The 57080-nt window shown below is 72.3% G+C and carries 55 protein-coding genes and 1 riboswitch (2 of these 56 cut by a window edge); of the genes, 3 read left to right on the top strand and 52 right to left on the bottom strand.

The genetic code is table 11. From position 1 onward, the window contains the following. From ASF37_RS14725 to infC, 19 genes are all read right to left on the bottom strand, one after another. Positions 1-1262, bottom strand: partial view of a M1 family metallopeptidase gene (locus ASF37_RS14725; protein WP_056581355.1) — the 5' portion only. Its footprint begins 52 nt before the window's first position; the window shows 1262 of its 1314 coding nt (coding positions 1-1262); the start codon lies at positions 1260-1262; its stop codon lies beyond the left edge, outside the window. Further along, complete coding sequence (locus ASF37_RS14720; RefSeq protein WP_056581352.1) at positions 1259-5137, bottom strand: Pls/PosA family non-ribosomal peptide synthetase; 3879 nt, start codon at positions 5135-5137, stop codon at positions 1259-1261. The genes ASF37_RS14725 and ASF37_RS14720 overlap by 4 nt, the downstream gene beginning before the upstream one ends. Positions 5138-5204: 67 nt before the next feature. Then, the gene (locus ASF37_RS17635; RefSeq protein WP_055970347.1) at positions 5205-5447 is read right to left on the bottom strand and encodes a DivIVA domain-containing protein; all 243 of its coding nucleotides are present in this window, start codon (positions 5445-5447) and stop codon (positions 5205-5207) included. Continuing rightward, positions 5444-6886 (bottom strand): argininosuccinate lyase, encoded by a 1443-nt coding sequence (gene argH, locus ASF37_RS14710; RefSeq protein WP_082506541.1) that lies wholly within the window; start codon positions 6884-6886, stop codon positions 5444-5446. The genes ASF37_RS17635 and argH overlap by 4 nt, the downstream gene beginning before the upstream one ends. Continuing rightward, the gene (locus ASF37_RS14705; protein ID WP_055970349.1) at positions 6883-7422 is read right to left on the bottom strand and encodes an arginine repressor; all 540 of its coding nucleotides are present in this window, start codon (positions 7420-7422) and stop codon (positions 6883-6885) included. The genes argH and ASF37_RS14705 overlap by 4 nt, the downstream gene beginning before the upstream one ends. Before the next feature lie 7 nt (positions 7423-7429). After that, complete coding sequence (argF, locus tag ASF37_RS14700; RefSeq protein ID WP_055970352.1) at positions 7430-8353, bottom strand: ornithine carbamoyltransferase; 924 nt, start codon at positions 8351-8353, stop codon at positions 7430-7432. After that, positions 8350-9597, bottom strand: a complete 1248-nt coding sequence (locus ASF37_RS14695) for an acetylornithine transaminase (protein ID WP_082480848.1) — start codon at positions 9595-9597, stop codon at positions 8350-8352. The genes argF and ASF37_RS14695 overlap by 4 nt, the downstream gene beginning before the upstream one ends. Next, entirely contained in the window at positions 9594-10604 is a 1011-nt protein-coding gene (argB, locus tag ASF37_RS14690) for an acetylglutamate kinase (RefSeq protein WP_082480847.1), read from the bottom strand. The genes ASF37_RS14695 and argB overlap by 4 nt, the downstream gene beginning before the upstream one ends. 8 nt (positions 10605-10612) lie before the next feature. Then, on the bottom strand, positions 10613-11815 hold the full coding sequence (argJ, locus tag ASF37_RS14685; RefSeq protein ID WP_056581349.1) for a bifunctional glutamate N-acetyltransferase/amino-acid acetyltransferase ArgJ: 1203 nt from the start codon (positions 11813-11815) through the stop codon (positions 10613-10615). A 118-nt stretch (positions 11816-11933) separates the two neighbouring features. Beyond that, a complete protein-coding gene (gene argC / locus ASF37_RS14680; protein ID WP_056581346.1) occupies positions 11934-12992 on the bottom strand; it encodes an N-acetyl-gamma-glutamyl-phosphate reductase in 1059 nt (352 codons plus the stop codon). Positions 12993-13035: 43 nt separating this feature from the next. After that, the gene (argG, locus tag ASF37_RS14675; protein ID WP_056581343.1) at positions 13036-14469 is read right to left on the bottom strand and encodes an argininosuccinate synthase; all 1434 of its coding nucleotides are present in this window, start codon (positions 14467-14469) and stop codon (positions 13036-13038) included. Between the two features lie 451 nt (positions 14470-14920). After that, positions 14921-17434: a phenylalanine--tRNA ligase subunit beta gene (gene pheT, locus ASF37_RS14670; RefSeq protein ID WP_056554970.1), complete on the bottom strand. Its 2514-nt coding sequence runs from the start codon at positions 17432-17434 to the stop codon at positions 14921-14923. A 2-nt stretch (positions 17435-17436) separates the two neighbouring features. Next, positions 17437-18540 carry a phenylalanine--tRNA ligase subunit alpha gene (gene pheS / locus ASF37_RS14665; RefSeq protein WP_056554973.1) on the bottom strand — a complete coding sequence of 368 codons (1104 nt, stop codon included), beginning with the start codon at positions 18538-18540 and terminating at the stop codon, positions 17437-17439. A 78-nt stretch (positions 18541-18618) separates the two neighbouring features. Then, on the bottom strand, positions 18619-19665 hold the full coding sequence (locus ASF37_RS14660) for an ATP-binding protein (protein ID WP_056554976.1): 1047 nt from the start codon (positions 19663-19665) through the stop codon (positions 18619-18621). A gap of 23 nt (positions 19666-19688) precedes the next feature. Continuing rightward, positions 19689-20408 (bottom strand): 3-keto-5-aminohexanoate cleavage protein, encoded by a 720-nt coding sequence (locus ASF37_RS14655; protein WP_056554978.1) that lies wholly within the window; start codon positions 20406-20408, stop codon positions 19689-19691. Next, positions 20405-21208: an RNA methyltransferase gene (locus ASF37_RS14650; RefSeq protein WP_235492994.1), complete on the bottom strand. Its 804-nt coding sequence runs from the start codon at positions 21206-21208 to the stop codon at positions 20405-20407. The genes ASF37_RS14655 and ASF37_RS14650 overlap by 4 nt, the downstream gene beginning before the upstream one ends. Positions 21209-21249: 41 nt before the next feature. Then, entirely contained in the window at positions 21250-21642 is a 393-nt protein-coding gene (rplT, locus tag ASF37_RS14645) for a 50S ribosomal protein L20 (RefSeq protein ID WP_055970368.1), read from the bottom strand. Positions 21643-21669: 27 nt separating this feature from the next. Continuing rightward, on the bottom strand, positions 21670-21864 hold the full coding sequence (gene rpmI / locus ASF37_RS14640; RefSeq protein ID WP_055970371.1) for a 50S ribosomal protein L35: 195 nt from the start codon (positions 21862-21864) through the stop codon (positions 21670-21672). A gap of 1 nt (position 21865) precedes the next feature. Next, positions 21866-22594, bottom strand: coding sequence for a translation initiation factor IF-3 (gene infC / locus ASF37_RS14635; protein ID WP_055970373.1), 729 nt, complete (start codon positions 22592-22594; stop codon positions 21866-21868). Positions 22595-22880: 286 nt separating this feature from the next. On the opposite strand from infC, the gene ASF37_RS14630 reads away from it, so the two are divergent. After that, the gene (locus tag ASF37_RS14630; protein ID WP_055970375.1) at positions 22881-23885 is read left to right on the top strand and encodes a GNAT family N-acetyltransferase; all 1005 of its coding nucleotides are present in this window, start codon (positions 22881-22883) and stop codon (positions 23883-23885) included. 176 nt (positions 23886-24061) lie between these two features. Here the strand turns inward: ASF37_RS14630 and ASF37_RS14625 are convergent, their stop codons facing one another. The 24 genes from ASF37_RS14625 to pyrR all read right to left on the bottom strand — a co-directional run bounded on the left by ASF37_RS14625 (position 24062) and on the right by pyrR (position 47877). Further along, the gene (locus tag ASF37_RS14625) at positions 24062-24547 is read right to left on the bottom strand and encodes an SseB family protein (RefSeq protein WP_055970377.1); all 486 of its coding nucleotides are present in this window, start codon (positions 24545-24547) and stop codon (positions 24062-24064) included. Beyond that, on the bottom strand, positions 24544-24957 hold the full coding sequence (locus ASF37_RS14620) for a PH domain-containing protein (RefSeq protein ID WP_055970379.1): 414 nt from the start codon (positions 24955-24957) through the stop codon (positions 24544-24546). Before ASF37_RS14620 ends, ASF37_RS14625 begins: the two co-directional genes overlap by 4 nt. Beyond that, on the bottom strand, positions 24954-25805 hold the full coding sequence (hisG, locus tag ASF37_RS14615; RefSeq protein WP_055970380.1) for an ATP phosphoribosyltransferase: 852 nt from the start codon (positions 25803-25805) through the stop codon (positions 24954-24956). Before hisG ends, ASF37_RS14620 begins: the two co-directional genes overlap by 4 nt. A gap of 115 nt (positions 25806-25920) precedes the next feature. Beyond that, positions 25921-26184 (bottom strand): phosphoribosyl-ATP diphosphatase, encoded by a 264-nt coding sequence (locus ASF37_RS14610; protein ID WP_055970382.1) that lies wholly within the window; start codon positions 26182-26184, stop codon positions 25921-25923. Positions 26185-26191: 7 nt separating this feature from the next. Further along, positions 26192-26671, bottom strand: a complete 480-nt coding sequence (gene ribH / locus ASF37_RS14605; protein ID WP_055970385.1) for a 6,7-dimethyl-8-ribityllumazine synthase — start codon at positions 26669-26671, stop codon at positions 26192-26194. After that, complete coding sequence (locus tag ASF37_RS14600) at positions 26668-27948, bottom strand: bifunctional 3,4-dihydroxy-2-butanone-4-phosphate synthase/GTP cyclohydrolase II (protein WP_055970387.1); 1281 nt, start codon at positions 27946-27948, stop codon at positions 26668-26670. Before ASF37_RS14600 ends, ribH begins: the two co-directional genes overlap by 4 nt. Then, positions 27945-28616, bottom strand: a complete 672-nt coding sequence (locus ASF37_RS14595; RefSeq protein WP_055970389.1) for a riboflavin synthase — start codon at positions 28614-28616, stop codon at positions 27945-27947. The genes ASF37_RS14600 and ASF37_RS14595 overlap by 4 nt, the downstream gene beginning before the upstream one ends. Further along, complete coding sequence (gene ribD / locus ASF37_RS14590) at positions 28616-29668, bottom strand: bifunctional diaminohydroxyphosphoribosylaminopyrimidine deaminase/5-amino-6-(5-phosphoribosylamino)uracil reductase RibD (protein WP_056581340.1); 1053 nt, start codon at positions 29666-29668, stop codon at positions 28616-28618. Before ribD ends, ASF37_RS14595 begins: the two co-directional genes overlap by 1 nt. A 77-nt stretch (positions 29669-29745) precedes the next feature. Then, positions 29746-29876: riboswitch (FMN riboswitch) on the bottom strand. A 96-nt stretch (positions 29877-29972) separates the two neighbouring features. Continuing rightward, positions 29973-30638, bottom strand: coding sequence for a ribulose-phosphate 3-epimerase (gene rpe, locus ASF37_RS14585; RefSeq protein WP_056577576.1), 666 nt, complete (start codon positions 30636-30638; stop codon positions 29973-29975). Between the two features lie 34 nt (positions 30639-30672). Next, a complete protein-coding gene (locus ASF37_RS14580; RefSeq protein WP_056581337.1) occupies positions 30673-31944 on the bottom strand; it encodes an RsmB/NOP family class I SAM-dependent RNA methyltransferase in 1272 nt (423 codons plus the stop codon). A 10-nt stretch (positions 31945-31954) separates the two neighbouring features. Then, positions 31955-32878, bottom strand: a complete 924-nt coding sequence (gene fmt, locus ASF37_RS14575; RefSeq protein WP_055970398.1) for a methionyl-tRNA formyltransferase — start codon at positions 32876-32878, stop codon at positions 31955-31957. A gap of 57 nt (positions 32879-32935) precedes the next feature. Next, entirely contained in the window at positions 32936-34936 is a 2001-nt protein-coding gene (locus ASF37_RS14570) for a primosome assembly protein PriA (RefSeq protein ID WP_235500009.1), read from the bottom strand. A 351-nt stretch (positions 34937-35287) separates the two neighbouring features. Further along, positions 35288-36475 (bottom strand): methionine adenosyltransferase, encoded by a 1188-nt coding sequence (metK, locus tag ASF37_RS14565; protein ID WP_055970400.1) that lies wholly within the window; start codon positions 36473-36475, stop codon positions 35288-35290. Between the two features lie 94 nt (positions 36476-36569). After that, the gene (gene coaBC, locus ASF37_RS14560) at positions 36570-37823 is read right to left on the bottom strand and encodes a bifunctional phosphopantothenoylcysteine decarboxylase/phosphopantothenate--cysteine ligase CoaBC (RefSeq protein ID WP_056577565.1); all 1254 of its coding nucleotides are present in this window, start codon (positions 37821-37823) and stop codon (positions 36570-36572) included. Positions 37824-37833: 10 nt separating this feature from the next. Further along, entirely contained in the window at positions 37834-38139 is a 306-nt protein-coding gene (gene rpoZ / locus ASF37_RS14555; protein WP_056554994.1) for a DNA-directed RNA polymerase subunit omega, read from the bottom strand. Further along, a complete protein-coding gene (gene gmk, locus ASF37_RS14550) occupies positions 38136-38774 on the bottom strand; it encodes a guanylate kinase (protein ID WP_082480845.1) in 639 nt (212 codons plus the stop codon). The genes rpoZ and gmk overlap by 4 nt, the downstream gene beginning before the upstream one ends. Then, on the bottom strand, positions 38764-39087 hold the full coding sequence (gene mihF / locus ASF37_RS14545; RefSeq protein ID WP_055970407.1) for an integration host factor, actinobacterial type: 324 nt from the start codon (positions 39085-39087) through the stop codon (positions 38764-38766). Before mihF ends, gmk begins: the two co-directional genes overlap by 11 nt. A 61-nt stretch (positions 39088-39148) precedes the next feature. Further along, positions 39149-39592, bottom strand: coding sequence for a hypothetical protein (locus ASF37_RS14540; RefSeq protein ID WP_056577562.1), 444 nt, complete (start codon positions 39590-39592; stop codon positions 39149-39151). Between the two features lie 64 nt (positions 39593-39656). Further along, positions 39657-40472 carry an orotidine-5'-phosphate decarboxylase gene (pyrF, locus tag ASF37_RS14535; protein ID WP_082480856.1) on the bottom strand — a complete coding sequence of 272 codons (816 nt, stop codon included), beginning with the start codon at positions 40470-40472 and terminating at the stop codon, positions 39657-39659. After that, on the bottom strand, positions 40469-43816 hold the full coding sequence (gene carB / locus ASF37_RS14530; RefSeq protein ID WP_056581334.1) for a carbamoyl-phosphate synthase large subunit: 3348 nt from the start codon (positions 43814-43816) through the stop codon (positions 40469-40471). Before carB ends, pyrF begins: the two co-directional genes overlap by 4 nt. After that, positions 43816-45027: a glutamine-hydrolyzing carbamoyl-phosphate synthase small subunit gene (carA, locus tag ASF37_RS14525; protein WP_200931235.1), complete on the bottom strand. Its 1212-nt coding sequence runs from the start codon at positions 45025-45027 to the stop codon at positions 43816-43818. Before carA ends, carB begins: the two co-directional genes overlap by 1 nt. Beyond that, entirely contained in the window at positions 45024-46325 is a 1302-nt protein-coding gene (locus tag ASF37_RS14520) for a dihydroorotase (protein ID WP_055970414.1), read from the bottom strand. Before ASF37_RS14520 ends, carA begins: the two co-directional genes overlap by 4 nt. After that, positions 46322-47287, bottom strand: coding sequence for an aspartate carbamoyltransferase catalytic subunit (locus tag ASF37_RS14515; protein WP_055970416.1), 966 nt, complete (start codon positions 47285-47287; stop codon positions 46322-46324). Before ASF37_RS14515 ends, ASF37_RS14520 begins: the two co-directional genes overlap by 4 nt. Further along, positions 47284-47877, bottom strand: coding sequence for a bifunctional pyr operon transcriptional regulator/uracil phosphoribosyltransferase PyrR (gene pyrR / locus ASF37_RS14510; protein ID WP_055970418.1), 594 nt, complete (start codon positions 47875-47877; stop codon positions 47284-47286). Before pyrR ends, ASF37_RS14515 begins: the two co-directional genes overlap by 4 nt. Positions 47878-48142: 265 nt before the next feature. Here pyrR and ASF37_RS14505 point away from each other — a divergent pair, with 265 nt between their 5' ends. Next, positions 48143-49321, top strand: coding sequence for an HNH endonuclease (locus ASF37_RS14505; RefSeq protein ID WP_056581332.1), 1179 nt, complete (start codon positions 48143-48145; stop codon positions 49319-49321). Between the two features lie 33 nt (positions 49322-49354). Here ASF37_RS14505 and ASF37_RS14500 read toward each other — a convergent pair whose 3' ends face one another. Beyond that, the gene (locus ASF37_RS14500; protein WP_156366976.1) at positions 49355-50434 is read right to left on the bottom strand and encodes a hypothetical protein; all 1080 of its coding nucleotides are present in this window, start codon (positions 50432-50434) and stop codon (positions 49355-49357) included. 68 nt (positions 50435-50502) lie between these two features. On the opposite strand from ASF37_RS14500, the gene ASF37_RS14495 reads away from it, so the two are divergent. After that, positions 50503-51078, top strand: a complete 576-nt coding sequence (locus tag ASF37_RS14495; RefSeq protein ID WP_056581328.1) for a GNAT family N-acetyltransferase — start codon at positions 50503-50505, stop codon at positions 51076-51078. A gap of 21 nt (positions 51079-51099) precedes the next feature. Here the strand turns inward: ASF37_RS14495 and ASF37_RS14490 are convergent, their stop codons facing one another. The 8 genes from ASF37_RS14490 to aroB all read right to left on the bottom strand — a co-directional run. Beyond that, positions 51100-52068 carry a glycine betaine ABC transporter substrate-binding protein gene (locus tag ASF37_RS14490; protein ID WP_055970425.1) on the bottom strand — a complete coding sequence of 323 codons (969 nt, stop codon included), beginning with the start codon at positions 52066-52068 and terminating at the stop codon, positions 51100-51102. 1 nt (position 52069) lies between these two features. Further along, positions 52070-52861 carry an ABC transporter permease gene (locus tag ASF37_RS14485; RefSeq protein WP_056555014.1) on the bottom strand — a complete coding sequence of 264 codons (792 nt, stop codon included), beginning with the start codon at positions 52859-52861 and terminating at the stop codon, positions 52070-52072. Continuing rightward, positions 52858-54063, bottom strand: coding sequence for an ABC transporter ATP-binding protein (locus tag ASF37_RS14480; RefSeq protein ID WP_082481952.1), 1206 nt, complete (start codon positions 54061-54063; stop codon positions 52858-52860). The genes ASF37_RS14485 and ASF37_RS14480 overlap by 4 nt, the downstream gene beginning before the upstream one ends. After that, positions 54056-54703, bottom strand: coding sequence for an ABC transporter permease (locus tag ASF37_RS14475; RefSeq protein ID WP_055970427.1), 648 nt, complete (start codon positions 54701-54703; stop codon positions 54056-54058). Before ASF37_RS14475 ends, ASF37_RS14480 begins: the two co-directional genes overlap by 8 nt. 153 nt (positions 54704-54856) lie before the next feature. Next, a complete protein-coding gene (nusB, locus tag ASF37_RS14470; protein WP_055970429.1) occupies positions 54857-55261 on the bottom strand; it encodes a transcription antitermination factor NusB in 405 nt (134 codons plus the stop codon). Continuing rightward, positions 55261-55824 carry an elongation factor P gene (efp, locus tag ASF37_RS14465; RefSeq protein ID WP_055970431.1) on the bottom strand — a complete coding sequence of 188 codons (564 nt, stop codon included), beginning with the start codon at positions 55822-55824 and terminating at the stop codon, positions 55261-55263. The genes nusB and efp overlap by 1 nt, the downstream gene beginning before the upstream one ends. Next, positions 55824-56942 (bottom strand): Xaa-Pro peptidase family protein, encoded by a 1119-nt coding sequence (locus tag ASF37_RS14460; RefSeq protein WP_056581325.1) that lies wholly within the window; start codon positions 56940-56942, stop codon positions 55824-55826. Before ASF37_RS14460 ends, efp begins: the two co-directional genes overlap by 1 nt. Continuing rightward, positions 56939-57080, bottom strand: partial view of a 3-dehydroquinate synthase gene (aroB, locus tag ASF37_RS14455; protein ID WP_056555024.1) — the end only. Its footprint extends 974 nt past the window's final position; 142 of the gene's 1116 nt are visible here — the last part of the coding sequence; its start codon lies beyond the right edge, outside the window; the stop codon is at positions 56939-56941. Before aroB ends, ASF37_RS14460 begins: the two co-directional genes overlap by 4 nt.

Here is a 57080-nt window from a genome sequence, read left to right as displayed (position 1 = left end):
GTGCGGGGCGAGCCGGTGACGTCGGTGACGACCTGCTCGAGGTCGGCCGTGGTGGCGTTGGAGTACCGGAACCGGTCGGTCCAGGTGCGCAGGACGTCGAAGAACGCGTCGTCGCCGACGGTCCTGCGCAGGGCGTGCAGGGCGAGGGCGCCGCGCTTGTAGAGGCGGTCGTCGAACATGAGGTCCGGGCCCGGGTCGGCGAGCAGGAGGTCCTGGTCCTTCTCGGCGAGCCTCGCGTGGTGGTGCGCGGCCTGCTCGTCGGCGCTCTCGCGCCCGGACTCCTCCGACCACAGCCACTCGGCGTAGCAGGCGAAGCCCTCGTGCAGCCAGATGTCGTTCCAGTGGCCGAGGGTGACGCTGTTGCCGAACCACTGGTGGGCCAGCTCGTGCGCGATGAGCCGTTGGGCGTCCCAGCCGTCGTGCAGCAGGTTCGGCCCGAAGATCGAGAGTCCCTGCGCCTCGAGCGGGATCTCGAGGTCGTCGGGCGTCACCACCGCGAGGTAGCGGCCGAACGGGTACGGCCCGAAGACGCCGTGGAAGTAGGCCACCATCGCCGGCTGGTCGGCGAGCGCGGCCACGGCCTGCTCGCGGCGGTCGGGCGGGACCACGATGCCCACGGGCACCGGCGACGTGGCCTGGTCGACCTGGACGAAGTCGCCCACGTGCACCGTGGCGAGGTAGGTGGCCATGGGCTCGGGCTGGTCGAAGACCTGGACCGTGCGTCCGGCGGTGCGGCGGGTCTCCCCCGGCAGGCCGTTGGCGACGACGCTGAAGGCCTGCGGCACCGAGAGCTCCATCCGGAACGGCGCCTTGACCGACGGCAGGTCGTTGCACGGGAACCACGAGGGCGCGCCGTGCGGCTGCGACGCCACGATCGATCCCTCCTCCAGCTCCTCCCAGCCGGCGTCGCCGTCGAGGCCTCGCATGGGGTGCGGACGGCCGCCGTAGGCGACGAGCACCTCGGCCTCCTCGCCGGCGGCCAGCTCGTGGCCGACCTCGACGGACACCCAGGCCCGGTGCTGCCGGTACGTGGCGCGGACGCCGTCGACCAGCACCTTCTGCACGCGCAGGTCGTTGAGGTCGAGACGCAGCCGCCGCAGCGGCTCCACGGCCCGGACCTGGAGGACGGCGGTGCCGGTCAGGCGGTTGGACTCGGGCACGTAGTCGACCACGAGGTCGTAGTGCGTGACCGTGTACGTCGGGTCGCCGTGGTGCGGGACGTAGCGCTCGTCGACGGATCCGTCGCCGGAGCCGCGCTTCACGCGGGTGCCGTCGCGTCGGTCCAGGGCCCGATCGGGTTGCCGACCCAGCTGGTCCCGGCCGGGACGTGCTCACCGCGCATCACCAGCGATCCCGGCCCGACGCGGGCGTGGCGCCCGATCCGCGCAGCAGGAAGCACCACGCCGTGGGGGCCGAGCGTGGCCCCTGCATCCAGCCGCACCTCGTCCATGCTGAGTATCCGATCATGGAAGAGGTGGGTCTGCACCACGCACCCCCGGTTGACCGTCGCACCGTCGCCGACCGTCACCAGGTCGGGCTCGGGCCACCAGTACGTCTCGCACCAGACACCGCGTCCGACCCGGGCGCCGAGGCTGCGCAGCCACCACGGCAGCGCCGCGGTCCCGAGGGCCCATCGGCAGAACCACGGCGCGGCCACGACCTCCACGAACGTGTCGGCCAGCTCGTTGCGCCACACGAACCCGCTCCAGAGCGGGTGCTCGGTGACCCGGACGCGGCCCACCAGGATCCACTTGGCCGCCGTCGCCACGGCGGCCGCGACGAGGCCCACGACCAGCAGCACCGGACCGGCCACCAGCACGGCCGGCCACCAGCCCGCGGTGTCGGCCACGAGCAGGAGGGCAGCGGCGGCGGTGAGGCCGAGCGCGGCCGACGCCACGACGGCCAGCACGCGGCAGAGCTCGAGGGCGCCCCGCGCGACGCGCAGACGTCGGCCCGGTTCGTAGGTGCGGCCCTCGTCGACGTCGCCGACGACCCGCCGCAGCTTGGTGGGCGGGCTCCCGAGCCAGGAGGACCCCTTCTTCGCCTTGGCGCGCCGCGGTGCCGCCGACAGCACCGCCACGAGGCCGCGGGCGGGGACCTTCCGGCCGGGTGCGGCCATGCCGGAGTTGCCGACGAAGGCACGCCGGCCGACCTTGACCTGCTCGACGCGCAGCCAGCCGCCTCCCAGCTCGTACATGCCGAGCATCGTGTCGTCGGCGAGGAAGGCACCGTCACCGACCGACGTGAGCGTCGGCAGCATCAGGACCGTCGAGGCCTCGACGTCGCGACCGACGTCGGCGCCGAGCGCCCGCAGCCAGACCGGGGTCAGGCTGCTCGAGTACAGCGGGAACAGCCACTCGCGGGCACTGTCCAGCACGCGCAGCACCGTCCAGGCGCTCCACGCGGCTCGGCCGTGGATCGGGTGCACCCCCGCGACCACCCCGCGCGAGGCCAGCCTGACGACGGCCCACACGAGTCCGGCCAGCACCGGGAGGGACAGCACCGCCACGAGCGGGAGCAGCAGGGCGAGCTGCGTGAGCGCCGCGACCAGGGCGTCCGGCCGGCCGCCGACCGTCCAGGCCGCACCCACGACGGCGACCGCGGTGAGGCCGACCGCGACCACCGGCACGGCCGACAGGGCCGCCCCGGTGAGCGCGTAGGCGGTGGGCCAGCCGCGCCGGCGCGGGGCCGTGTGACGCTCGGCCGGACCACGCGCCTCCCCGACGCGCACGGACGGCGCGCCCGAGACGTAGACGTCGTCGGGGACGTCCGCGAGCACCGTGGACCCCGCGCCGACCTCGGCGCCCCGTCCGACCACGACACCCGGACCCAGGGTGCTGCGGACGCCGACGCGCGCCTCGGCCCGCACGCGCACCGGGCCGACGACCAACCGGTCGCCGTCGACCCAGTGGCCCGACAGGTCCGTCTCCGGCTCGACGGTGGATCCGCGCCCCAGGGTCAGCAGCCCGGTGAGGGACGGCATGGCGTGCAGGTCGACGCCCTCCCCCACCTTGGCGCCGAGCAGGCGCGCGAACAGGCTGAGCGCCCCGACGCCGGCGAGCGACCCGACGCGCAGCTCCTCGACGACGCGCTCGGCGGCCCAGAGTCGACGGTGGACACGCCCGCCACGCGGATGGGTGCCGGGCGTGAGCGGACGCAGCAGGAGCCGCACCAGCCCTGCGGCCAGCAGCGCCCGCACGGGCGGGAGCAGCACCAGGACCGCGCAGGCCGCCGCCGGCCAGCCCGGCTCCGGCCACCAGGGTGCGCCGGTGCCGACCGCGAGCACCTGGACGCCGACGAGGAGCCAGGCGATCCAGACGAGCCCGCCTAGCGCCCGCAGGGGCAGCAGGAGCAGCAGCTGGGCGAGCGCGGACCGGCGCGGCACGGGACGCACCTCGCGCGCCTGCACGACCGCCGGGGTCGTCAGGGTGTCCAGCCGGGCGGCGAGCGCACCCACGGTCGGGGCCTCGTACACGTCGGCGACGGTCACCTCCGGGTGTGTCTCGCGCAACCGGGCCACGAGCTGGGCCGCCGTCAGGCTCGACCCTCCGGCCTCGAAGAAGTCGTCGCCGGGCCCGTCGACGGCCGAGCCGAGGATCCGGGTCCAGGCGTCGGCCACCAGCGCGGCCGTCCCGTCGAGGGCCGTGGTCGTCGTCGACTCCAGCGGCCACGGCAGCGCGTCGCGGTCGACCTTCCCCGAGGTGCGGACGGGGATCGCGTCGACGACGGCGATCCGCGGCACGGACGCGGCAGGGAGCCGCTCGCGCAGCAGCGGCCGGGAGGCCTTGGCGTCGAAGCCCGCGTCGGCCACCACGTAGCCCACGAGCACGCTGTTGCCGGCCTCCGAGCGGCGGACGGCCGCGGCCGCCGCCTCGACGCCGGGCAGGGCCAGCAGCGCGTTGTCCACCTCGCCCAGCTCGATCCGACGGCCGCCGATCTTGACCTGGTCGTCGGCCCGTCCGGCGAAGAGCAGACCGTCCTCGTCGAGCACGACGCGGTCACCGCTGCGGTAGGCGCGCTCCCAGCCGAGCGAGGGCATCGGCGCGTAGGTGGCGGCGTCCTTCTCGGGGTCGAGGTAGCGGGCGAGCCCGACCCCGCCGATGACGAGCTGCCCGGTCTCCCCCGGCGGCACGGGCTGCTCCTGGTCGTCGACGACCGCGAGGTCCCATCCCTCCAGCGGCAGTCCGATGCGCACGGGCTCGCCGGGCTGCAGGCGCGCGCCGCACGCCACCACCGTGGCCTCCGTCGGTCCGTACGTGTTCCACACCTCGCGCTCGGCGGTGGCGAAGCGCTCGCCGATCTCCGGTGGGCACGCCTCGCCGCCGAGGATCAGCAGCCGCACCGCGTCGAGGGCCGACGGCGGCCACATGAGCACGAGGGTGGGCACGGTGGACACCACGCTGACGTCGTTGGCGACCAGCCACGGGGCGAGGTCGGCGCCGCTGCGGACGAGCGAGCGCGGCGCAGGGACGAGGCACGCGCCGTGCCCCCACGCCAACCACATCTCCTCGCAGGAGGCGTCGAAGGCGACGGACAGGCCGGCCATCACGCGGTCGCCGGGACCGAGCGGGGCGTCCTGGCAGAACAGCACCGACTCGGCGTCGACGAACGCAGCGGCGGAGCGGTGCGTGACGGCGACGCCCTTCGGCGTGCCGGTGGAGCCCGACGTGAAGATGATCCAGGCGTCGTCCTCGAGCCGCGGCGGCTCGACCGCGCCGGACCCGCGCACCTCGTCCCGGAGGCGGCGCACGACGAGGCCGTCGGTCACGACCGCGTCGGCCTGGGCCTCGCGCAGCACCGTGGCCGCGCGCTCCGGCGGGTCGTCGACGTCGATCGGCACGTAGGCCGCCCCCGCGAGGAGGACGCCCAGGATGGCGACGTGCAGGTCCGTCGTCCCCGAGGGCACGCGCACCCCGACCCGGGCTCCGCGGCCGACACCGACCGAGCCCAGCTCGTCCGCGAGGGCACCGGCGGTCTCGAGCAGCTGGTCGTAGGTCAGCACGACGTCGCCGCACGCGAGGGCGGGCTCGCTGCCGTGGGCGTCGGCCGTCGCGGTCAGGACGTCCACGAGGGTCCGAGGAGGTGCGGCGCGGCCCGACCGCAGGAACGTGGCCGGGACCCTCACGCTGTCGAGCACCCGCGCATGCTGCCGGACCCCCGTGAACGGTCGGTGAACGACGTGGACCCGGCGAGCGGGACCTCGATCAGGCGCGGGGCGAGCCCCGCTCCGCCCGGGCGTGCAGTGCGTCGAGGTGGGCGTCCACGGCGCCCATGTCGTAGCCCTGGCGGAGTCGCACGGGGGTGAAGCGCGCCTCGCGGATCAGGGCGGCGACCGAGCCGTCCGCTCGGCCGGTCACCCTCGGCTCGACGTCGGCGAGGAAGGCGTCCACCTCCCCCGCGTCGTACCCCTCGCGGAACCGGACGAGCGGGAAGCGCGGGGCCGTCACTGCGCCACCCGCGCCCGGACCTCGGCGAGCTGCTCCGTGACCCGGACGAGCGCGGTGCCGCCGCGGCCGTCTCGCGAGGTGATGGAGCCCTCGAGCGACAGGACGCTGCGCACGCCGGGCGTGAGGTGGGGCGAGATGCGGGCGAAGTCGTCGTCACTGAGGTCCCACAGCTCGATCCCTCGGCGCTCGCACTCCTGCACGCACGCCCCCGAGAGCTCGTGCGCGACGCGGAACGGCACACCCTCACGGACGAGCCACTCGGCGATGTCGGTGGCCAGCGCGAACCCCTGGGGAGCCAGGGCGGCCATGCGCTCGGTGTGGAACGTGAGCGTGCGGACCATGCCGGTGAAGGCGGGCAGCAGGACCTCGAGGGTGTCGACGGAGTCGAAGACCGGCTCCTTGTCCTCCTGGAGGTCGCGGTTGTAGGCCAGCGGCAGGGCCTTCAGCGTGGCCAGCAGCCCGGTGAGGTTGCCGATCAGCCGACCGGCCTTCCCGCGGGCGAGCTCGGCGATGTCGGGGTTCTTCTTCTGCGGCATGATGCTCGACCCCGTCGAGTACCCGTCGTCGAGCGTGACGAAGTCGAACTCCTTGGTGTTCCAGAGGATGATCTCCTCGGCCAGCCGGGAGACGTCGACACCCACCTGGGCGAGGACGAAGGCCAGCTCCGCCACGAAGTCGCGTGCGGCCGTGCCGTCGATCGAGTTGGCGGTGGAGCCGGTGAACCCCAGGCTCGCCGCGACCTTCTCGGGGTCCAGCCCGAGCGAGGACCCGGCCAGCGCGCCCGACCCGTACGGCGAGTCGTCGGCCACGCGGTCGTCCCAGTCGGCGAGGCGGTCGAGGTCGCGCACCAGCGGCCACGCGTGCGCCAGGAGGTGGTGCGACAGCAGGACCGGCTGGGCGTGCTGCAGGTGGGTGCGTCCCGGCATGGGCGCACCGAGGTGCTGCTCGGCCTGGTCCGCCAGGGCGGTCACCAGGTCCCGGAGCAGGTCGCCGATCCGGTGGGCGTGCTCGCGCAGGTAGATCTTGAACAGCGTGGCGACCTGGTCGTTGCGGGAGCGACCCGCCCGCAGGCGTCCGCCGAGATCGGGCCCGAGTCGCTCGACGAGCCCGCGCTCCAGCGCCGAGTGCACGTCCTCGTCACCCGGGTCGGCCGTGAACGCGCCCGAGGCGACGTCGGCGTCGAGCGCGTCGATCCCCTGGAGCATCGCGGCCAGGTCGTCGTCGGTCAGCAGGCCTGCGGCGTGCAGCACCTGGGCGTGCGCCCGCGAGCCACGCAGGTCGTACGGAGCGAGCCGCCAGTCGAAGTGCGTCGAGCGCGAGAGCTCGGTCAGCTCCGGCGACGGGCCGCCGGCGAAGCGACCGCCCCACAGGCGGGAGTCTCCCGTTCCGGCGTCGTCGCCCGCGGCTGGGCGGGTCAGGTCGTCGTCGGTGTCGCTCATGGTGTCCCCTCGCTCGTGGATCGGGTGTCGGTGGGGAGCTCGGCGAGCTCGGTGAACCGGGCCGCGACGGCGGCGCCGCCGTCCGGGTCACGGCAGATCATCATGACCGTGTCGTCGCCGGCGATGGTGCCCAGCACGTCGGCCTGCCCGGTGTGGTCGACGGCGGAGGCCAGGAACTGCGCCGCGCCGGGCGGCGTGCGCAGCACGACCAGGTTGGCCGACGCCTCGGCCGACACGAGCAGCTCGCGCAGCAACCGCGAGAGGCGCTGCTGCGACGCCGGCCCGTCCTCGGCCGCGCGCGGTGTGCGGTCGCCCCCCTCGGCCGGCACGGCGTACACCAGCGCTCCCGCGGAGTTGCGCACGCGGACGGCGTCGAGGTCGACGAGGTCGCGCGAGACCGTGGAGGCCGTCGCCGTGACGCCGTGCTCCTGCAGCAGCGCGACCAGCTCGGCCTGCGAGCGCACCGCCGTCCGCCCGAGCAGGTCGATGATGAGCCGCTGGCGCGCGGGCTTGGTGTCGGGGATGCTCACGGCCACGCGCTCCTCAGGACCGCTCCAACAGGAAGGCGAGCAGCGCCTTCTGAGCGTGCAGACGGTTCTCGGCCTCGTCCCACACGACGCTGCGGGGTCCCTCCAGCACGTCCTCGGCGATCTCGAGGCCGCGGTAGGCCGGCAGGCAGTGCATGACGATCGCGTCGGGGTCGGCGTGCTCGAGCAGCGCACCCGTGACGGCGTACGGACCGAAGATCGCCTGCCGCTCGGCCTTCTCTGCCTCGTGGCCCATGGAGACCCAGGTGTCGGTGATGACGACGTCGGCACCGGCGACGGCCTCGGCGGGGTCGTCGGTGAGCAGGATCGATCCCCCGGTGGACGCGGCGACCTTCTCGGCGTCCGCGACGACGTGCGCGGCCGGCGCGTACCCGTCGGGCGCACCGATCCGCACGTGCATGCCCGCCACGGCACCGCCCAGCACGTAGGAGTGGGCCATGTTGTTCTCGCCATCCCCGACGTAGGCCACCGTCAGGCCTGCCAGCGGACCCTTGTGCTCGAGCACGGTGAGCCAGTCGGCCAGCAGCTGGCACGGGTGGAAGTCGTCGCTCAGCGCGTTCACGACGGGCACGCCGGCATGCCGGGCCATCTCCTCCAGGCCCGCCTGCGCGTACGTGCGCCACACGACGGCGTCGACCATGCGGCCGAGCACCCGGGCGGTGTCCGCCACCGGCTCGCCCCGGCCCGCCTGCGTGGTGGCCGCGTCGAGGATGACGCAGTGCCCACCCATCTGGGCCACGCCGACGGAGAACGAGACGCGGGTCCGGGTGGACGACTTGTCGAAGACCACCGCGACGGACCGCGGGCCCTCGAGCGGTCGGTGGGCGAAGGGCTCGGCCTTCATCCGCAGCGCGAGCTGCAGCACCTCGGCCTGCTCGGCGGGCGTCAGGTCGTCGTCGCGCAACAGGTGGCGGGTCATGCCAGCACCTCCGCGAGCACCGCCGACAGCGTCGTCGCCGCGTGGGCCGCCTCGGCCTCGGTGAGCACGAGCGGCGGGACGATGCGCAGCCGGTCGGGCGTGGGTGCGTTCAGGACGAGCCCGGCGTCGAGTGCGGCCTTCTGGACGTCGGCCGCGCGGGGCTCGGTGAGCACCACGCCGCGCATGAGGCCGCGGCCGGTGACCTCGACGACCCGGGGGTGCTGCTCGAGCACGGACGCCAGCTGGTCGCCTCGCGCCACGGCGTGCTGGAGCAGTCCATCGGCCTCGATCGTGTCGAGCACTGCGAGCGCCGCGGCGCAGGCCACCGGGTTCCCGCCGAACGTCGTGCCGTGGTTGCCCGGACCGAGGAGCGTGGCGGCCTCGCCGACGCCGATGCACGCACCGATCGGGAACCCGCCGCCGAGACCCTTGGCCAGCGTCACGAGGTCGGGGACGATGCCGGACTCCTGGAACGCGAACCACGCGCCGGTGCGCCCGACACCGGTCTGCACCTCGTCGATCCACAGCAGCGCGCCGTGCTCGTGCGTGACGGCGCGGGCGTGCGCCAGGTACCCGTCGGGCGGCACGACGACGCCCGCCTCGCCCTGGATGGGCTCCAGCAGCACGGCGGCCACGGTGTCGTCGACCGCTGCGGACAGGGCCTCGGCGTCGCCGTAGGGCACCCAGCGCACGTCGCCGGGCAGCGGCTCGAACGGCTCGCGGTAGGCGGCCTTCGACGTGAGCGCGAGCGCGCCCATCGAACGGCCGTGGAAGCTGCCCTCCGCCACGACGACCGTGGTGCGGCCCGTGCGACGGGTCGCCTTGAAGGCGGCCTCGTTGGCCTCGGTGCCGGAGTTGGCGAAGAACGTGCGCACGGGAACGCCGTCGCCCGCGTCGAGCAGGGCGGCGAGGCGCTCGGCGAGGCGCACCTGCGGCTCGGTGGTGAAGAAGTTCGACACGTGGCCGAGGGTGCCCAGCTGCTCGGTGACGGCCTTCACGATCGCCGGGTGGGCGTGTCCGAGGGCGTTGACGGCGATGCCCGCGAGCAGGTCGAGGTAGTGGTTGCCGTCGACGTCCCAGACCGTGCTGCCCTCACCGCGCACGAGCACCCGCTGGGGGTCGCCGAAGGTGTTCATCACCGCGCCGCGGTAGCGCTCGGTCCAGGAGTCGCCGCTCTCGGGGCGACCCTGCGAGGCGAAGGGGAGGTCGGCCCGGGCCGACGTCTGGTCCTGCTGTCCGGTCACGAGGGCTCCTTCGGTGCGCTCGTGGAGTACAGCGCGGTACGGATGCGGGTCTCGACGCCGGGCAGCACCTGGGTGCCGACGCCCTCGTCGGTGAAGATCTCGAGCAGGACGGCGTGCGGCTCGCGGCCGTCGACCACGGTGGCGCCCTTGACGCCGCCCTCGACGGCCTTCAGGCAGGCCGTCATCTTGGGGATCATCCCCGACGCGAGCCCCGGGAGGATCTCGCGCAACGCCTCCGGGGAGATCTCGCCGATGACGTCGGTGCTGTCGGGCCAGTCCCGGTACAGCCCCTCCACATCGGTGAGCACGAGCATCTTCTCGGCGCCGAGCGCGACGGCCAGGGCGGACGCCGCGGTGTCGGCGTTGACGTTGTGGACCTGGCCCGACGCGTCGGGCGCGACGGTGGAGACGACCGGGATCCGCCCGGCGTCGATGAGGTCCTGCACGGCCTCCGGGCGCACGTGGGTGACCTCGCCGACGAGTCCGATGTCGGTCTCGACACCGTCGATCACCGGACGGGTGGTCGTCGCGGTGAACAGACCGGCGTCCTCGCCGGAGAGGCCGACCGCGAGGGCGCCGTGCCGGTTGAGCAGGCCGACGAGCTCACGTCCGACCTGGCCCGTGAGCACCATGCGCACGACGTCCACGGACTCCGGCGTGGTGACCCGCAGGCCACCGCGGAACTCGGACTCGATGCCGAGCCGGTCGAGCATGGAGCTGATCTGCGGTCCGCCGCCGTGGACGACGACCGGCTTGAAGCCGGCGAGGCGCAGGAACACGATGTCCTCCGCGAACGCCTGCTTCAGGGACTCGTCGGTCATGGCGTTGCCGCCGTACTTCACCACCACGACCTTGCCGTGGTAGCGCTTCAGCCACGGCAGGGCGCCGGCGAGGGCGGCGGCCTTCTCGGTGTGCTCCTGCCACTCCTCGCGGCTGTGACCGGCCTCGGGCTCGGCGTCGGCCTGGGTGGCGTCGTCGGTCTGGGGGGTGTCGTCGGGTGTCGTCATGGTGGTCCTCAGGAGGAGTAGGCCGAGTTCTCGTGCACGTAGGCGTGCGTCAGGTCGTTGGTCCAGACCGTGGCAGTGCTCTCGCCCGACTTCAGGTCGATCGTGACCGTCACGGCGCGGTCCTCGAGCGAGACCGCGTCGGGGGACTCGCCCGGTCCGCTGTCGCGGCACACCCAGACTCCGTTGAGGGCGACGTCGAGGTCGGCGGGGTCGAACGTCGCGTCGGTCGTGCCGACGGAGGCGAGGATGCGGCCCCAGTTGGGGTCCTTGCCGTAGATCGCCGTCTTGAACAGGTTGCTGCGCGCCACCGAGCGCGCGACCTCGACAGCGTCGTCCTCGGTCGCGGCGTTGAGGACCTCGATGGCGATCTCGTGGTCGGCACCCTCGGCATCGGCCAGCAGCTGCAGCGCGAGGTCGTGGCACACCGCCGTGACCTGCTCGGTGAGCGCCTCGACGGAAGGCGTCGCACCCGAGGCGCCGCTGGCGAGCAGCAGCACCGTGTCGTTGGTCGACTGGCAGCCGTCGGAGTCGAGCCGGTCGAAGGTCACCCGCGTCGCACCGCGCAGCGCGGTGTCGAGCGTGGCGGCGTCGACGTCGGCGTCGGTGGTGACGACCACGAGCATGGTCGCCAGGGCCGGCGCCAGCATGCCGGCTCCCTTGGCCATGCCGCCGACCGTGAAGGTCCGCCCCTCGGCGTCGCTGCCCTCCGCCGCGGCCTGCTTCGAGACCGAGTCCGTGGTCATGATCGCCGTCGCGGCCGCCGCTCCCCCGTCGTCGGACAGCTCGGCGTGCGCCGCGCGCACGCCGGCCAGCAGGTCGTCGCGGTCGTTCAGCAGACCGATCAGGCCGGTCGAGCACACCTGCACGTCGATGGCCCCGACGGCGCCGTTCTCCGCCCGCGGCCCGGAACCCCCGTCGGACAGGAGCTCCGCGACCAGCTCGGCGGTGGCGTGGGTCAGCTGGAACCCCTCCGCGCCGGTGTAGCAGTTCGCTCCGCCGGAGTTGAGCACGACGGCCCGTGCCGACCCGGTGCGGATCGCCTCGGCGCTCCAGATCACGGGGTTCGCGCGGCAGCGGTTGCTCGTGAAGACGGCGGCAGCGGCGGTCGACGGGCCGTCGTTGACGACCAGCGCCACGTCGGGCGCGCCGGTGGACTTCAGGCCGGCAGCCACGCCGGCTGCCCGGAAGCCTTGCGCACGCGTCACGCTCATGCCGCCACCCCCGAAGGAAGAGCACGGTACGAGAGTGCCGGCATGAGGTGCTCCTCGTTCACGCCCCCAAGCACTCCGCTTCGCTCCGTGCAGGGTGGTGCCCCCAGCTGACGCTCGCTCATGGTGCGACCCCCGTGGTCGTCAGGCCCGTGGTCTCGGGGAGACCCAGGGCGAGGTTCATGGACTGGATGGCGCCGCCGGCGGTGCCCTTGACCAGGTTGTCGATGACGCTCGTCACGACGAGCCGGCCGGCTGCCTCGTCGACGGCGACCTGCAGCTGCGCCGTGTTCGCGCCGAGCGTCGCGGCCGTGGTGGGCCACTGGCCCTCGGGCAGCAGGTGGACGAACGGCTCGCCCTGGCCCGGGCCGCCGTAGGCCTCTTCGTAGACGGCCCGCACCCGAGCCGCGTCGACGCCGTCGGCGAGCCGCGCCGTGGACGTGGCGAGAATGCCGCGGGCCATCGGGACGAGCGTGGGGGTGAACGAGATCGTCACGCCCTCGCCGCCGGCCTTCGTCAGGTTCTGCACGATCTCGGGCACGTGCCGGTGCACACCGCCGACGCCGTAGGGCGAGGCGGCACCCAATCCTTCGGAGGCGAGCAGGTGGGCCTTGGGCGCCTTGCCGGCGCCGGAGAAGCCGTTGGCGAGCACCGCCACGAGGTCGTCGGCCGCCACGATCCCGGCGGAGACGGCCGGCTGCAGGCCGAGGGTCACGGCGGTGACGTTGCAGCCGGGGACGGCGATGCGGCGGACACCGGCGAGGTGGTCACGCTGGTGGCCGGTGCCCACGAACAGCTCGGGCAGGCCGTAGGGCCACGTGCCGGCGTGCTCGCTGCCGTAGAACGCGGTCCAGTCCTCCGCGCTCTCCAGACGGTGGTCGGCGCCGCAGTCGATGACGAGCACGTCGTCACCGAGCTCGGCCGCGATGCGTCCGGACTCGCCGTGCGGCAGGCCGAGGAACACGACGTCGTGCCCGCCGAGCGTGGAGGCGTCGGTCGGCTGGATCACGCGGTCGGCGAGCGACACCAGGTGCGGCTGGTGCTCGCCCAGGCGCGACCCGGCGCTCGACGCGGCGGTGACCGCACCGATCTCGACGTCGGGATGGGCGCTGAGGAGCCGCAGCACCTCGCCGCCGGCATAGCCGCTGGCTCCGGCCACGGCTGCTGTGAAGGTCGTCATCGGTCCACCTTGTCAGGTTCGATCGGTCGGGTGGGCGCGTCGGTCAGTCGGTGCCGAGCTCCATGGCGGCCGCGTCGAGCGCCTGCTCGGTGTCGGACCCGGCCGCCGGGTTGGCCTCGATCCGCATCGCACCACCGGCGGGGAGCTCGCCGAAGAGCGTGCCGTTCTCCACGAGCACCTGGCCCTGGTCGAGCGGCTGACCGGCGTACATCTCGAGCTTCGCGCGGGAGTCGGCGATGTCGAGGTTGCGCATCGTGAGCTGCCCGATCCGGTCGGTCGGACCGAAGACCGCGTTGTCGGTGCGCTCCATCGACAGCTTGTCGGGGTGGTAGGAGAAGTTCTCGCCCTGCGTGTCGAGGATCGAGTAGTCCTCGCCCCGGCGCAGCCGCAGGGTGACGCTGCCGGTGACCAGCGAGGCGATCCAGCGCTCCACCGACTCGCGCAGCATCATCGACTGCGGGTCGAGCCAGCGTCCCTCGTACATGAGCCGCCCGAGCCGACGTCCGTGCGCGTGGAAGTTGGCGAGGGTGTCCTCGTTGTGGATCGCGTTCACGAGCCGCTCGTAGGCGATGTGCAGCAACGCCATGGCCGGGGCCTCGTAGATGCCGCGGCTCTTGGCCTCGATGATCCGGTTCTCGATCTGGTCGGACATGCCGAGCCCGTGGCGGCCGCCGATCGTGTTGGCCGCGTGCACGAGGGCCACGGGGTCGCCGCCGAAGGTGTCGCCGTCGATCGCGACGGGACGCCCGGCCTCGAAGGTGACGGTCACGTCCTCGGTGTCGATGTCGACCGACGGGTCCCAGAACTTGACGCCCATGATCGGCTCGACCGTCTCGAGCGAGACGTCGAGGTGCTCGAGCGTCTTGGCCTCGTGGGTGGCGCCCCAGATGTTGGCGTCGGTGGAGTAGGCCTTCTCCTGGCTGTCCCGGTAGGGCAGGTCCCGCTCGGTCAGCCACTGGCTCATCTCGGTGCGTCCGCCCAGCTCGTGCACGAACTCGGCGTCCAGCCAGGGCTTGTAGATCCGCAGCGCGGGGTTGGCCAGCAGGCCGTACCGGTAGAACCGCTCGATGTCGTTGCCCTTGAACGTGGACCCGTCGCCCCAGATGTCGACGCCGTCCTCGTGCATGGCGCGCACGAGCAGCGTGCCGGTGACGGCACGCCCGAGCGGGGTGGTGTTGAAGTACGTGCGACCGCCGGAGCGGATGTGGAACGCACCGCAGGCGAGCGCCGCCAGGCCCTCCTCGACGAGCGGCTTCTTGATGTCGATGGCCCGGGCCAGCTCCGCGCCGTACTGCATCGCGCGGCCGGGGATGCCCGAGATGTCGGGCTCGTCGTACTGGCCGATGTCGGCGGTGTACGTGCAGGGCACGGCGCCCTTGTCGCGCATCCAGGCGACCGCGACGGAGGTGTCGAGCCCTCCGGAGAAGGCGATGCCGACGCGCTCGCCGACGGGCAGGGAGGTGAGGACCTTGGACATGTCTCACATTCTTGCACAGGTCTGCAAGGTCTTGCAGTGGGGGTGGGCGCGGTGCCGCTGCGGCTCTCACCGACCTGCGGGTGCGCTGCCTCGACACTTCGTGGCCCGGTCTCCGAAAGGCCTCGACCGGACGGACGGTCTGGGGCCGTCCGAGCTCTCGGGCTGCGGGTCTCTCGGCCGTCAGAGGTAGGTGGCACGCGGATTCTGGTCGCCAGAGGTAGGTGGCGCGTCGATTGAAGGCCCCATTCGGCGCGTCACCTACCTCCGCTCCTACGATTCCGCGCGCCACCTACCTCCGCCCCATCCACCGCGCCCGGCCGGATCCCGAGAGCTCGATCGAGCACCGCCCAGCCATCGGTCGAGGCCTTTCGGAGGCCAGGCCCGGGCGAGGGCGTGCCGACGCAGCCGCAGGACGAGACCGACCCAGACCGACGCGACCGCAGGACGGGCGTCAGCGCAGCACGCCCCCCAGCGACTCCCCCGCCGCGACGAGCGCAGCACGGGCCTCGGCGATCTCGGCATCCTTGAGGGTGCGGTCCGGGGCGCGCAGCCGCACTGCGAAGGCGAGAGACTTTTGCCCCTCGGGCACCGGCGCCCCGGTGTACACGTCGAACAGTCGCACCGACTCGACCACCTCGTGGGCCGCGGCGAGCGCGGAGCGCAGGGCCTCGGCCGTCACGCCGGCGTCGACGATGAAGGCGAGGTCCTCCTTGGCCACGGGGTAGGTCGAGAAGTCCGGACGCGGACCGACCTCGGGCGACGCCGCGAGCAGCGCGTCGAGGTCGACCTCGCCCGCCACCGACCGGGCCGGGAGCCCGTACTCCTTGAGCACCGACGGGTGGAGCTCACCCGCGTGCCCGACCACGCGCCCGTCGAGCACCAGCGCGGCGCAACGTCCCTGGTGGAACGGCGCGACCTGGGCCTGCTCGACCGTGAGGTCGACGTGCAGGGCGTCCGCGAGTCGGCGCGCCACCGCGACGGCATCCGCCCAGGTGGCCGCCCGCCCCGGTCCGGCCCAGCCGGAACGCTCCCGCTCCCCGGCCAGGACCCACCCGGCATGGAACGGCTGGTCGGGCAGGGCCGCGTCGAGCGCGGCGATCTCGTCGCTCGTCGGCCTGCGGTCCGTGCCGTAGATCGGCGCTGCGGGAGCGCCGGGGCGTGGGTGGAAGACACGGCCGATCTCGCTGATCTGCACGGCCTCGTGACCGCGGCCGACGTTGAGCGCGGCCGAGCGGAGCAGGCCGACGAGGAGCGTGGTCGTGAGGCCGGGCTCCTGCGCCGACAACGGGTTGGCCAGCCGCACCTGACGGCGACGGACGTCGTCGGCGGGGAGCGCCAGCCGGTCGAGGTCCGCCTCGCCCACGAAGGGCAGGGTGGTGACCTCCACCAGTCCGGCGCCGGCCAGCACGTGGCCTACGCGCCGACGCAGCTCCTGGTGGCGGGTCAGGCCACGACCGCCGGTGGGCGTCGGCAGGACCGACGGCACCTGGTCGTAGCCTGCGGTCCGCAGCGCCTCCTCGACGAAGTCGTAGGGGTCGTTCAGGTCGAAGCGCCAGCTGGGCGGGGTCACGTGGAGGACGTCGCCCTCCCGCTCGACCGTGCAGCCGTTGCGCTCGAACGTGCGCTGGGCGTCGTCGACCGAGATCGGCACGCCACTGATGCGGGCGGGCAGGTCGACGGGGACCGTGACGGCCGTGCGCGCCGGCGGCTCGCCGACCATGGTGGCGCCGGGCTCCAGGGTGCCGCCCCCGAGCTCCACCAGCAGCTCGGCCACGCGGGCCGCCCCGACGAGCGTGAGCTCGGGGTCGACGCCGCGCTCGTAGCGCTTGGCGGCCTCCGAGGGCAGGCGGTGCCGCTTGACGGCCCGGAAGATGGTCACCGGGTCCCAGTACGCGGCCTCGACGACGACGGACGTGCTCGTGTCCGAGAGCTCGGTCGAGGCGCCGCCCATGACACCGGCCAGACCGATGGGACCGGAGTCGTCGGCGATCACGAGGTCCTCGGGCGTGAGCGTCCGCTCGACGTCGTCGAGCGTCGTCAGCGTCTCGCCCGCCTGTGCGCGCCGCACGACGATGTCGCCGCGGACCGTGTCGCGGTCGTAGCAGTGGTTGGGCTGGCCCAGCTCGAGCATCACGTAGTTGGAGACGTCGACGGCCAGGGAGATGGACCGCATGCCGGCGTCGGTGATGCGACGGGCCATCCACGCGGGCGTGGGACGAGTCGGGTCGACGCCCGTGACGACCAGCGTCGTGAAGACCGGGCAGCCCTCGGAGTCCTCGACCCGCACGGGGTACGCGGGCACGTCGGCCGCAGGCATCGGGCGGTCGGCGGGGTCGGTGAACGGCACGTCGAACGCGAGCGCGGCGTCGCGGGCCACGCCGCGCAGGCTGAGGGCGTACGCGCGGTCGGGGTTGACCTCGAGGTCGAGGGTCTGGTCGCCCAGGCCCAGCAGCGCCACGGCGTCGTCGCCCGGCTGCGCCGACCCCTCGGCCAGGACGAGGATGCCGTCGGCGGTGGTCTCGTCGTCGGGCAGGCCGAGCTCCCTGGTGGAGCAGATCATGCCGTCGGAGACGTGGCCGTAGGTCTTGCGCGAGCCGATCTCGAAGCCCAGCTCGGGCAGGTAGGTGCCCGGCAGCGAGACGACCACCAGGTCACCCACGCCGAAGTTGTGCGCACCGCACACGATGCCGCGCGAGGGGACGTCCTCGCCCGGTGCGTCGGGCACCGACGGCTCGTTCCGCTCGGGGCCGACGTCCACGCGGCACCAGTTGATGGTCTTGCCGTTCTTCTGCTCCTCGGGACGCACCTCGAGCACGCGCCCGACCGTGAGCGGCCCGGTGATGCCGCCGCCCACGATCTCCTCGAGCTTGAGGTCGTACATCGTCAGCCGGTCGGCGATCTGCTCGGTCGTCACGGCAGGCGGCAGCTCGACGAGCGACCGCAGCCACTCCACAGGGACACGCATGTCTACAGACCAACTCCGAACGGCTGGGTGAAGCGGATGTCGCCGTCCCACAGGTCGCGCAGGTCGGCGATGTCGTACCGGCTGGTGATGGTGCGGTCCAGCCCCATCCCGAAGGCGAAGCCCGAGTACTCCTCGGGGTCGACGCCGCAGGCGACCAGGACGCGCGGGTTCACCACGCCGCAGCCGCCCCACTCGATCCAGCCCTCGCCGCGGCACGTGCCGCAGTCGGCGACGGCGTCCGCGGCGTTGTGACAGACGTAGCAGAGCAGGTCGACCTCGGCGCTCGGCTCGGTGAACGGGAAGTAGGACGGGCGGAACCGCGTGGTCATCCCCGGCCCGTAGACCGCGGCGGCGAAGTGGTCGAGCGTGCCCTTGAGGTGCGCCATCGACAGGCCGCGGTCGATCGCCAGGCCCTCGACCTGGTGGAAGACCGGCATGTGCGTGGCGTCGGCCTCGTCGGTGCGGTAGACGCGGCCGGGGCAGACGACGTAGATCGGCGGGGTGCGGGTGAGCATCGTGCGCGCCTGGACCGGCGACGTGTGCGTGCGCAGCACCAGCGCGGCACTCTCCGGCTCGACCCAGAACGTGTCCTGCATCGTGCGCGCCGGGTGGTTCGGGCCCAGGTTGAGCGCGTCGAAGTTGAGCCACTCGGCCTCGACCTCGGGGCCCTCCGCGACCTCCCAGCCCATCGCGACGAAGATGTCGGCGACGTGCTCCTGGATGGTGGTGATGGGGTGCCGGGCGCCGATCGGCTCGACGTCGGTCGGCAGCGTCACGTCGACGGTCTCCTCGGCGAGACGCCGCTCCTCCTCGAGCGACTCGAGCTCCGTGGAGCGAGCAGCCAGGGCCTGGTTGACGGCCCCGCGCGCCTGTCCGATCCGCTGCCCCGCGTCCTTGCGGGCCTGCGGCGGGAGCGCGCCGATCTCGCGGTTCGCGAGCGCGAGCGGGGAGCGGTCGCCGGTGTGGGCGATGCGCACCTGCTTGAGCGCGTCGAGGGAGTCGGCGGCGGCGATCGCGGCGAGGGCGGCGTCGCGCACGCGCGCGACCTCGGCCTCGCCCAGCGCGGCGACCTCGACGGGGTCGTAGTCGGAGTTCGGGGCGGACACGCGAGCAGTCTAGTGAGCCGGCCGTCCAGCGGGACCGGCCCGGGTCGCGGTGGCCGGGCCCGGATCGGTCGCGGCGGGTCAGTCGGTCAGGGCGTCGGGCTCGTTGACGGGCACCCACACCCGGATGCAGGCGCCACCACCCTCGGCATCGCCGATCTCGATGCGGCCGCCGTGCTCCTCGACGATGCCGCGCACGATGTACATGCCGAGCCCGCTGCCCGCCCCGGGACCGGAGCGCCAGAAGCGGCTGAACACGCGCTGGCGCATCTCCTCGGGGATGCCGGGCCCCTGGTCGTGGATCTCCAGCACCGCTCCCCCACCTCCGGCGACGGCGTCGTCCTCGCCCAGGTGCTCGACCACGACCTTCCGGAGACCGTGCCCGTGCCGCATGGCGTTCTCGATCAGGTTGGTGGCCACCTGGGTCATCCGGTCGGCGTCGCCCCACACCAGGTGCGGCTCGCCGATCGTGGAGAGCTCGAAGGGCTCACCACCGGCCGAGGCGCTGCGCAGGACTCCCCTGACGACCTCGTCGAGCTTCACGGGTCCGCGACGCAGGGTGAGCCGGCCTGCGTCGATGCGGGCGGCGTCGAGGAGCTCGGTGATGAGTCGACTGAGGCGGTCCGCGTCGGAGTCGACCGTCTCGAGCATGAACTGGCGCTGCTCCTCGGAGAAGCGGTCCCACTTCGACAGGAGGGTGGCGGTGAAGCCCTTGATGCCCGTGAGGGGCGACCGCAGCTCGTGGGCGACGGTGGCCACCAGGTCCGACCGCTCACGGTCCCGCTGGTTGCGCACCTTCGCGTTGCGCACGCTCGCGATGACCTTGACCACCGTGCCGCCGGGCCGGTCACGCACCAGCCGGGCCGTCACGAGGTACTCGCTGCCCCGCGGCGAGTACCAGGACTGCTCGGAGAGCCGGTTCCGGATGTTCAGCCCGTCGTAGGGGTGGGTGGAGTCGTACCAGCTGTTGCCGTTCAGGTCGTCGAACGGCATGGCGTCGGACAGGTGCATCCCGAGCATCTCGCCCGGCGCGGCCCGCGCCATCTTCTCGATGCGTCCGTTGACGTACTCGACGATCCCGTCCGCACCGGCGATGACCACGCCGTCGGGGAAGTCGTCGAGGTCCATGGAAGGAATCTAGTACGAATGAACTACTCGCGACGAGCGCCGCGTGCCGACGCGAGCTCCACGAGCGCGAGGTTGCCGTCGACGTGCTCGCCGTCCGGGCCCTCGACGACGTCCTCCAGCCCGATGCGCGTGGAGACCCCGAGCTCGACCGCGAGGTCCAGCATCGGCCAGGCCGAGCGGCCCTCCCCGTGCAGCAGGACCGGGATGCCGGTCGGACGCACCAGCTCCAGGAGCGCCTCGGCCGTCTCGCGCTGGTCGGGGGCGTCGGCCAGCTCGAGCAGCACCACCGACGTGTGCTCGCGCCACGTGGAGGCGAGCCAGTCGCGGGCCGCGTCCTCGGTCCAGAGGCCGGCACTCAGCTGGACGCCGCGGTCGACGAGCGCCGCCGCGAGGTCGACGGCGTCGCGCTCGTGCCAGTTGACCGACGCGTGGTCGGGCAGCACCGTCCACGCGGCCACGGCGCGGGCCGGCGAGGTCCCACCGGTCCAGGCCCACGCACCCGTGGTGACCCCCACCGGGACGTCGACGACGGCGCGGACCGCCTCGACCCAGTGCGCGACGTCGGCCGGCTCGAGGCTGTCGCGTCCGTCGCCCGTGCGCGGGTGGACGTGCAGGTCCTGGGCGCCGGCGGCGACGACGGCGGCGGCGTCGGCCGCGCAGGACTCGGCGGTGACCGGCACCCCGGGGTGCTCGTCGACGTCGCGGGACCCGTTCAGGCAGCACTGCAGGACGGTGGTGGTCATCGATCTCCCTGGGCACGCGCACTGGCGTAGAGGCACACCGCGGCTGCGGTGGCCAGGTTCAGGCTCTCGGCGCGGCCGAGGATCGGCACGGCCACGGCAAGGTCGGCGGCGTCGCGTACCTCGGCGGGCAGTCCCTGGGCCTCGTTGCCCATGACCCAGGCCGTCGGGGCGGCCAGGTCGAGACCCGAGCCCTCGCGATCGGCGTCGAAGAGGTCGACGTCGGCGTCGCCGTCGGTGGCGAGCACCTGGAGACCGCGTGCCCGAAGCGCCTCGAGCACCTCGCCGTGGTCGCGGTGGACCACGACGGGGAGGTGGAACAGGCTGCCGGCACCGGCCCGGACGGCCTTCGGGTTCGTGGGGTCCACGCTGTCGGCCGACAGCACCACGGCGTCCGCGCCGGCGGCGTCGGCGCACCGGATGACCGCACCGGCGTTGCCGGGGTCGCGCATGTCGTGGCACACCACCACGAGACGCGCCTCGTCCGGCACGGCCTCGAGGCCCCTGACGACCGTGCGGCACACGGCCACGATGCCCTGGGGCGTGGTGGCGTCGGCGACCTCGGCGAGCACCTCGTCGTCGACCACCGTCCAGGTGACGGAGGCGGCGTCGGCCGCCTGGTGCAGGAGCGGGTGCCTCTCCTGCGCCGCGGCGGTGGCGAAGACCTCGAGCACCACGTCGGGCACGGCGAGGGCCTCGCGCACGGCCTGCGGGCCCTCGGCGAGGAACTCGCCGGTCTCGGCCCGGAAACGCCGCGTGGCAAGCCGTCGAGCACGCTTGATCCGTCCGCTGCGGACGGTCACGGTGTGCTCGGGGCTTGCCACGGGCGTCGGTGCGAGGGCGGTCAGGCCGTCGCGTCTTCCTTGGGCGCGTTCACGTCGGCCGGAAGGTTGTCCTTCGCGACCTGGACGAGGGCGCTGAACGCGGCCGGCTCGTTGACGGCCAGCTCGGCGAGCATCTTGCGGTCGACCTCGACACCCGCGGCCTTGAGGCCCTGGATGAAGCGGTTGTACGTGAGGCCCTCGGCGCGGACGGCAGCGTTGATGCGCTGGATCCAGAGACGACGGAAGTCGCCCTTCTTGGCCTTGCGGTCACGGTAGTTGTAGACCAGGGAGTGAGTGACCTGCTCCTTGGCCTTGCGGTACAGGCGCGAGCGCTGGCCACGGTAGCCGGACGCCCGCTCGAGGGTCTCGCGGCGCTTCTTCTGCGCGTTGACGGAACGCTTGACGCGTGCCATAGGGGTTCTCCTTCGGGTGGGGTGCGGTCAGCGACCGAGCAGCTTCTTGACCATCTTGGTGTCGGCCTTGGACACGTCGACCGTGCCGTCGAGACGGCGCGTGCGGGTGCTGGGCTTGTGCTCCAAGAGGTGCCGGCGGCCGGTCTGCTCGCGACGGAGCTTGCCCTTGCCGGTGATCTTGACGCGCTTCTTCATGCCCGAGTGGGGCTTGAACTTCGGCATCTCATGCCTCCATGTCTGGGTCGAGGTTCTCGCTTCGACGCCGGGGCTTCTTCGGCGTCGCAGTCTTCTTCTGGGCCTCGCGGTGCGCCTTGTCGGCGGCCGCCTCGGCTTCACGCTCCGCGGTCTTCTCAGCGGTGGTCTTGGCCTTCTCGGCCTTGACCTCGGCCTGGGCCTCGGACTTCTTCTTCAGCGGCGCGAGCACCATCGTCATGTTGCGGCCGTCCTGGCGCGGGTGCGCCTCGACGACGCCGAGGTCGGCCACGTCCTCGCCCAGCTTCTGCAGCAGGCGGTACCCGAGCTCGGGTCGGTGCTGCTCGCGGCCGCGGAACATGATCGTGATCTTGACCTTGTCGCCCGCCCTCAGGAACCGCACGACGTGACCCTTCTTGGTGTCGTAGTCGTGCTGGTCGATCTTCGGACGAAGCTTCATCTCCTTGATGATGGTGTTCGTCTGGTTGCGTCGTGACTCGCGTGCCTTCTGGGCGGCCTCGTACTTGAACTTGCCGTAGTCCATGAGGCGGCACACCGGGGGGCGGGCCGTCGGGGCGACCTCGACGAGGTCGAGGTCGGACTCGGCAGCGAGGCGCAGGGCGTCCTCGATGCGAACGATGCCGACCTGCTCACCGCCGGGTCCGACGAGCCGGACCTCGGGTACGCGGATGCGGTCGTTGACGCGCAGCTCTGTGCTGATGGATCCTCCTGTGGTCTGTGTCCAGGAGGCCCACGACAATGGCCCCCGTCCGACAGGACGGAGGCCACCGATGCACGCCGTCGGTGCGAACCGAACAGCGTCGCTCGGCCGGGCGTACCGGCCGAGGTACCCCCCGATCCGCGGATCGAGCAGGTGGGAGGTGGGCCTCCACTTCTCCCCCAGGATAGCAAACCCTCGCGCCCTCGTGAAAATCGGCGCGCCGGCACCCCTCGGCCGCGGTCCGGAACAGCCGACATCCGGGCGAAACACGGCGGACGTCGACGGGCAACACCGGCCGCCCAGCATGGGCGCAGGAGGTGTCGACATGAGGTGGAGGGTCAGGGCCACGTTCCCGGATCGGCCCGGTCTGCTGGGCCGGATCGCACTGGCGTGCGGCGAGGCCGACGTGAACATCGTCGGGATGCAGGTCTTCTCGACCCGTCCCACGGTCACCGACGAGTTCGTCGTGGAGGCCGGCGACGACTGGACCGACGTCGGCCTCGCGGAGCTCTTCGTCGGGGCCGGGGGCACCGCCGTCGCGGTCACCCGTGCCGACGAGGACGCCGTGCTGGACACGCCGACGCGCTACCTGGACGCCGTCCACCAGGTCCTGGAGGAGGGACGTGACGTCGAGGACGTGCTCGCCGAGCTGCTCGCCACCGAGCCGCCCGACGTGGCCGACTACGCGGGCCACGACGTGCTGGACCTGCGGCGCCGCAACGGCAGCGCCCTGCGGATCAGCCGGGCGGTCCCCTTCACCGCGGTCGAGCGGGCGCGCGCGCAGGCCCTGCTGTCGCTCGTGAGCGACGCCGGCGTCGACGTGCCCCTCATCGCACCCTCGCCCCGCCACCCGATGCCGCTGGTCCGCCTGGCCGGACTCGCCGACATCGAGGCCGTGGCGGCACTGCACGAGCGGTGCAGCGTCGACACCCTCTACACCCGCTACCAGGTCCCTCTGCGGATGCCGATGACGACGCGGATGGCACGGCGGCTGGTGACTCCCGAGCGTGGCCTCGCGATCGTCGTCCAGGTCGGTCTCGACCTGGTGGGTCACGGGGTGCTCGAGCCGCTCGAGGACCGACTGGTCTTCCAGCTGCTGGTCGAGGACGCCTGGCAGGGGCGCGGCTTCGGCACGTTGCTGGTCAAGCACGCCGCACGGCACGCCAAGGCGCAGGGCGCCGAGCACCTCACGTTCGTGTCCGCGGGATCGAACGACATGCTGCTGCGTGCCGTGGGCGCGGCGGGCTTCGTCGCCCGGGTGGAGCGGCACGACGCCGCCGTGCACATCACCGTCCCGCTCGCCGGGGTTCGGGCGGCCGAGAGCGCGTGAGGAGGCCCTGCTCGCTGCTGCCCTGCCTCGGCTCGCCCCGCCGCTGCGCTGCTGCAGAGGTCTCCACCCACCGGGGCAGGACCCGTGCGACACCGCACCGGAGGATCAGTCGCCCGCGGCAGCGCACCACCAGGACGAGAGCCGCCGCACCGGCGCACCGGCCGTCGCGACCTTCGTCAGCCTCCGGTCACCCACGCGTGGCCGACGTCGGTGGAGACCAGCCGATCCCCCGCCGCCAGGTGCCGCAGGTCGTCGGTCTCCACGACCTGGAAGTGCGGGGAGCCGAGGTCGAGCAGCAGCGCCGTGGCGCCCTCGGACTGCGCCGCCACGGCGGCCGCCTGGCCCCACACGGGAACCGGTCGGGCCTGCGGGTTCCACCGTGCCATCGCATCGAGGCTGCTGAACGTCAGCAGCGCCTGGCGGCCGTCGGCGCCGGTCATCAGCACCGCGGCCATGTCGGCGTCCTTGTCCCCGCTGGTCAGGGCCTCGGGGCCGGCGGCCTGGCTCGCGGCGCCGAGCGTGGCGACCACGGGCACGAAGACGCGCACGGAGCCCAGGACCGCCAGGACGGCCACCGTGTCGCCCAGGGCAGCGCCGAGGCGAGGATCGAGTCGTCCGTCGTCGTCGGGGAACGCCGGCTCGGCCAGCGAGCGACCGGTCACGGGACGCGCCGCACCAGGTCGTCGACGACCTGACGCACCCGGCCGTGGCCGCTCGTGCCCTGCAGGGCGAACAGCATCAGCCTCTCGTCGTCGACCGTCACGAGGGTGGGCCAGGGTGCGCCCTCGCCGAAGGCGAAGCCCTTCACCCGGTTCCACGGCACGTGGTGCGTGCGGTACCCGTTCACGACCTCGAGCTCGTCGTCGGACACCGTCACCCGGCTGCGACCGATGCCGTGCAGGATCACGATGAACACCGCGATGGAGCCGTACAGCGTGAGCGCCTGGGAGAGCGTGACCTGGGACCGGATCTCCTGCGGCAGCGCGAAGGTGATCGCGACCGACATCGCCACCAGGGCCACGCAGGACCCGTAGGCGACGTAGCGGGTCCCGCCGGGACGGTGCGTGGTCATACCCGGCACGCCAGGATGTCGGTCACGAGGATGCCGCGAGCGCCCAGCTCGTAGAGGCTGTCCATGATCTTCTGGGCGGCGTCGCGCGGCACCATCGAGCGCACCGCGACCCAGCCCTCACGATGGAGCGGGGACACGGTGGGCGACTCGATGCCCGGCGTGAGCTCGACCGCCCGTTCGACGTGCTCCACGCGGATGTCGTAGTCCATCATCACGTACGTCCGGGCGACGAGGACGCTGTCGAGACGACGCTTGAACACGGCGTACCCGTCGGGCTCGCCCGTTCCTGCCTCGCCGCGCGTGATGAGGACGGCCTCGGACGAGAGGATCGGGTCGCCGAACACCGCGAGGTCGGCCTGGCGCAGCGTGCTCCCGGTCTCGACGACGTCGGCGATCGCGTCGGCCACGCCGAGGCGGATGGAGGACTCGACCGCACCGTCGAGGCGGACCACGGTCGCCGCGACCCCGCGCGCGCTCAGGTAGTCCTGCACGATGACGGGGTACGAGGTCGCGATCCGCTTGCCCTCGAGCTCGGCGATCGCGGACATGGAGCCGGTCGGCGCGGCGAAGCGGAACGTCGAGGCCCCGAAGCCCAGGCCGATCTGCTCGGTCGCCGGGGCCGCGGAGTCGAGCAGGAGGTCACGGCCGGTGATGCCGACGTCGAGCGTGCCCTCCCCCACGTAGACGGCGATGTCGCGGGGTCGCAGGTAGAAGAACTCGACGTCGTTCTCGGCGTCGACGAGGACGAGGTCCTTGGTGTTGCGGCGCTGGCGGTAGCCCGCCTCCGCGAGGATCTGGCTGGCGGCGTCGGACAGGGCGCCCTTGTTGGGAACGGCCACTCTCAGCATGGTGGTGACTTTCTGACGAAGGAGGTCGGGCCCGACCGGCGTCCGCCACGACGGGGGACGGTGGCCGGATCGCACGACAGCGGCACGGCCCGAGGAGGTGCTGGGTCCGCTGTCGTCACAGATGCGCGTAGACGTCGTCGAGCGAGATGCCGGCGGCGATCATCATGACCTGGGCGTGGTAGAGCAGCTGGCTGATCTCCTCGGCCGTGCGCTCGGGGCCCTCGTGCTCGGCGGCCATCCAGGACTCGGCGGCCTCCTCGACCAGCTTCTTGCCGATCGCGTGCACGCCGGCATCGAGCTCGGCGACGGTGCGCGAGCCCTCGGGCCGGTCGCTGGCCTTGGCGGCGAGCTCGGCGAACAGGTCGTCGAAGGTCTTCATGGTGACCTCAGTCTAGGGACGCCAGCGTGCGCAGGGTCGCCCAGGTCGACAGCGCGGCCTCGGCGGCCTCCCGACCCTTGTCCTCGACGCTGCCCTCGAGCCCGGCGCGGTCGAGCGCCTGCTGCTCGGTGTCGCACGTCAGCAGACCGAACCCCACCGGCACACCCGTGTCGAGGGACACCCGCGCGAGGCCGTCGGTGGCTGCGGCCGAGACGTACTCGAAGTGAGGTGTGCCGCCTCGGATGATCACGCCGAGGGCCACGACCGCGTCGAAGCCGGCGGCCGCGCACCCCTGGGCGACGAGCGGCAGCTCGAACGAACCGGCAGCCCGCACGAGCGTGGCGTCGGTGACCCCGGCGTCCGACAGGGCGCGCTGGGCGCCCGCGATCAGGCCGTCCATCACCTGGTCGTGCCAGCTGGAGGCCACGACGGCCACGCGGGCCCCCGTGGCGTCGACCTGCAGGGTGGGTGCTCCGTGTCCGCTCATGCCGTCGTTCCCGTCGTCTCGTCGAGGCCCAGGTCGGGCAGGTCGTGACCCATCCGCTCGGCCTTGGTCCTCAGGTACTGGATGTTCTCGGCGGTCGGCTGGATCTGCAGGGAGATCCGCTCGGCCACCTTCACGCCGTAGGCCTCCAGCTGCGTCGCCTTGTCCGGGTTGTTGGTGAGCAGCCGGACCGAGCCGATGCCGAGGTCGCGCAGCATCTGCGCGCCGGCGGCGTAGTCGCGCTCGTCCTCGCCGAACCCCAGGGCGAGGTTGGCGTCGACCGTGTCACGGCCGGCGTCCTGCAGGGCGTAGGCCTGCAGCTTGTGCAGCAGACCGATCCCTCGGCCCTCGTGACCGCGCAGGTACACCACGACGCCCGCCCCCTCGGCCTTGACCGCCGCCATGGACGCCTGGAGCTGGGGCCCGCAGTCGCAGCGCCGCGAGCCGAACACGTCACCGGTCAGGCACTCCGAGTGCAGACGGACCAGCACGCTCGCACCCTCGGCGGCCGCCGCGGCGAGGTCTCCGTGCACGAGGGCCACGTGCTCGGCCCCGTCGATCGTGTCGCGGAAGCCGTGTGCGGCGAAGGTGCCGAACTCGGTGGGGAGCGTCGTCGTGGCGAGCCGCTCGACCTGGGACTCGTGCAGACGCAGGTGCACCTGCAGGTCCTCGATCGAGACGAGGGCCAGGTCGTGCTCGTCGGCGAACGCGCGCAGGGCGGGCGCCCGCATGAGGGTGCCGTCGTCGTGCACGACCTCGCCGATCACGCCGACCGGCGTCAGGCCCGCGAGCCGGGTGAGGTCCACCGCAGCCTCGGTGTGTCCGGCGCGCGCCAGGACGCCGCCCTCCTTCGCGCGCAGGGGCAGCACGTGGCCCGGCATGACCAGCTCGAACGGCTCGGTCGCCGAGTCGGCGAGCACCCGGACCGTGCGCGCCCGGTCGGCTGCCGAAATGCCCGTGGTGATGCCGTCGCGGGCGTCGATCGAGATCGTGTAGGCGGTGCGCATCATCTCGCGGTTGTGCGGCGTCATGAGCGGGATGCCGAGCCGGTCGAGGATGGCCCCCGGCGCGGGTGCGCACACGTAGCCGCTGGAGTACCGCACCAGGAAGCCCATCAGCTCCGGCGTGGCCTTGCTCGCGGCGAAGATGATGTCGCCCTCGTTCTCGCGGCCCGGGTCGTCGACCACCACGACGGCCTTGCCGTCGCGAATGTCGGCGATCGCCCGCTCGATGCTGTCGAGGCGGACCGTGTCGCCGCCGGCGTCCGAATACGTCGTCATGACTGCTGCTCCTTCGGGAGGCGGGCGGCCAGCAGCCGCTCCACGTACTTGGCGAGGACGTCGACCTCGAGGTTCACCCGGTCGCCGGGGGCGAGGGTGCCGAGCGTCGTGTCCGCGAGGGTGGTGGGGATGAGGGAGACCGAGAACCAGGCGTCCGGTCCGTCCGCCGCCCACGGCCCGGCACCCCCGCCGGGGGCATCGACGACCTCGACGACCGTGAGCGACACCCCCTGGACCGTGATCGAGCCCTTGGGGACCAGGTACCGGGCCAGCTCGGCCGGCAGGGAGAAGCGCAGCACGTCCCAGTGCTCGCTCGGCGTGCGGTCGATCAGCGCCCCGGTGCCGTCGACGTGCCCCTGCACGATGTGCCCGCCCATCCGCGCACCGGCCTGCATGGCGCGCTCGAGGTTGACCTCGTCACCGACCTCCAGGCCACCGAGCGACGTGCGGTCGAGCGACTCGGCCATGACGTCGGCGCTGAAGACGTCGCCGTCCCCCTCCTGCGACGACTGGTCCATGACCGTGAGGCAGCAGCCGTTCACGGAGATCGAGGCTCCGTGCGTCGCGTCGGCCGTGACGACGGGGCCGCGCACCGAGAGGCGCACGGAGTCGCCGAGCGACTCGATCGCCGTGACGACGCCCTTCTCCTCCACGAGACCGGTGAACATCAGGGCATCTCCTCACGTGGGGCACGGCCCGGCGTGCCGATGATGCGGATGTCGGGGCCGATCCGCGCGACGTCGTGCAGGTCGATGGGACGCAGGTCGGCCAGCGTGGCGGCCTCGCCCTCCAGCGCGGCCCGGCCCGAGCCGAGCATCGCGGGAGCGATGTAGCCGATCACCCGGTCGACCAGGCCCGCGTTCCAGAACGCGCCGGCCAGGCGAGGACCGCCCTCGAGCCACACGTGCCGGACGCCGTTCTCGACCATCTTCGCGAGCACCTCGTCGGGCTCGCGGCTCTGCACGAGCAACGTCGGCGCGACCCGGTCGAACACCCGGTAGTACGAGGGGATGTGGGTCTCCCCCACCACGACGCGCAAGGGCTGGCGGTCGTACGGGAGCGGGAGGTCGTCGGCGTCGCGGACGGTCAGGCGCGGGTCGTCGGCCAGGACCGCGCCGGTACCCGCCATGATCGCGTCGGCACCGGCGCGGAAGAGCTGCACGTCGCGTCGGGCCTCGGCCGAGGTGATCCACTTGCTCGAGCCGTCGGGAGCGGCGCTCAGGCCGTCCATGGTCGCGGCGTACTTCCAGGTGACGAAGGGGCGACCGTGGGTGAGGGCGAAGGTCCACTCCACGTTCAGCTCGGCGGCCTCGTCGGCGAGCAGCCCGGACTCGACCTCGACGCCGGCCGCCCTCAGGCGGTCGGCGCCACCTGTGGCCTCGGGGTTCGGGTCGGTCTGGGCGAACACGACCCGGGCCACACCTGCCTCCAGGAGCGCCTCGGCGCACGGCCCGGTGCGCCCGGTGTGCGCGCACGGCTCGAGCGTGACGACCGCCGTGGCCCCACGCGCGGCGTCACCGGCCTGCTGGAGGGCGTCGACCTCGGCGTGCGGCGTCCCCGCACCTCGGTGCAGACCGACCGCCAGCTGCTCTCCTGCGGGAGTCAGCAGCACGCAACCGACCCGGGGGTTCGGGAGCGCGCTGGCCACGGAGCGCGCGGCGTCGATCGCCACGCGCATGGCCTGCTGCTCGGTGCCCGTGCGTCCAGCCTCGGTGCCCATCGTGTCCTCCGGTCGGGCTCGCCGATCCGGGGTCGTCGGGTCGGGTGCACGGGTCCGCACGGACCCGGCGCCAGACCCCGCGTGTGCCTCTCATCCGGACTTTCACCGTCGGTACCGGAGTTCCACCGGTTCAACCGTCCTCCCGAAGGAGGGCGGGTCGCGGACTATGACCGCCGGCTCGGAATTGCACCGACCCCGGAACACGCGAGCTGTTGCTCGTACGGCGAAAGTGTAGCCGGGCGCACGAGAGCCTCGGCCGCCGTCTCCCGATGAGAGACCGGGACCACGTCCCGAGGCGTCCGACTCAGTGGCGGCAGGCGGAGTCGGCGAGCCCGCGCAGCGTCTCGACCATGGCGCCGGGGTCGTCGGCGCCGAACACCGCGGAGCCGGCGACGAAGGTGTCGGCACCGGCGTCGGCGCACCGCTCGATGGTCTCGACGGAGACCCCGCCGTCGACCTGCAGCCAGATCTCGCCGCCGGTGCGCTCGATGAGCTCACGCGTGCGGCGGATCTTCGGCAGGCACAGGTCGAGGAACTTCTGACCACCGAACCCGGGCTCGACGGTCATGACGAGCACCATGTCGAGCTCGGGGAGCAGATCGGCGTACGGCTCGATGGGGGTGGCCGGCTTGAGCGCCATGGACGCGCGGGCACCCTGCGCGCGGATCTCGCGGGCCAGGCGCACGGGCGCGTGCGCGGCCTCCACGTGGAAGGTGACGCTGCCCGCTCCGGCCTCCACGAACTGTGGTGCCCAGCGGTCGGGGTCGGCGATCATCAGGTGCGCGTCGATCGGCTGGGCGGAGGCCTTGCTGAGCGCCTCGATGACCGGTGCGCCGAGCGTCAGGTTGGGCACGAAGTGGTTGTCCATGACGTCCATGTGCAGCCAGTCGGCCGTCGGGATCCGTGCCGCCTCACCCGCCAGGTTCGCGAAGTCGGCGTTGAGCAGGCTCGGCGTGATCTGGATGGCCATGGCCGACAGCGTAGTGGCGCCCCGTTCCCGCCGGTCAGCGGCGGCGGAGGATCGCGAGGAACATCGCGTCGGTGCCGTCGCGGTGCGGCCACCAGCGGTGCACGGACTCGAGCGCGGCGACGCCGGGTCCCACCGACTCCACGACCTCAAGGGTCTCCTCCACCAGGGGCGAGCACGTGGCGTAGCCGACGACCCCGCCAGGACGCGTCAGCTCGACGGCACGCCGCAGCAGGTCGCGCTGCAGCGGCACGAGCGAGGCGAGGTCGTCGGGCGAGCGTCGCCAGCGCGACTCCGGACGTCGGCGCAGTGCGCCCAGCCCGGTGCAGGGTGCGTCCACGAGCACGCGGTCGAACGAACCGGGCTCCCACGGACCCTCACGGCCGTCGTGGACGGTGACGTCGACGTCGGGCAGGGCGCGCAGACCCTGCCGCACCAGCTCGGCCCGGTGCGGCTGGACCTCGTTGGCGACCAGGTGCGCACCTCGCTGTGCGGCGAGCGCCCCCAGGAGGGCCGCCTTGCCACCGGGTCCGGCGCAGAGGTCGAGCCACCGGGCGTCCGGTCCCTCGAGTGTCGCCTCCGCCACGGAGATCGCGACCATCTGAGACCCCTCGTCCTGCACACCGGCCAGGCCGTCCCGCACGGCGGCGACGTCGCCCGGGTCTCCCCCGTCGAGCACGCGCGCGTAGGGAGAGACCGAGCCGGGCCGCCCGGGCAGCCGCGCGGGGTCGACCAGACCGGGTCGAGCCACGAGCGTGACGCGAGGCGCGAGGTTGTCGGCCGCGAGCAGCTGCTCCAGCTCGTCGGCCGCGTCGACGGACCGCAGCGCGGTCCGCAGACCATCGACGATCCACGCCGGGTGGGAGTACCGCACGGCGAGCGCGTCGTCGCCGGCGCGACCCTGCACGAGGCGGTCGAGCCACGTGTCCAGGTCGTCGGCCGCGACCTTGCGCATGACCGCGTTCACCAGTCCGGCCGTCTTGTGCCCCACCACCCGTCGCACGAGGCTCACGCTCGTGGAGACGGCGGCGTGCGACGGGACCCGCATCGAGAGCGCCTGGTGGGCACCGAGCCGCAGCACGTCGCGCACCTCTGGGTCGAGAGGTCGGTCGACGAGGGAGTCGATCACGGCGTCGTAGGTGCCCCGCAGGCGCTGCGTGCCGTGGACCAGCTCGGTCGCGAACGCGGCGTCGCGCCCCTCGATGCGGCGTTCACGCAGCAGCTGCGGCAGCAGGAGGTTGACGTACGCGTCGCGCTCGTCGGCCGCCCGCAGCACGTCGTACGCGACGCCACGGGACGGGTCGCTCACGAGATCCTCCTCATGACAGCACCACGCCGGGCTCGATCGCCGTGCCGCGCGCCCAGTCAGCAGCCGACATGGCTCTCTTGCCGGTGGGCTGCACCTGACCGAGGACCACGTCGGTCGTGGCGGTGCCGACCCGCACCTCGTGCTTGCCGGCCTGCACCTGACCCGGCGCGAGGGTGTCCTCGGACGTCGGCGTGACCGGTCCGAGCTTGATCCGCTGGTCCCCCAGCACGGACCACGCGCCCGGAGCAGGAGTGCAGCCGCGGACCTGGCGATCGACCGCGAAGGCCGGGCGGGTCCAGTCGACGTGCGCATCGTCGGTGCTGAGCTTCGAGGCGTAGGAGACGCCGTCGTCGGGCTGCGACACCGCCGCGGCGTCACCGTCCTCGACGTGGTCGATCGCATCGACCAGCAGTCGGGCACCCTCGTGCGCGAGCCTGTCCAGGAGGGTCCCGGCGGTGTCGTCCTCGCGGATGCGCTCGGTGATCGTGCCGAGCACCGGTCCGGCGTCGAGCGCCTCGACGAGGCTGAAGACCGTGGCACCGGTGACCTCGTCGCCGGCCATGATCGAGCGCTGCACCGGTGCGGCACCACGCCAGGCGGGCAGCACCGAGAAGTGCAGGTTGAGCCAGCCGTACTCCGGGACGTCGAGCGCCTCGCGTCGCAGCAGCGCGCCGTACGCGACGATCGGGCAGCACGCCGGGCCGATCTCGCGCAGGCGGTCGAGGAAGGCCGGGTCGTCGGCACGAGCGGGCTTCAGCACCTCGATCCCGAGCTCCTCGGCGCGGGCCGCGACGGGCGAGGGATGCAGGGTGCGGCCCCTGCCCTGGCGGGCGTCGGGGCGGGTGATCACCGCCGCCACGTCGTGCCGGCTCTCGACCAGCGCCTCCAACGAGGGCAGGGCGGTCTCGGGGGTACCTGCGAACACGATCCTCACGTCGGCCGAGTCTAGGGCGTGCGCCCACGCCGGCCGTGCGGGCAGGACGTGCCGGGGTCAGAAGGCGTGCGGATCGATCCTGACCCGCAGGGGCGGGAGCTTGGCCGCCGAGCGCGCGGACTGCAGGTCCTTCAGGGCCGCCGCCAGCGCGGGGCCGTCGCGGCGCGGTGTGCGCAGCACCAGTCGGTCATGCTCCGGCTCCCCCGGCCGCGTCGGCACCGGGACCGGGCCCAGCACCTCGGTGGCTCCGGGCCAGGACCTGGACGCGAGCTCGGCGACGACGTCGGCCGGCGCCTCGACCACCGCGACGCGCGCGACCGGGGGCAGGTGCGCCTCGGCGCGCTCGGCCAGCTCGCGCTCGGCCAGGCCGGCGGGGTCGGCGCGGACGAGACCCTGCAGCGTGGCCGGGTCGCCCACCGCCACCGCCGCGGCGCGCTCGCGCGCGAGCGCCAGGGCGTTGAACCACCGCCGGTGCGCCTCCTCGCCGACCCGCAGGTCGTCGCGGCCCAGCGCCAGCCAGGTGTCCATGAGCACCACGAGCGCGTACCCGCCCTCGACGCGCGGCTCGGCACCCGGCGTGGCGAGGACGAGCACGTCGCCGGGCGGTGCCTCGGCCAGGACGTCGGCACCCCCGGAGGTGACGACCGCACGGTCGGGGAAGGCCGCCGCGTACTCCTCCGCCGTCCGCAGCTGGCCGACGACGGGGGCGCGCAGCCGGGCGGAGCCGCACGTCGGGCACGTCCATCGGGGGGCCTCGGTGCCACACCACCGGCAGGCCACGGTGGCACCGCGACCGCCCTGCGCGAGCGGGCCGTCGCAGGCCGCGCAGCGGGCCGGGGTCCGGCAGTCCTGGCAGCTCAACGACGTGCGGTACCCCCGACGCGGCACCTGGACCAGCACCGGGCCGTCGGCGCGGCGCACCGCGGTGAAGACCTGGTGCGGCAGGCGTGCCGGCGCGCCACCGGCCACGCTGCCGTCGGTGACGTCGAGACGTGGCCACGCACGGCGTCGGGTGACGGCCTCGGCCCGCATCGACCGCGCCCAGCCGGAGCCGACGAGCGACTGCGCCTCGGCCGTGCGTGCGTAGCCGCCGACCAGCACCGCGGCGTCCTCGCGCACGGCCCGGGTGAGCAGGACCTCGCGGGCATGCAGGTACGGCGCCCGAGGCTCCGCGTAGAGGTCGTCACCGTCGTCCCAGACGGTCACGAGACCCAGGTCGTGCACGGGCGCGAACGCGGCGGCTCGCGTGCCCAGCACGATCGACACCTCGCCCCGCGCCACGGCGAGGAACGACCGGTAGCGCTCGGCCGGCTTCTGGCCCGACGAGAGCACCACGTGGCGCCCGTGGCCGAGGACCGACGTGAGTGCCGCGTCCCAGTGGTCGAGCTCGCGCGCGTCGGGCACGCAGACCACCGTCCCCCGCCCCGACCGCAGGGTGGCGAGAGCGGCCTGCGCGACCGCGACGGCGGGGTCGCGCAGGGGCAGCGCCTCCCACACCACACGGGGAGAGGTGCCCGACTCCAGCGCGCCGAGGAAGCCCGGTCCGTCCGGCCAGAGGTGCCAGACCTCGTCGTCGACGCCCGGGAGGTCGTCGTCCGGACGCGGCACCGAGGGACGGGCCTCGACCTTGGCCTGGCGCGGTGGCACCGCCAGCCGCAGCACGTCCGACAGCGTGCCGGCCCAGCGGTCGGCCACCTCGCGGGCCAGTCCCAGCACCTCGGCACTCAGCACGGGCTCGGCCGAGACGACCTTGGTGAGCGGCGCGAGACGTCCCTCGTGGGCGGTCGTCTCCCCCAGGCCGACGACGTAGCCGTCGGTCGCGCGCCCGGCGAAGCGGACCTTGACCCGGCACCCGGGGACGGGCTGCGGATCGAGCTCGGGCGGGACCGCGTAGTCGAACAGCCGGTCCAGGTGCGGCAACGGGGTGTCGACCGCCACCCGCGCGATGCGGACCGGCGCGACCTCGCCCGACCGCTCGTCGACACCCTCCTCGAGGAGCACCGGCGGCGGCACGGGCTCGGGAGCCGCGAGGAGCTCGAGCTGGTCGCCGGTGGTCACGCGGACTGTCTACCAGGCGGTCCGGACGGTGGGCCCGGGGTCCGGCTGCGTCAGCGGTAGGTGGCCCGCGCTACCGGAGCCCCCAGAGGTAGGCCACCCGCGGATAGCGGCGTCGTGTCCGCGGGTGTCCTACTTGGACCCCCGACGTGACGCGGGCCACCTACCCCTCACCCGACGAAGCCCCGAGAACCCGGCCCCGCGCGCACCCGGATCCCCGTTCGAGGCCCTCGCGCGACCCACCACCAGGAGAGGCCGAGAGAAGCAGTCGCAGGCCGAGATCGCGCCGGGGTCACGCCGCACGCACGACCGCCCGCCACCCACGAGGGGCGACGGGCGGTCGAGGGACGCAGGTCAGGCGTGCGCGGCGGCCTTCAGGGCCTCGGCGCGGCCGGTGTCCTCCCACGGGAGGCCGGGGCGGCCGAAGTGGCCGTACGCGGCGGTCTGCGCGTAGATCGGGCGCAGCAGGTCGAGGTCGCGGACGATCGCGCCGGGACGCAGGTCGAAGACCTCGAGCACGGCCTCGCGGATCTTGTCGACCGGGACCGTCTCGGTGCCGTAGGTGTCGACGTAGAAGCCGACCGGGTGCGCCACGCCGATCGCGTACGCGACCTGCACCTCGGCCTTGGTGGCCAGGCCGGCGGCCACGATGTTCTTGGCGACCCAGCGCATCGCGTAGGCAGCGGAGCGGTCGACCTTGCTCGGGTCCTTGCCGGAGAACGCGCCGCCGCCGTGGCGGGCGTAGCCACCGTAGGTGTCGACGATGATCTTGCGACCCGTCAGGCCGACGTCGCCCATGGGGCCGCCGATGACGAACCGGCCAGTCGGGTTCACGTGCAGCTTGTAGTCGCTGGAGTCGATGTCGTACTGCGCGAGCACAGCGTCGATGACGTGCTTCTTGATGTCGCCGCGGAGCTGGCCGTCGAGGTCGATGCCCTCCTCGTGCTGGGTGGACACCACGATGGCCTCGACGCGCTTGGGCTTGTCGTCGTCGCCGTACTCGATGGTCACCTGCGTCTTGCCGTCGGCGCGCAGGTAGGGCAGCGTGCCGTCCTTGCGGACCGCCGTGAGCTGCTCGGCGAGGCGGTGCGCGATCGTGATCGGCAGCGGCATCAGCTCGGGGGTCTCGTCGATCGCGAACCCGAACATCAGGCCCTGGTCGCCAGCGCCCTGGAGGTCGAGCGGGTCGACCGAGCCGTCGGCGCGGTTCTCGAACGCGGCGTCGACGCCCTGGGCGATGTCGGCGCTCTGCGCGTCGAGCGTCACCTGCACGGCGCAGGACTCACCGTCGAAGCCCTTGACGGAGGAGTCGTAGCCGATCTCGAGCACGCGGTCGCGGGCGATTCGCGCGATGTCCACGTAGGCCTCGGTCGTGACCTCGCCGCCGACCAGCACCAGGCCGGTCGTCACGTAGGTCTCGCACGCCACGCGGCTCTTGGGGTCCTCGGCGAGCAGCGCGTCGAGCACGCTGTCGCTGATCTGGTCGGCGATCTTGTCGGGGTGGCCCTCGGTCACCGACTCGGACGTGAAGAAGCGGCTCACTCGATCTCTCCTGATGGGGTGGGGTGCGCGTACGGTGCGCCGGCGGATGCCGGGACGCGTGCGACAGGTGGTTCCTCGGGGAGTGTAACGACGCTCAGGCCGTGACGTTCCGCCGTCCCGAGCGGCGGACGACCTCGTCCCACACGGCGTGCGCCAGGGCGCTCTTCGGACCGCGCGGCACGGCGACCTCGGCACCGTCGGAGCCGAGGATGACGGCCTCGTTGTCCTCCTGGCCGAACACCTGGCCGTCGCTGACGTCGTTGACCACCAGCAGCTCGCAGCCCTTGCGCTCGAGCTTGGCCCGGGCGTGGTCGGCCACGCTCCCGTCGGCGTCGCCGGTCTCGGCGGCGAAGCCGACGACGAACGGGGTCGCGTCACCGGCGCGGTCGCGCACCAGCCCGGCGAGGATGTCGGGGTTCTCGACGAGCTCGATGACGGGCGTGCGGCCGTCGTCGCGCTTCTTGATCTTGTGGCCCGACACGTCGGCGGGCCGGAAGTCGGCGGGCGCGGCGGCCATGACCACGACGTCGGCGGACCGGGCCGCGTCGACCACGGCGGCCTGCAGCTCCGCGGTGGTGACGACCTCGACGACGTCGACCCCCGCCGGCAACGGCACCGACACGTTGGCGGCGACCAGCCGCACGGTGGCGCCCCGAGCCAGCGCGGCCTGGGCGATCGCGACGCCCTGGCGCCCGGACGAACGGTTGCCCAGGTAGCGGACCGGGTCGAGGAACTCGCGGGTTCCCCCTGCGGAGACGACGACGTGCAGGCCGGCGAGGTCCTGGGTGGGCGCGTCGAGCAGGGCTCGACAGGCCGCGAACAGCTCGTCGGGCTCGGGAAGCCGACCCTTGCCGGTGTCGCTGCCGGTGAGCCGACCGGCGGCGGGCTCGATCACCACGACGCCGCGCGAGCGCAGCGTCTCGACGTTGGCCTGGGTGGCGGCGTGCTCCCACATCTCGGTGTGCATGGCCGGGGCCAGCACCACGGGGCAGCGCGCCGTGAGCAGCGTGTTGGTGAGCAGGTCGTCGGCCAGGCCGTGGGCGGCCTTGGCCAGGAGGTCGGCCGTGGCGGGTGCCACCACGACGAGGTCGGCCTGCTGGCCGAGCCGCACGTGGGGCACCTCGTGGACGTCGGCGAACACCTCCGTGGACACGGGCTGCCCGCTGAGCGCCTCCCACGTGGGGGCACCCACGAACTGCAGCGCGGACCGAGTGGGCACGACGCGCACGTCGTGACCGGACTCGGTGAACAGGCGCAGCAACGAGGCCGCCTTGTAGGCGGCGATGCCGCCGGCGACGCCGAGCACGACGCGAGGTCGGTCCGGCCCCCCGGCCGCGGGATCCGTCATGAGCGGGCGCTCAGGCCTTCTCGGGCTTGACCGTCCCGGTGCTGTTGGCCTCGGAGCCGTCGATGTCCTCGGCGGTCAGGAGACCGGCGTTGATCTCGCGCAGGGCGATGGACAGCGGCTTCTCCTGGACCTCGGTCTCGAGGAGGGGGCCGACGTACTCGAGCAGGCCCTCGCCGAGCTGGGAGTAGTAGGCGTTGATCTGCCGCGCACGCTTGGCGCTGTAGAGCACCAGCTTGTACTTGGAGTCGGCCTTGTCGAGCAGGTCGTCGATGGGCGGGTTCGTGATGCCCTCGGCCACGGAACGCGTGCTGGTCACTGTGCCTCGCTGTGATGGATGGCGGAAGAAGTCTGGTCCGGACTCGCGGCGTCGTTCTGGCGCGGGCCCTCGAACAAGCCTATCAACTCCCGGCACGCGGCCGGGACGTCGGTGTTGACGATCGTGACGTCGAACTCGCTCTCGGCCGCCAGCTCCTCGTGCGCGGTGCGCAGTCGACGTTCGCGTTCCTCGGGTCCTTCGGTGCCCCGTCCCAGCAGCCGACGCTCCAGCTCCTCGAACGACGGGGGCGCCAGGAAGCACATCAGCGCCTCCGGCATGGCCTCACGGACCTGGCGCGCACCCTGGAGGTCCAGCTCGAGCAGGGCCGGCTTCCCGGCGCTCAGTCGCTGCTCCACGGGCTCGCGGGGCGTGCCGTACCGATGGCGACCGTGCACCACGGCCCACTCCAGCAGGCCGTCGGTCTCGACGAGGCGGTCGAACTCGGCCTCGCTCACGAAGTGGTAGTGCATCCCGTCCTGCTCGCCCGGCCGCGGTGGGCGGGTCGTGGCGGAGACGGAGATCCAGATGTCGGGCCGCTCGCGACGGACGCAGGCCGCCACGGTGCCCTTGCCGACCGCCGTCGGCCCGGCCAGCACCACGAGCCTGGAACGGGCAGGGGAACCGTCAGCGCTCACGGCTGCCGAACTCGCGCAGGAGTGCCTGCACCTGGTTGACGCCGAGGCCTCGGAGCCGACGGCTGTCGGCGATGCCGATGCGGTCCATGATCTCGCGGGCGCGGACCTTGCCGACGCCGGGCATCGACTGCAGCAGGTCGCTGACCCTCAGCTTGGCGATCACGTCGTCCACCCGCGACTCGGCGATCACGTCGGCGAGACTGGCACCGGAGTGCTTGAGCCGGTTCTTGACCTCGGCGCGCACCTGGCGGGCCTGTGCCGCCTTCGCGAGCGCGGCCTGCCGCTGCTCGGGTGTCAGCTGTGGGAGGGCCACGATGGTCTACCTCTCTCCTGCCGGACGCCTGCGCGCCACGACGTCGATGGATGCGGGGCGATCACTTCAGGGTGATCTCGCACTCGGTCTTGGCGTTCTTGACCACCGCGGTGCGCTGGTCGGCCGTGGCGTTGAACGCCTCGTAGGCGTCGTTCAGGGTCTTGAGCTGCGCGTCGTCGAGCTCGGCCACGACCTTCTCGTCGCGCATGTCCTCGAGCGGCAGGCCGACCTCCTTCTGCGCGGCGAGCACGCCGTCGGTCACCTTGGCCAGGGTCGTCCAGTCGTCCTTGACGCCCGCGGGCGCGTCCTTGGCGATGCTCTTGAAGGTCTTGGAGTAGGAGGTGTACGCCGCGTCGGTCCGCGTCTTGCCGAACGAGTTGAGGGTGTCGGCGTTCTTCTCCACGGCCCCGCAGTAGGGGCTCTGCCCACCACAGCCCGCCAGCAGGACACCGGCCAGGGTCGCCGCCACGGCGGTCGCGGCGTGCTTCACGCGAGGGCGCGTCATGCAGGTCTCCTCGGATCGATGCGGGTGCTCTGACCAGCGCAGACGCGCGGTGGTCAGGGTGAGCCTACAACTGCAGGGACTCGTTCACGGCGACGGCCGCAGCGCGCAGCGCGTCGACGTCGGGACCGGCCGACAGCACCTGCCGCGAGGTGGACGGCAGCACCAGGTGCGCGACGTCGCCGAAGATCCGGCGCAGGTCGTCGACGGTGCCGCCCTGGCTGCCGAAGCCGGGCGCGAGGAGCGGCCCGTTGACGTCGAGGTCCTCGTCGGTCTCGCCGATCGTCGCGCCGACGACGGCGCCGTAGGACCCCATCGGGGTGGCACCCTCGTTGGCGGCACGCAGGGCGGCCAGCACGTCACCGGCGACGGTCCGACCGGAGGCCGAGGCGGCGTGCTGGACCTCGGGACCCTCGGGGTTGGAGGTCAGCGCCAGCACGAAGACGCCGGCGTCGTTCTTCTCGGCCACGTCGAGGAAGGGCCTGAGCGAGCCGAAGCCGAGGTACGGGCTCACGGTCACGGCGTCGGCGGCCATGGGGCTGTCCTCGTCGAGGTACGCGTCGGCGTAGGCCTCGGCGGTGGAGCCGATGTCGCCACGCTTGACGTCGAGGATCGTGAGGGTGCCGGTGTGCCGCAGGTCCTGCAGCGTGCGCTCGAGGATCGCCACGCCCCGTGCGCCGAACCGCTCGAAGAACGCCGACTGCGGCTTGACGAAGCCCACCTGGCCCGCGAACGCCTCCACGCAGGCGGCCGCGAACCGGTCGAGGCCCTCGAGGGTGTCCCCCACGCCCCACGCCTCGAGCAGCGCCCCGTGCGGATCGATGCCGATGCAGGCGGGACCGTAGGCGTCCATCGCGGCGCGGGCGCGGGAACCGAAGCTCACGAGGCGCCCCCCGACGTCGCGGGCGCGGCCGGCTCGAACCGTTCGGCCCACTCCTGGAGCGACCGGACGCCCACCCGCTGCTCGCGCAGCGCCTCGATGCCCTGCACCGCGGCGGCGAGGCCCTGCACCGTCGTGATGCACGGGATGCCCTCGGCCACGGCGGCCGTGCGGATCTCGTACCCGTCGACACGTGCGTTCGCCCCACCGGAGATGCCGTGCGGGGTGTTGATGATGAGGTCGACGTCCTGGTCGCGGATCTTGTCGACGATCGTCGACGGCTCCTGGCCCGGGAGCGGCTCCTCCTGCAGCTTGCGGATGACCGTGGCCTTCACGCCGTTGCGGGCGAGCACCACGGCCGTCCCGCTCGTGGCCAGGATCTCGAAGCCGAGGTCGGCCAGTCGCTTGATCGGGAAGATCATGTGCCGCTTGTCGCGGTTGGCCACCGACACGAACACCTTGCCCGACGTCGGCAGGCCGTTCTGCGCACCCGCCTGGCTCTTGGCGTAGGCGGTGCCGAACGTCGTGTCGAAGCCCATGACCTCACCGGTGGAGCGCATCTCCGGGCCGAGCAGGGTGTCGACGTACGTGCCCTCGTAGGTCCGGAACCGGTTGAAGGGCATCACGGCCTCCTTGACCGCGATGGGCGCGTCGTCCGGCAGCCGTCCGCCGTCGCGGTCGGTCGGGAGCAGGCCCTCGGCGCGCAGGTCGGCGATGCTCTCCCCCAGCATGACCCGCGCCGCGGCCTTCGCGAGCGGCGTCGCCGTGGCCTTGGACACGAACGGCACCGTGCGGCTCGCCCGCGGGTTGGCCTCGATGACGTAGAGGATGTCCGACGACAGCGCGAACTGGATGTTCACCAGGCCGCGCACGCCGACGCCGCGGGCGATGGCCTCGGTGGCCTCGCGGATGCGGTCGATCTCCAGGTTGCCGAGCGTGATCGGCGGCAGGGCGCACGCCGAGTCACCGGAGTGCACGCCGGCCTCCTCGATGTGCTCCATCACGCCGCCGAGGAACAGCTCGGTGCCGTCGTACAGTGCGTCGACGTCGATCTCGATGGCGTCGTCGAGGAAGCGGTCGACGAGCACCGGGCGCTCGGGGGTGATCTCCGTGGCCCGGGTGATGTAGTCGCCGAGCGTCTGCTCGTCGTACACGATCTCCATGCCTCGACCGCCGAGCACGTACGACGGACGCACCAGCACGGGGTAGCCGATCTCGTCGGCGATCTGCTTCGCGTGGTCGAACGTGGTGGCCATGCCGCTCTTGGGAGCCACGAGCCCGGCGGCGTCGAGCACCTGGCCGAACGCACCCCGCTCCTCGGCGAGGTCGATGGCCGACGGCTGCGTGCCGACGATGGTGACTCCCGCCTCCTCCAGCCCGGCGGCGAGGCCCAGGGGGGTCTGTCCACCCAGCTGGACGATGACGCCGGCGACCGGGCCGGCCTGCTCCTCGGCGTGCACGACCTCCAGCACGTCCTCGAGCGTGAGCGGCTCGAAGTAGAGCCGGTCGGCCGTGTCGTAGTCCGTCGACACGGTCTCGGGGTTGCAGTTGACCATGATCGTCTCGTAGCCGACCGCGCTCAGGGCCTGCACCGCGTGCACGCAGGAGTAGTCGAACTCGATGCCCTGGCCGATGCGGTTCGGGCCGCTGCCGAGCACCAGGACGGCCGGCTTCTCGCGCGGCTCGACCTCGGTCTCCTCGTCGTAGGAGGAGTAGTGGTACGGCGTCCTCGCCGCGAACTCCGCGGCGCACGTGTCGACCGTCTTGTAGACCGGCCGCACGCCCAGGGCGTGGCGCACCCCGCGCACGACGTCGGCGGACATGCCGCGGATGCGACCGATCTGCCGGTCCGAGAAGCCGTGCCGCTTGGCGCGACGCAGCAGCACGGGCGACAGCTCGGCGGCGGCGATGAGGTCGGTCGCGACCTCGTTGATGAGGGCCAGCTGGTCCACGAACCACGGGTCGATGCTCGTGGCCTCGAACACCTCGTCGGGCGTGGCGCCCGCGCGGATGGCGTCCATGACCTTCTTGAGCCGACCGTCGTGCGGGCGACCGATCTCCTCGAGCAGCGCGTCCTTGTCGAGCTCGACCCACTCCTTGGTCCAGTCGAACTCCGCGTCGGGGCGCTCGAGCGACCGCAGGGCCTTCTGGAGCGCCTCGGTGAAGCTGCGACCGATCGCCATCGCCTCGCCGACGGACTTCATGTGCGTGGTGAGGGTGGAGTCGGCGGCCGGGAACTTCTCGAACGCGAAGCGCGGGACCTTGACGACCACGTAGTCGAGCGTCGGCTCGAAGGACGCGGGCGTGACGCGGGTGATGTCGTTGGGGATCTCGTCGAGCGTGTAGCCGATGGCCACCTTGGCCGCGATCTTGGCGATCGGGAAGCCGGTGGCCTTCGACGCCAGCGCCGACGACCGCGAGACGCGCGGGTTCATCTCGATGACGACGATGCGTCCGGTGGCCGGGTCGACGGCGAACTGGATGTTGCAGCCGCCGGTGTCGACGCCGACCTCGCGGATGACGCCGAGGGAGATGTCGCGCAGGCGCTGGTACTCCACGTCGGTGAGCGTGAGCGCGGGAGCGACGGTGATCGAGTCGCCCGTGTGCACGCCGACCGGGTCGAAGTTCTCGATGGAGCACACGATCACCACGTTGTCGGCGGTGTCGCGCATGACCTCGAGCTCGTACTCCTTCCAGCCGAGGATCGACTCCTCCAGGAGCACCTCGGTGGTGGGGCTGAGCGCGAGGCCGGAGCCGGCGATGCGGTGCAGGTCCTCCTCGTCGTACGCCAGGCCCGAGCCCGACCCGCCCATGGTGAAGGACGGCCGGACGACGACGGGGTAGCCGCCGAGGTCGTCGACTCCGGCGAGGCACTCGTCCATGGTGTGGCAGATGACCGAGCGGGCCACCTCGGCACCCCACTCCTTCGGCAGGTCCTCGACGATCTTCTTGAAGGACTCACGGTTCTCGCCCTTCTCGATCGCCTCGACCGAGGCGCCGATCAGCTCCACGTCGTACTTGCGCAGGACGCCGGCCTTGTCGAGGGCGATGGCGGCGTTGAGCGCCGTCTGCCCGCCCAGGGTCGCGAGCAGGGCGTCGGGACGCTCCTTGGCGATGACCTTCTCCACGAACTCCGGCGTGATCGGCTCGACGTAGGTGGCGTCGGCGAACTCCGGGTCCGTCATGATCGTGGCCGGGTTGGAGTTGACCAGGATGACCCGGATCCCCTCCTCGCGGAGCACGCGGCAGGCCTGCGTGCCGGAGTAGTCGAACTCGCAGGCCTGACCGATGACGATCGGGCCGGAGCCGATCACGAGGATCGACGAGATGTCGGTGCGCTTGGGCATCAGGCGCCGTCCTTCCCAGGAGTGGTGGAGTCGCTGCCGGTGTGCCCGGGTGCGTGGTCGGCCATGAGCTGGACGAACCGGTCGAAGAGGTACGCCGCGTCGTGCGGCCCGGCGGCCGCCTCGGGGTGGTACTGGACGCTGAAGGCCGGGCCGTCGACGAGCGCGACGCCCTCGACCACCTGGTCGTTCAGGCCGACGTGGGTCACGTGCGCGTCGCCGTAGGGCGTCTCGAAGGTGCCCTCGAGCGGGGCGTCGACCGCGAAGCCGTGGTTCTGGCTCGTGATCTCGACCTTGCCGGTGGTGCGGTCCTGCACGGGCTGGTTGATGCCGCGGTGGCCGTACTTGAGCTTGTACGTGCCGCGACCGAGGGCGCGGCCGAGCATCTGGTTGCCCAGGCAGATCCCGAAGTAGGGGATGCGGCGCTCGAGCACCTCGCGCAGGACCCCCACGACGTGGTCGGCCGTGGCAGGGTCGCCCGGACCGTTGGACATGAACACCCCGTCGGGTCCCACGGCCAGCACGTCCTCGATGGTGGAGGAGGCCGGCAGCACGTGCACCTCGATGCCGCGCTCGGCCATGCGTCGGGGCGTCATGCCCTTGATGCCGAGGTCGATCGCGGCCACGGTGAAGCGCTTCTCCCCCACGGCCTCCACCACGTACGGCTCGGGCGTGGTGACGTCGTCGAGGAAGCTCGAGCCCTCCATCGACGGGGCCGCCTGGACGAGGGCGAGGAGCGCGTCGACCGAGCCGCCCGTGTGCTGGGGCTCGGTGCTGATCGCGGCGCGCATGGAACCGCGCTCGCGCAGGTGGCGGGTGAGGGCGCGGGTGTCGACACCGCTGATGCCCACGACGCCCTGCTCGCCGAGCAGGTCGTCGAGCGAGCGGTTGGACCGCCAGCTGCTGCGGACACGGGAGGGGTCGCGCACCACGTAGCCGTCGACCCACACGCGACGGGACTCGAAGTCCTCGTCGTTGACGCCCGTGTTGCCGATGTGCGGGGCGGTCATGACGACGACCTGGCCGCGGTACGAGGGATCGGTCAACGTCTCCTGGTAGCCGGTCATGCCGGTGGCGAACACGATCTCGGCGATCGTGGTGCCCTCCGCGCCGAACGACTCGCCACGGAAAGTGCGACCGTCCTCGAGGACGAGCACGGCAGCAACGGGCGCACGGCGCGCCCCGCTCGGTCGGGTGGTGGACATCTGGGTCATGCGTGCACTCCTTCGGTCAGCTCGCCGGACAGGACGGTGGGGACGCCGCGCAGGAACGTGGCGACCACGCGGCCGGGCAGCTCGCGCCCGGCGTAGGGGGTGTTGCGTGACAGCGACGCGGTGTCCCCGGGCACCACGGTGCGGGTGGCTGCGGGGTCGTAGAGCACGACGTTGGCCGGCTCGCCCACGGCGAGCGGGCGGCCGTGCTCGCGCACGCGGCCGATGCGAGCCGGACGCGCCGAGAGCACCTCGGCGACCTGCTCCCAGGAGAGGGCGCCGGTGTCGACCATCGACTCCTGCACGATGGACAGCGCGGTCTCCAGGCCGATCATCCCGAAGGCGGCGGCAGACCACTCGCACTCCTTGTCCTCCATGGGATGGGGTGCGTGGTCGGTGGCGACGATGTCGATCGTGCCGTCGGCGAGACCCTCGCGCACGGCTGCCACGTCGTCGGCGGTGCGCAGCGGCGGGTTGACCTTGAAGATCGGGTCGTAGCTGCGCACGAGGTCGTCGGTGAGCAGCAGGTGGTGCGGCGTGACCTCGGCGGTCACGTCGATGCCGCGGCTCTTGGCCCAGCGGACGATCTCGACCGACCCGCGGGTGGACAGGTGGCAGACGTGCAGCCGCGAGCCGACGTGCTCGGCCAGCAGCACGTCGCGGGCGATGATCGCCTCCTCCGCCACGGCGGGCCAGCCGACGAGGCCGAGCTCGCCTGACAGCGCGCCCTCGTTCATCTGGGCGCCCTCGGTGAGCCGCGGCTCCTGCGCGTGCTGGGCGACCACGCCGTCGAAGGCCTTGACGTACTCCAGCGCGCGGCGCATCAGGACGGCGTCGGACACGCAGATGCCGTCGTCGGAGAACACCCGGACGCCGGCGGCGGAGTCGGCCATGGCGCCCAGCTCCGCGAGTCGTTCGCCCTTGAGGCCCACGGTAACGGCGCCGACGGGCTGGACGTCGCAGAAGCCGCCCTCGCGGCCGAGCCGCCAGACCTGCTCGACCACGCCGGCCGTGTCGGCGACGGGCGAGGTGTTGGCCATGGCGTGCACGCAGGTGAAGCCGCCGCGTGCTGCCGACTGCGTGCCGGTGAGCACCGTCTCGGCGTCCTCACGGCCGGGCTCGCGCAGGTGGGTGTGCAGGTCGACGAGACCGGGCAGGGCCACGAGGCCCTCGGCGTCGACCACGACGGCCCCGTCATCGTCGAGGTCGGGACCGATCTCGACGATGACGCCGTCGCGCAGCAGCAGGTCGACGGGGTCGCCGCCCAGCGGACGGGCGTCTCGCAGGAGGTAGGAGGTCATGCCGTTCCTTCGTTCTGGTTCTGGGAGCCGCCGAGCAGCAGGTACAGGACGGCCATGCGGACGGCGACGCCGTTCGTGACCTGCTCGACGATGACGGAGCGGCCGGAGTCGGCGACGTCGGCACTGATCTCCATGCCGCGGTTCATGGGGCCGGGGTGCATGACGATCCCGTGGTCGGGCAGTCGGTTCATGCGGGCGACGTCGAGACCGTAGCGACGGCTGTACTCGCGGGCGCTCGGGAAGTAGGCGTCGTTCATCCGCTCCCCCTGGACCCGCAGCATCATGAGCGCGTCGGTGCCCTCGAGGGTCTCGTCGAGGTCGTAGGAGGTCTCGACCGGCCAGGTGTCGACGCCGACGGGCAGCAGCGTGGGCGGCGCGACGAGCGTGACGTGCGCGCCGAGCGTGTGCAGCAGCAGGGCGTTGGACCGCGCCACCCGGCTGTGCAGCACGTCGCCGACGATGGTGACGCGCTTGCCGGACAGGTCGGCGCCGGTTCCGTTCGCCGCATCGTCGGTCAGGTGGCGGCGCATGGTGAACGCGTCGAGCAGAGCCTGGGTGGGGTGCTCGTGCGTGCCGTCGCCGGCGTTGACCACCGCGCCCTTCGTCCATGCCTCGTGCGCGAGCCGGTGCGGGGCACCCGACGCGCCGTGCCGGACGACCACGGCGTCGGCGCCCATCGCCTGGAGCGTGAGCGCGGTGTCCTTCAGGCCTTCGCCCTTGGAGGCGCTGGACCCCTTGGCGGAGAAGTTGATGACGTCGGCGGAGAGCCGCTTGGCTGCCGCCTCGAAGCTGATGCGCGTGCGCGTGGAGTCCTCGAAGAAGAGGTTGACCACGGTGCGTCCGCGCAGCGTGGGCAGCTTCTTGATCGGGCGCTGCGCCACTCCGAGGAGCTCCTCGGCGGTGTCGAGGACGTGCACCGCCTCGTCACGGTCGAGGTCGCCGGCGCTGAGCAGGTGCTTCATGCCGCGCCTCCCTCGATGGAGACGGCGTCGGGCCGGTCGTCGGCCTCCGCGAGGCGCACGCGCACCTTCTCGGTGAGCGACGTCGGCAGGTTCTTGCCCACGAAGTCGGCGCGGATCGGCAGCTCACGGTGACCACGGTCGACGAGGACGGCGAGCTGCACCGCCTTGGGGCGGCCGAGGTCCGCGAGCGCGTCGAGCGCGGCGCGGATGGTGCGACCGCTCATCAGCACGTCGTCGACGAGGACCACGGTGCGGCCGTCGACGTCGTCGGGGATGTCGGTGTGCTCCAGCGACCGGACGGGGCCGCTGTGCAGGTCGTCGCGATACATCGTGATGTCGAGCGCGCCTGCGTTGATGGAGCGCCCCTCCACCTCGCTCATGCGGGCGGCGATGCGCTTCGCGAGCGGCACGCCACGGGTGGGGATGCCGAGGATCACGAGACCGTCGGCGTCGCGGTTGCGCTCGAGGATCTCGTGCGTGATCCGGGTGAGAGCCCGGGAGATGTCGGTCTCGTCGAGGACGGTGCGCCCCACGTCGGAGGGGGTGGCTGCACGAGCGTCAGGACCGGATGTGCCGTCGGGCACGACCATGTCTGACCTCCTTCTCCGCCTCACGGGACGGTGGTTAAAGGATGTCGGGTGGAACGTGTCCGAGCCTAGCAGCGAGCACTCCCCCCTCGAGCACGACCCGTCGCCACCCGGACCCCGAGCGCGCAGTCGGGGTTGGACGAACACTTCTCCTTCTGCGCGGACTGCGTCGACGGTCTCGACGCACGATTGGAGAATGCTGCAATCGCAGTGGTTTTCGGGACTTTCGGCCTTGTGGTATCGCTCATGTGTTCGGTATCATGGACTCATGATCACGCAGAACGTCGCCGAGCAGCTCACCGCAGCGGCCGGTGAGCTGCGTGGGTTCCCGACGACCACCGACGCGCTGCGGCTGCTGCAGGTCGTGCAGAACGCGATCGATGCGGCGAAGGTCGACCTGGTCGCCGAGATGGCCGAGCACGGCGACCACGAGGCCGAGGGCTGCTCGAGTGTGAAGAACTGGCTGCGCGATCAGCTGCACCTCGACGTCAAGGACGCCTCCCAGCTCAGCAGGTCGGCCCGGACGCTGGACGACATGCCCGAGCTCGCCGACCTCGCCACCGCCGGGGCCATCTCGCTGGACCACGTCGACGCGTTCACCTACGCGAGTCGTCACATCGACCCTGCGGTCGTGGAGGTCTCGATGGACTGGATGCTGGACCTCGCGGCGAAGGCCGAGCCCAAGAAGATGCGCCAGGCGGTCAAGAAGCTCCGCGACGCTGCCCACCCCGACGACCTCGACGAGGCCTGGATCAAGGGCATGGCCAAGCACGACATCAAGCTCTCCGCCGTCGGCGAGGGATTTCATGTCACCGGGTTCCTGTCGTTCGACACCGGCACCAAGCTCAAGACCGTCCTGCAGTCGCTCTCCGCACCCACCTGCGCCGAGGACGACCGCCCCGTCAACGAACGCCGCGTCACCGCCCTCGACCAGATGCTCAGCAGCATCCTCGAATCCGGACTTCCCCAGGACAAGGGCGTCCGACCCCACGTCTCACTGACGCTCGACCTCGCCGACCTCGCCCAGGACGCTGACACCACGACCGCCGACCTCGCCGGCTTCGGGACCATCGGACCGGCCCAGCTCCAGCAGATGCTCTGCGACAGCGCCCTCACCCCGATCCTGACCGCCGGCAAGCACTCCGTCCTCGACGTCGGCCGCACCGCACGCCTCGCCACCCCCGCCCAACGCAAGGCCGTCGTCACCCGCCAAGGCGGACGCTGCGGCGGACTCGGCTGCAACGGACCGATCGTGCACGTCCATCACGTCGAGTACTGGTCCCACGGCGGCACCACTGACCTCGCCAACCTCATCGGACTCTGTCCCAGATGCCACGCACTCGTCCACCAGGGCTACTTCAGCATCGACCCCGGCACCCACGAGATCGGCCGCACCCTGCGCACCCAACGCACCGGCAGACACATCCGCATCGCCCGAGCCGGCTGACGCGGTCCGATCGCCGGCACGAGCCGCCGACACTCAGTCGTCGAGGTCGTCCCAGGAGTCCCCGCCGTCGGGGCTGGTCCAGGCCTCGTCGTCGCCGAGCGCGACGAGGTCCTTCCCGGCGAAGGCCATCGCGAACACGTCCCCCGGGACGTCGAACCGTTCCAACCCCTCCGGCCCGCCGCGGAACCAGGTCTGCTCGTAGCCGATGAGCACCTGGTCGCCGACCGACCAACCGAGGTAGCCGTCGTCGACGCGCTCCGGCAGGTCGATCGAGCGGACCTGGCCGTCCTCGACGACGTGCAGCGTCCGGGCGGAGAACGCCATGTCCGTCGCGGTCGAGTCGACGATCGCCAGCGCGTCGCCGTGCGCCGAGGTCCCCGCGGGGCCGGTGCGCGGCTCGGGAACGTACTCCGTGCCCGACCACTCCTCGCCGTCGGTCGACCAGCGGACCGAGACCTTCAGCGGCTCGGACTCCACGAGCCAGATCCGCCCGTCCGCGATCTCGACGTCCGGGAGGATCTCCGGGTCGACCTTCGGCAAGGGCACCTCGTGCACCGTGCGCGTCGACGGACGGTAGAGGGTGACCACCTGGTCGTTGCCGACCAGGACGTCCCCGGGCTCCACGCCGTCGGCCGGCTCGTACCCCTCGAGGACGATCATGCCGTCGGCACCCGTGCCGTTGCGCGTGATCTCGCGCAGCGCACCGTCGGGCTCGACGGTCGTGACCTCGCCGGAGAGGGAGTGGAGCACCGCGTGGTCTCCGACGGCCGTCACCTCCAGGGCTGTGGGGACCAGCTTGGCCACCGGGTCGGCGCCGGGGCGCCGGACCTGCACCGCCGCCTTCTCCGCGTCGCCGCCCTCCTGGTCGTTGATCCCGTAGAGCCGCACCTCGGTGCCGTCGTCCATCTCGGCGATCCCGCTGGGGGCCTCGGCGACCTCGACGACGTCCTCGGCGGTCGCGTCGTCGTCGTACAGGACCTCGTAGTACCGCGTGTCCCGGAAGTCCCCGCTGAGCACCTCGATGCCGACGCCACGGCCGTGGAGCACCACGACGACGGCCGCCACGCCCAGGACCAGCGCGGCGAGGACGAACGGGACGGCGCGGGCTCTCATCGAGCCATGGTGCACCACGGCGCCCGGGAACACCGGAATCGTCCGTCGCGCGCGGCACACTGGCTCCCATGGCCGTCACGACCCGCCCCGCCACCGTCTTCGAGGACGTCCGCACCATGGTCGGCCCCAAGCGACCGGACGCGAACGTCTGCTGGTGCCTGAGCTACCGGCTCACCTCGTCCAAGGAGAACCGCGAGCTCGCTGCCGAGGCGCGGGGCGAGAAGGTGCGCGAGCTCATGGAGCAGGGGCCACCCGGTGTGCTGGCCTACGACGAGGAGGGCGAGGTCGTCGGGTGGGCCGCCGTGCATCCCCGCGCCGACACGTCGTTCGCGACCAACCGGAGGATCCCGCACGTCGACGACCTCGACGTCTGGTCGATCTGGTGCATCCGCGTCCGTCCCGGCCACCGCAAGCAGGGGATCTCCCACGCGCTGCTGTCCGGCGCGGTGGACCTCGCCCGCGAGCAGCGCGCCCCCGCGGTCGAGGGCTACCCCGTCGACAACCGCGGCGAGAAGGTCGACCTGACCATGGCCTACGTCGGGACGAAGGCGCTGTTCGAGGCCGCCGGATTCACGCAGGCCGCCGAGACCACGTCGACCCTCGCCGACTTCCCGAGAGTCCTCATGAGGCTCGACCTGCGCTGACCGGCGGAGCCGAGAACGGCGCTACTTGACCAGGCCCTCGGACTTCAGCCAGTCCCGCGCGACGATCGCCGGGTCCTCCCCCTCGACGTCGACCTTCGCGTTGAGCTCGAGCATGACCTCGTTCGTCAGCTTCGACAGCACAGGCGCGAAGATGTCCGCCACCTCCGGATGCTTCTCCAGGAAGGACGTCTTCGCCACGAAGCTCAGGTTGTAGAGGGGGAAGAACTCGCGGTCGTCCTCGAGCACCCTGAGGTCCAGACCCGGGATCCGGCCGTCCGTGGTGAACACCTCGCCGAAGTTGCAGGTCCCGTTGGCGGTCGCCGTGTAGATGACGCCGGTGTCGAGGTTGGTGACCTTGGCGAGGTCGGACTCCGTGAGGTCGTAGGCCTCGAGCATCGGGACGAAGCCGTCGTCGCGCTTGGCGAACTCGCTCTCGACGCAGAAGGTCAGCTCCTCCGGGGGCAGGTCGGCCAGCTGCGACAGCTTGGTGATGCCGAGCTCCTCGCCCTTCTTCTCGGCGATCGCGAAGGCGTACGTGTTGTTCATCGGCGCGTAGGGCAGCCAGGTCAGACCGTTCTTCAGGTCGGCGTCGTACACGGCCTTGTACTGCTGCTCCTCGCCCTTCACGGGCTTGTCGTTGCCGAGGTAGTTGATCCAGCCGGTGCCGGTGTACTCCGGCGAGATGTCGACGCGACCGTCGAGCAGCGCCTGCCGGACACCGAAGCTGCCCGGGGTGTTGCTGAGGTTGGTCACGTCGGCGCCCGCCACGCTGAGCACGGTCGACATCATGTTGCCGAGCACGAGCTGCTCGGTGAAGTCCTTCGCGGCGACGGTGACCGGCACGTCCTCGAGTGACTTCACCGGCTTGATGGTCCCCGGCTCGGCACCGAGCACGGCGCCGGAGGCCGACTGCAGGCCACAGCCGGCGAGGGCCAGGCAGAGCAGCCCGGCGACGGTGCCGACGATCTTCTTGCTGGGGTGCTGACGCATGTCAGCCCACTCCCTTCGGCGCAGCCGCGATCTCCACGAGACGAGCCAGCCAGTCGATGAACAGGGCGAGGGCGGCCACCAGGACCGCCCCGACGACCAGCGTCACGTTCTGCTGGAGCTTGATGCCCGTGGTGATGAGGTCGCCGAGTCCCCCGGCTCCCGTGAACGATGCGAGGGCGGCCGTGCCCACGATGAGCACCAGCGCCGTGCGGACGCCCGCGACGATCACGCGCAGCGCCAGCGGCAGCTCGACCCTCATGAGGGTGCCCAGGGCCGAGACGCCCATCCCCCGCGACGCCTCGACGAGACGCCGGTCGACGCCATCGATCCCCGTGACCGTGTTGGCCACGATCGGCAGGATGCCGTAGACCGTGAGGGCGGCGATCGCCCCGGTGCGGCCGACGTCGAAGATCACGGCACCGAGCGCGATGAGCCCGATCGCGGGCGCAGCCTGGCCGAACCCGGCGACGGTGATGATCGGCTTGGAGTAGCGCCGCATCGGCCCGCGCGTGAGCGCGATCCCGAGCGGGATGGCGATCAGGCAGGTGAGCGCGGTGGCGATCAAGCTGATCGTCAGGTGCTGCTGCGTGAGGTCGAGCAGGTTGCCGGCCGTCAGCGAGCGACGCTCGACGTCGGTGATCGAGGCGGTGTTCACGTACACCAGGCAGCCGGCGACCGCGGCGACCACGACGAGCGGCTGCCCGATCCACCGCGCGATCCCCGGTCGGTCGACCGTGACGGTCGGAGTGGCGGCCTCCCCGGCGACGGCCGGAGCGGCGGTGGCGGCGCTCACGGCTCCACCGGCCGCGCCTCGGCGGCGGCGCTGCTGATCTGCTGCATGGCCTGCATGATCGTCTCGACCCGGACGACGCCCTGGTAGGAGTTGCGCCGACCGGTCACGACCACCACGCCGTGCGACGACGTGAGCATCTCGTCGAGCGCGTCGTTGAGGGTCGAGGCCGTGCTGACGACCTCGAGGTCACGGTCGCGCGAGATGCCCGTGAGGGAGCCCGCCCGCTCGAGCTCCTTGACCGAGACCCAGCGCTGCGGACGCTGCTGGTCGTCGAGGACGATGACCCACTCACGGCCCTTCGCGCGGGCGTCCTGGATCGCGGCCGTGGCGTCGCCACCGACCTGGGCGACGGCGGCCTCGTGCAGCTCGACGTCGCGCACGCGGGTGAGCGTGAGCTGCTTGAGCGCGGCGCCGTGGCCGACGAAGCCCTCGACGAAGTCGCTGGCCGGTGCGGCCAGGATCGCCTCGGGCGTGTCGTACTGGACGATGCGCGAGCCGACGTCGAGGATCGCGATCCGGTCGCCGAGCTTGACCGCCTCGTCGAAGTCGTGGGTCACGAACACGATCGTCTTGCGCAGCTCCTCCTGCAGCCGCAGCAGCTCGTCCTGCAGGCGCTGACGCGTGATCGGGTCCACCGCGCCGAACGGCTCGTCCATCAGCAGGACGGGCGGGTCGGCGGCCAGGGCGCGCGCCACGCCGATGCGCTGCTGCTGGCCTCCGGAGAGCTCACGCGGGTAGCGGTCGCGGTACTGCGCGGGCTCGAGGTTGACCAGCTCGAGCAGCTCGTCGACCCGGGCCGCGATGCGGTCCTTCTTCCAGCCGAGCAGGCGCGGGACGATCGCGATGTTCTCGGCGACCGTGTAGTGCGGGAACAGTCCCGCGCCCTGGATCACGTAGCCGATGTGGCGGCGCAGGTCGTCGGCGTTGCGGTGCGTGACGTCCTCGTCGCCGATGAAGATCTTGCCGCTGGTCGGCTCGATCAGGCGGTTGATCATCTTCATGGTGGTCGTCTTGCCGCAGCCCGACGGGCCGACCAGCATGACGATCTCGCCGGCGGGGATCTCGATGGTCACGTCGTCGACGGCGGCGTCGGCCTGCCCGCCGTAGCGCTTGGTGACGTTCTCGAGCAGGATCCGCTGGCCGAAGGACCGCCCGGGCTCGGTGTCGGTCTCTGGCGTGGACGGCTGGGTGGTCTCAGACACGGATGCCCCTCGAGGTCGTGACGCGGGTGAGCAGGTTCAGGACGAGGTCGAGCAGGACGGCGAGCACGATGACGCCGAGGGTGCCCGCCAGGATGGAGTTGGTCGCGTTGGCGCCGCCGGTACGGGAGATGCCGGAGAAGATGTAGCCGCCGAGCCCCGGACCGAGCACGAAGGCGGCGATCGCGGCGATGCCCATGAGCATCTGCCCCGAGACGCGGACACCGGTCATGATCACCGGCCAGGCGAGCGGCAGCTCGAGCCGCACGAGCGTCGTCAGCCGTCCCATGCCCATCCCCCGCGCCGACTCCACGAGAGCCTGGTCGACGCCGGTGAGACCGACGATGACGTTGCGCAGGATGGGCAGGAAGCCGAAGAACACCAGGGCGATGACCGACGGGAAGACGCCGATGCCCACCACGCCGACCAGGAGGCCCAGCAGCGCGTAGGACGGCAGGGTCAGGCCGACCGAGGACAGGGCCTGCGCGATCGACGTCCCGAAGGAGGACCGGTAGGCCAGGACGCCCAGCACGATGGCGAGCAGCGTGGCGATCGCCAACGTCTGCACCACCAGGCTGAGGTGCTGGTAGGCCAGGAACGACAGCACGGACCACCGCTCCTGGACGAACTCGATGAAGCTCACGCGTCGCCTCTCGTCAGGACGAGGGCGGCCGCAAGGACCTCCGGACCCCGTCTCGGTTCCCACGACCGTAGCGACGTGGGACGCATGTGCAACTTAACGTGACATCGTCCGACCCACCGACGATCTCGAGGCGTGGGCGTGGCGGCGGGTGGTTCAGGCGGGGGTGGAGACCTCGAGGATGCGGCTCAGCAGGCCACCGACGAACTTCGGCGACTCGTCCGTCGACAGGTCGGCCGCGAGGTCGACGGCCTCGCTCACGGCCACGGGACCCGGCACGTCGTCGACGTGGAGGATCTCGTAGACCGCCACGCGCACGATGTTGCGGTCGACGCCGGGCATCCGGTCCAGCGTCCAGCCCCGCGCGTGCTCGGTGATCAGGGAGTCGATGCTCTCCTGGTGCGCGGCCACGCCCTCCACGAGCTGGACCGTGTAGGGGTTGACCGGCGGGTCGTTCGTCTCGAGCCGGGCGGCGAGGGTGCCACCGAGGGGGACGCCCCGCATCTCGGACTCGAAGAGGACGTCGAGCGCCCGCTTGCGGTACTTGGTCCTGGCGCCCATCAGGCCTTCACGCGACCGAGGTAGCCACCGTCGCGCGTGTCCACCTTGATCTTCTCGCCGGAGCCGACGAACAGCGGGACCTGGATCTCGCGGCCGGTCTCCAGGCGAGCGGGCTTGGTGCCGCCGCTGGAGCGGTCGCCCTGCAGGCCCGGGTCGGTGTGCTCGATGAGCAGCTCCACGGAGGCGGGGAGCTCGACGTAGAGCACCCGGCCCTCGTTCGTGGCGACCACGGCGTTCTGGTTCTCCAGCAGGAAGTCGGTGGCCGTGCCCATGGCCTCCGGGGGGATCTCGATCTGGTCGAAGGTCTGCACGTCCATGAACACGTAGCTCGAGCCGTCGTTGTACAGGTACTGCATGTCGCGCTTGTCGACGGTCGCGGTCTCGACCTTGGTACCGGCGTTGAACGTCTTGTCGACGACCTTGCCGGACTCGACGTTCTTCATCTTGGTGCGCACGAAGGCGGGACCCTTGCCGGGCTTGACGTGCTGGAACTCGACGATGGTCCAGAGCTGGCCGTCGATGTTCAGCACCATGCCGTTCTTCAGGTCGTTCGTGGTGGCCATCAGGCGATCTCCAGGAGCTCGGTGGTCAGGTCGGTCAGCACCTCGGGGGTTCCCGGGTCCGCCGACGTGACGAGGACGGTGTCTTCGATGCGCACTCCCCCGCGGCCCGGGACGTAGATGCCCGGCTCCATGGTCAAGGTGGTGCGACTGGCCAGTGTACCGGCGTGCGAGGCGGCGATGAACGGGTCCTCGTGGATCTCCAGGCCCACCCCGTGCCCGAGCCCGGTCGTGAAGTGCTCGAGCCAGCCTGCGTCGGCGAGCACGCCACGCGCGACGGTGTCGGACTCGGCCACCGGACGGCCCTCGCGCAGCACGTCCACACCGGCGGCCTGGGAGGCCCGCACGGCCGCGTGCACCTCCCGCTGCCAGGCGTCGGCGGTGCCGAGCACGACGGTTCGCGTGCAGTCGGCGTGGTAGCCCGAGACGCGGGCACCGAAGTCGGTCTTGAGCAGGTCGCCGGGCTGCAGCACCCGGTCGGTCGGGTGGTGGTGCGGGACCGCCGTGTTCGGGCCGGACGCCAGGATCGTCTCGAACGCGACGGCCTCGGCGCCGAGCTCGAGCATGCGCCACTCGAGGTCACGCGCCACGTCGCGCTCGGTCCGACCCACCAGCGGGCCGGCCCACAGCCCCTCGAGCGCTTCCGTGGAGATCCGGCACGCCTCCCGCAGGGCGGCGACCTCGGTGTCGTCCTTGATGGTGCGAGCGTCCTCCACGAGTCGGCCGGCGGGCACCAGCGTGACCGCCGGGGCCGCCTCGACCAGGAGGGCGTGGGCGTCGACGCTGAGCGCGTGCGTCTCGGCCGCCCACGACGTCTGCCCGGACGCGGTGATCCGCTCGGCGGCGACGCCCACGAGGTCGCGGGTGATGACGTGCTCGAGCCCCGGCACCTCCTGCGCGGCCTGGTCCCGGTAGCGACCGTCCGTGAGGAACACCCCGCTTCCGTCGGCATGCAGCACGAGCGCACCGTTGGAGCCGGTGAACCCCGTCAGGTACCGCACGTTGACGAGCGTCGTGACGACGAGGCCGTCGCGTCCTGCCTTCGAGAGCGCGGCTCCCACCCGACGTCGTCGCCGCGCGAGGTCGTCGGCGCCCGGCGTGGTGCCCAGGGGCGCCGTCATCGGCTCGTGAGCGCGGCGAACGAGTCGCGCAGCGTGGTCTCGTCGGGGCCGGCCAGGATGGTCGTGCGTCCCAGGTCCTCCAGCACGACGAAGCGCAGCTGGTCGCCCCGCGTCTTCTTGTCGAGGCGCATGGCCGCG

The sequence above is a fragment of the Aeromicrobium sp. Leaf289 genome (assembly GCF_001423335.1).
GTDB lineage: Bacteria > Actinomycetota > Actinomycetes > Propionibacteriales > Nocardioidaceae > Aeromicrobium.
The sequence above is the reverse complement of the archived record's forward strand: the minus strand, read 5'-3'. Positions and strand labels throughout refer to the sequence as shown.

Coding starts and splice junctions, on each gene's coding strand:
- argH (WP_082506541.1), bottom strand. CDS start 6,886: ATGAGCGACACCGACGACGACCTGACCCGCCCAGCCGCGGGCGACGAC.
- argF (WP_055970352.1), bottom strand. CDS start 8,353: ATGACCCGCCACCTGTTGCGCGACGACGACCTGACGCCCGCCGAGCAG.
- argB (WP_082480847.1), bottom strand. CDS start 10,604: ATGACGACACCCGACGACACCCCCCAGACCGACGACGCCACCCAGGCC.
- argJ (WP_056581349.1), bottom strand. CDS start 11,815: ATGAGCGTGACGCGTGCGCAAGGCTTCCGGGCAGCCGGCGTGGCTGCC.
- argC (WP_056581346.1), bottom strand. CDS start 12,992: ATGACGACCTTCACAGCAGCCGTGGCCGGAGCCAGCGGCTATGCCGGC.
- argG (WP_056581343.1), bottom strand. CDS start 14,469: ATGTCCAAGGTCCTCACCTCCCTGCCCGTCGGCGAGCGCGTCGGCATC.
- pheT (WP_056554970.1), bottom strand. CDS start 17,434: ATGCGTGTCCCTGTGGAGTGGCTGCGGTCGCTCGTCGAGCTGCCGCCT.
- ASF37_RS14660 (WP_056554976.1), bottom strand. CDS start 19,665: ATGGACCTCGACGACTTCCCCGACGGCGTGGTCATCGCCGGTGCGGAC.
- ASF37_RS14655 (WP_056554978.1), bottom strand. CDS start 20,408: ATGACCACCACCGTCCTGCAGTGCTGCCTGAACGGGTCCCGCGACGTC.
- rplT (WP_055970368.1), bottom strand. CDS start 21,642: ATGGCACGCGTCAAGCGTTCCGTCAACGCGCAGAAGAAGCGCCGCGAG.
- rpmI (WP_055970371.1), bottom strand. CDS start 21,864: ATGCCGAAGTTCAAGCCCCACTCGGGCATGAAGAAGCGCGTCAAGATC.
- ASF37_RS14630 (WP_055970375.1), top strand. CDS start 22,881: ATGAGGTGGAGGGTCAGGGCCACGTTCCCGGATCGGCCCGGTCTGCTG.
- ASF37_RS14620 (WP_055970379.1), bottom strand. CDS start 24,957: ATGACCACGCACCGTCCCGGCGGGACCCGCTACGTCGCCTACGGGTCC.
- hisG (WP_055970380.1), bottom strand. CDS start 25,805: ATGCTGAGAGTGGCCGTTCCCAACAAGGGCGCCCTGTCCGACGCCGCC.
- ASF37_RS14610 (WP_055970382.1), bottom strand. CDS start 26,184: ATGAAGACCTTCGACGACCTGTTCGCCGAGCTCGCCGCCAAGGCCAGC.
- ribH (WP_055970385.1), bottom strand. CDS start 26,671: ATGAGCGGACACGGAGCACCCACCCTGCAGGTCGACGCCACGGGGGCC.
- ASF37_RS14600 (WP_055970387.1), bottom strand. CDS start 27,948: ATGACGACGTATTCGGACGCCGGCGGCGACACGGTCCGCCTCGACAGC.
- ASF37_RS14595 (WP_055970389.1), bottom strand. CDS start 28,616: ATGTTCACCGGTCTCGTGGAGGAGAAGGGCGTCGTCACGGCGATCGAG.
- ribD (WP_056581340.1), bottom strand. CDS start 29,668: ATGGGCACCGAGGCTGGACGCACGGGCACCGAGCAGCAGGCCATGCGC.
- rpe (WP_056577576.1), bottom strand. CDS start 30,638: ATGGCCATCCAGATCACGCCGAGCCTGCTCAACGCCGACTTCGCGAAC.
- coaBC (WP_056577565.1), bottom strand. CDS start 37,823: ATGACGGATCCCGCGGCCGGGGGGCCGGACCGACCTCGCGTCGTGCTC.
- ASF37_RS14540 (WP_056577562.1), bottom strand. CDS start 39,592: ATGACGCGCCCTCGCGTGAAGCACGCCGCGACCGCCGTGGCGGCGACC.
- carB (WP_056581334.1), bottom strand. CDS start 43,816: ATGCCCAAGCGCACCGACATCTCGTCGATCCTCGTGATCGGCTCCGGC.
- carA (WP_200931235.1), bottom strand. CDS start 45,027: ATGACCCAGATGTCCACCACCCGACCGAGCGGGGCGCGCCGTGCGCCC.
- ASF37_RS14520 (WP_055970414.1), bottom strand. CDS start 46,325: ATGACCTCCTACCTCCTGCGAGACGCCCGTCCGCTGGGCGGCGACCCC.
- ASF37_RS14515 (WP_055970416.1), bottom strand. CDS start 47,287: ATGAAGCACCTGCTCAGCGCCGGCGACCTCGACCGTGACGAGGCGGTG.
- pyrR (WP_055970418.1), bottom strand. CDS start 47,877: ATGGTCGTGCCCGACGGCACATCCGGTCCTGACGCTCGTGCAGCCACC.
- ASF37_RS14505 (WP_056581332.1), top strand. CDS start 48,143: ATGATCACGCAGAACGTCGCCGAGCAGCTCACCGCAGCGGCCGGTGAG.
- ASF37_RS14500 (WP_156366976.1), bottom strand. CDS start 50,434: ATGAGAGCCCGCGCCGTCCCGTTCGTCCTCGCCGCGCTGGTCCTGGGC.
- ASF37_RS14495 (WP_056581328.1), top strand. CDS start 50,503: ATGGCCGTCACGACCCGCCCCGCCACCGTCTTCGAGGACGTCCGCACC.
- ASF37_RS14490 (WP_055970425.1), bottom strand. CDS start 52,068: ATGCGTCAGCACCCCAGCAAGAAGATCGTCGGCACCGTCGCCGGGCTG.
- nusB (WP_055970429.1), bottom strand. CDS start 55,261: ATGGGCGCCAGGACCAAGTACCGCAAGCGGGCGCTCGACGTCCTCTTC.
- efp (WP_055970431.1), bottom strand. CDS start 55,824: ATGGCCACCACGAACGACCTGAAGAACGGCATGGTGCTGAACATCGAC.
- ASF37_RS14460 (WP_056581325.1), bottom strand. CDS start 56,942: ATGACGGCGCCCCTGGGCACCACGCCGGGCGCCGACGACCTCGCGCGG.